Source organism: Rhodoplanes sp. SY1 (genome assembly GCF_046000175.1).
Taxonomy (GTDB): Bacteria; Pseudomonadota; Alphaproteobacteria; order Rhizobiales; family Xanthobacteraceae; genus Rhodoplanes.
In genome coordinates this window covers 56,994-113,891 of the sequence record NZ_JBEOMB010000007.1, presented here as the reverse complement: position 1 = coordinate 113,891, position 56,898 = coordinate 56,994, and the positions used below count along the sequence as shown (strand labels likewise).

Annotated in this window: 49 protein-coding genes (2 of these 49 running past the window's edge); 43 read left to right on the top strand and 6 right to left on the bottom strand. The window is 70.5% G+C overall.

The window, feature by feature from the left end; translation table 11 throughout:
* Positions 1-922, bottom strand: the 5' portion of a protein-coding gene (locus ABTU92_RS02525; RefSeq protein WP_408087348.1) for a zinc-dependent alcohol dehydrogenase. 170 nt of this gene lie to the left of the window's left edge; 922 of the gene's 1,092 nt are visible here — the first part of the coding sequence; its start codon is at positions 920-922; its stop codon lies beyond the left edge, outside the window.
* Between the two features lie 70 nt (positions 923-992).
* Here ABTU92_RS02525 and mdoH point away from each other — a divergent pair, with 70 nt between their 5' ends.
* From mdoH to ABTU92_RS02405, 24 genes are all read left to right on the top strand, one after another.
* The gene (gene mdoH, locus ABTU92_RS02520; protein ID WP_408087346.1) at positions 993-2,867 is read left to right on the top strand and encodes a glucans biosynthesis glucosyltransferase MdoH; all 1,875 of its coding nucleotides are present in this window, start codon (positions 993-995) and stop codon (positions 2,865-2,867) included.
* On the top strand, positions 2,867-3,610 hold the full coding sequence (locus tag ABTU92_RS02515; RefSeq protein ID WP_408087344.1) for an FkbM family methyltransferase: 744 nt from the start codon (positions 2,867-2,869) through the stop codon (positions 3,608-3,610). The genes mdoH and ABTU92_RS02515 overlap by 1 nt, the downstream gene beginning before the upstream one ends.
* On the top strand, positions 3,597-5,105 hold the full coding sequence (locus ABTU92_RS02510) for a hypothetical protein (protein ID WP_408087342.1): 1,509 nt from the start codon (positions 3,597-3,599) through the stop codon (positions 5,103-5,105). The genes ABTU92_RS02515 and ABTU92_RS02510 overlap by 14 nt, the downstream gene beginning before the upstream one ends.
* Positions 5,106-5,230: 125 nt before the next feature.
* On the top strand, positions 5,231-6,073 hold the full coding sequence (gene cofE, locus ABTU92_RS02505; protein WP_408087340.1) for a coenzyme F420-0:L-glutamate ligase: 843 nt from the start codon (positions 5,231-5,233) through the stop codon (positions 6,071-6,073).
* On the top strand, positions 6,073-7,026 hold the full coding sequence (gene cofD / locus ABTU92_RS02500; protein WP_408087338.1) for a 2-phospho-L-lactate transferase: 954 nt from the start codon (positions 6,073-6,075) through the stop codon (positions 7,024-7,026). Before cofE ends, cofD begins: the two co-directional genes overlap by 1 nt.
* A gap of 41 nt (positions 7,027-7,067) precedes the next feature.
* Complete coding sequence (cofC, locus tag ABTU92_RS02495) at positions 7,068-7,766, top strand: 2-phospho-L-lactate guanylyltransferase (RefSeq protein ID WP_408087336.1); 699 nt, start codon at positions 7,068-7,070, stop codon at positions 7,764-7,766.
* A complete protein-coding gene (gene cofH, locus ABTU92_RS02490; RefSeq protein WP_408087335.1) occupies positions 7,763-10,186 on the top strand; it encodes a 5-amino-6-(D-ribitylamino)uracil--L-tyrosine 4-hydroxyphenyl transferase CofH in 2,424 nt (807 codons plus the stop codon). The genes cofC and cofH overlap by 4 nt, the downstream gene beginning before the upstream one ends.
* Positions 10,187-10,316: 130 nt before the next feature.
* Positions 10,317-11,648, top strand: coding sequence for a GntP family permease (locus ABTU92_RS02485; RefSeq protein WP_408087333.1), 1,332 nt, complete (start codon positions 10,317-10,319; stop codon positions 11,646-11,648).
* A 231-nt stretch (positions 11,649-11,879) separates the two neighbouring features.
* On the top strand, positions 11,880-12,521 hold the full coding sequence (locus ABTU92_RS02480) for a tetratricopeptide repeat protein (protein ID WP_408087331.1): 642 nt from the start codon (positions 11,880-11,882) through the stop codon (positions 12,519-12,521).
* Positions 12,522-12,623: 102 nt separating this feature from the next.
* On the top strand, positions 12,624-13,082 hold the full coding sequence (locus ABTU92_RS02475; RefSeq protein WP_408087329.1) for a hypothetical protein: 459 nt from the start codon (positions 12,624-12,626) through the stop codon (positions 13,080-13,082).
* Positions 13,079-15,733, top strand: a complete 2,655-nt coding sequence (locus ABTU92_RS02470) for an MGH1-like glycoside hydrolase domain-containing protein (RefSeq protein ID WP_408087327.1) — start codon at positions 13,079-13,081, stop codon at positions 15,731-15,733. The genes ABTU92_RS02475 and ABTU92_RS02470 overlap by 4 nt, the downstream gene beginning before the upstream one ends.
* A gap of 193 nt (positions 15,734-15,926) precedes the next feature.
* A complete protein-coding gene (locus ABTU92_RS02465) occupies positions 15,927-16,790 on the top strand; it encodes an SDR family oxidoreductase (RefSeq protein ID WP_408087325.1) in 864 nt (287 codons plus the stop codon).
* Positions 16,791-16,984: 194 nt separating this feature from the next.
* The gene (locus ABTU92_RS02460; RefSeq protein WP_408087323.1) at positions 16,985-17,950 is read left to right on the top strand and encodes a tripartite tricarboxylate transporter substrate-binding protein; all 966 of its coding nucleotides are present in this window, start codon (positions 16,985-16,987) and stop codon (positions 17,948-17,950) included.
* Positions 17,951-18,226: 276 nt separating this feature from the next.
* Positions 18,227-19,513, top strand: coding sequence for an ATP citrate lyase citrate-binding domain-containing protein (locus tag ABTU92_RS02455; protein ID WP_408087321.1), 1,287 nt, complete (start codon positions 18,227-18,229; stop codon positions 19,511-19,513).
* A gap of 169 nt (positions 19,514-19,682) precedes the next feature.
* The gene (locus tag ABTU92_RS02450) at positions 19,683-22,388 is read left to right on the top strand and encodes a CoA-binding protein (RefSeq protein ID WP_408087319.1); all 2,706 of its coding nucleotides are present in this window, start codon (positions 19,683-19,685) and stop codon (positions 22,386-22,388) included.
* Between the two features lie 671 nt (positions 22,389-23,059).
* Positions 23,060-23,947: an FAD binding domain-containing protein gene (locus ABTU92_RS02445; protein WP_408087317.1), complete on the top strand. Its 888-nt coding sequence runs from the start codon at positions 23,060-23,062 to the stop codon at positions 23,945-23,947.
* Complete coding sequence (locus ABTU92_RS02440; RefSeq protein WP_408087315.1) at positions 23,944-24,444, top strand: (2Fe-2S)-binding protein; 501 nt, start codon at positions 23,944-23,946, stop codon at positions 24,442-24,444. The genes ABTU92_RS02445 and ABTU92_RS02440 overlap by 4 nt, the downstream gene beginning before the upstream one ends.
* Positions 24,445-24,449: 5 nt before the next feature.
* On the top strand, positions 24,450-25,877 hold the full coding sequence (locus ABTU92_RS02435) for a xanthine dehydrogenase family protein molybdopterin-binding subunit (protein ID WP_408087313.1): 1,428 nt from the start codon (positions 24,450-24,452) through the stop codon (positions 25,875-25,877).
* On the top strand, positions 25,877-26,890 hold the full coding sequence (locus ABTU92_RS02430) for a xanthine dehydrogenase family protein molybdopterin-binding subunit (protein ID WP_408087311.1): 1,014 nt from the start codon (positions 25,877-25,879) through the stop codon (positions 26,888-26,890). Before ABTU92_RS02435 ends, ABTU92_RS02430 begins: the two co-directional genes overlap by 1 nt.
* Before the next feature lie 323 nt (positions 26,891-27,213).
* Positions 27,214-28,761: a phytoene desaturase gene (locus tag ABTU92_RS02425; RefSeq protein ID WP_408087309.1), complete on the top strand. Its 1,548-nt coding sequence runs from the start codon at positions 27,214-27,216 to the stop codon at positions 28,759-28,761.
* Positions 28,733-29,830 (top strand): phytoene/squalene synthase family protein, encoded by a 1,098-nt coding sequence (locus ABTU92_RS02420; protein WP_408087307.1) that lies wholly within the window; start codon positions 28,733-28,735, stop codon positions 29,828-29,830. Before ABTU92_RS02425 ends, ABTU92_RS02420 begins: the two co-directional genes overlap by 29 nt.
* Before the next feature lie 148 nt (positions 29,831-29,978).
* Positions 29,979-31,535 carry a magnesium-protoporphyrin IX monomethyl ester anaerobic oxidative cyclase gene (bchE, locus tag ABTU92_RS02415; RefSeq protein WP_408087305.1) on the top strand — a complete coding sequence of 519 codons (1,557 nt, stop codon included), beginning with the start codon at positions 29,979-29,981 and terminating at the stop codon, positions 31,533-31,535.
* Between the two features lie 172 nt (positions 31,536-31,707).
* On the top strand, positions 31,708-32,361 hold the full coding sequence (gene bchJ / locus ABTU92_RS02410) for a bacteriochlorophyll 4-vinyl reductase (RefSeq protein WP_408087303.1): 654 nt from the start codon (positions 31,708-31,710) through the stop codon (positions 32,359-32,361).
* 141 nt (positions 32,362-32,502) lie between these two features.
* Positions 32,503-32,673, top strand: coding sequence for a hypothetical protein (locus ABTU92_RS02405; protein ID WP_201159348.1), 171 nt, complete (start codon positions 32,503-32,505; stop codon positions 32,671-32,673).
* A 236-nt stretch (positions 32,674-32,909) separates the two neighbouring features.
* Here the strand turns inward: ABTU92_RS02405 and ABTU92_RS02400 are convergent, their stop codons facing one another.
* A complete protein-coding gene (locus ABTU92_RS02400; protein WP_408087301.1) occupies positions 32,910-33,764 on the bottom strand; it encodes a carotenoid 1,2-hydratase in 855 nt (284 codons plus the stop codon).
* 47 nt (positions 33,765-33,811) lie between these two features.
* Positions 33,812-35,359 (bottom strand): 1-hydroxycarotenoid 3,4-desaturase CrtD, encoded by a 1,548-nt coding sequence (gene crtD / locus ABTU92_RS02395; protein ID WP_408087299.1) that lies wholly within the window; start codon positions 35,357-35,359, stop codon positions 33,812-33,814.
* A gap of 116 nt (positions 35,360-35,475) precedes the next feature.
* Between crtD and ABTU92_RS02390 the strand changes: the two genes are divergently transcribed.
* From ABTU92_RS02390 to dapE, 18 genes are all read left to right on the top strand, one after another.
* Positions 35,476-36,342, top strand: a complete 867-nt coding sequence (locus ABTU92_RS02390; protein ID WP_408087297.1) for a polyprenyl synthetase family protein — start codon at positions 35,476-35,478, stop codon at positions 36,340-36,342.
* 78 nt (positions 36,343-36,420) lie between these two features.
* Positions 36,421-37,557, top strand: a complete 1,137-nt coding sequence (locus ABTU92_RS02385; RefSeq protein WP_408087295.1) for a methyltransferase — start codon at positions 36,421-36,423, stop codon at positions 37,555-37,557.
* A gap of 107 nt (positions 37,558-37,664) precedes the next feature.
* Positions 37,665-38,606: a chlorophyll synthesis pathway protein BchC gene (gene bchC / locus ABTU92_RS02380; RefSeq protein WP_408087390.1), complete on the top strand. Its 942-nt coding sequence runs from the start codon at positions 37,665-37,667 to the stop codon at positions 38,604-38,606.
* Positions 38,603-39,592, top strand: coding sequence for a chlorophyllide a reductase iron protein subunit X (locus ABTU92_RS02375; RefSeq protein WP_111356910.1), 990 nt, complete (start codon positions 38,603-38,605; stop codon positions 39,590-39,592). Before bchC ends, ABTU92_RS02375 begins: the two co-directional genes overlap by 4 nt.
* Before the next feature lie 34 nt (positions 39,593-39,626).
* Complete coding sequence (gene bchY / locus ABTU92_RS02370; protein ID WP_408087293.1) at positions 39,627-41,294, top strand: chlorophyllide a reductase subunit Y; 1,668 nt, start codon at positions 39,627-39,629, stop codon at positions 41,292-41,294.
* Positions 41,294-42,742: a chlorophyllide a reductase subunit Z gene (gene bchZ, locus ABTU92_RS02365; protein ID WP_408087291.1), complete on the top strand. Its 1,449-nt coding sequence runs from the start codon at positions 41,294-41,296 to the stop codon at positions 42,740-42,742. The genes bchY and bchZ overlap by 1 nt, the downstream gene beginning before the upstream one ends.
* A gap of 102 nt (positions 42,743-42,844) precedes the next feature.
* A complete protein-coding gene (locus ABTU92_RS02360; protein WP_146618724.1) occupies positions 42,845-43,081 on the top strand; it encodes a hypothetical protein in 237 nt (78 codons plus the stop codon).
* Between the two features lie 125 nt (positions 43,082-43,206).
* A complete protein-coding gene (pufB, locus tag ABTU92_RS02355; protein WP_111356913.1) occupies positions 43,207-43,410 on the top strand; it encodes a light-harvesting antenna LH1, beta subunit in 204 nt (67 codons plus the stop codon).
* Between the two features lie 15 nt (positions 43,411-43,425).
* On the top strand, positions 43,426-43,608 hold the full coding sequence (gene pufA / locus ABTU92_RS02350) for a light-harvesting antenna LH1, alpha subunit (RefSeq protein WP_111356914.1): 183 nt from the start codon (positions 43,426-43,428) through the stop codon (positions 43,606-43,608).
* A gap of 125 nt (positions 43,609-43,733) precedes the next feature.
* A complete protein-coding gene (pufL, locus tag ABTU92_RS02345; RefSeq protein ID WP_111356915.1) occupies positions 43,734-44,558 on the top strand; it encodes a photosynthetic reaction center subunit L in 825 nt (274 codons plus the stop codon).
* 12 nt (positions 44,559-44,570) lie between these two features.
* Complete coding sequence (gene pufM / locus ABTU92_RS02340) at positions 44,571-45,545, top strand: photosynthetic reaction center subunit M (protein WP_408087288.1); 975 nt, start codon at positions 44,571-44,573, stop codon at positions 45,543-45,545.
* Between the two features lie 2 nt (positions 45,546-45,547).
* The gene (gene pufC, locus ABTU92_RS02335; protein ID WP_408087286.1) at positions 45,548-46,597 is read left to right on the top strand and encodes a photosynthetic reaction center cytochrome PufC; all 1,050 of its coding nucleotides are present in this window, start codon (positions 45,548-45,550) and stop codon (positions 46,595-46,597) included.
* Between the two features lie 389 nt (positions 46,598-46,986).
* Entirely contained in the window at positions 46,987-47,772 is a 786-nt protein-coding gene (locus ABTU92_RS02330) for a heme oxygenase (biliverdin-producing) (RefSeq protein WP_408087284.1), read from the top strand.
* A gap of 287 nt (positions 47,773-48,059) precedes the next feature.
* Entirely contained in the window at positions 48,060-49,121 is a 1,062-nt protein-coding gene (locus ABTU92_RS02325; protein ID WP_408087282.1) for a DUF1036 domain-containing protein, read from the top strand.
* 282 nt (positions 49,122-49,403) lie between these two features.
* Complete coding sequence (locus tag ABTU92_RS02320) at positions 49,404-50,141, top strand: pyrimidine 5'-nucleotidase (RefSeq protein WP_408087280.1); 738 nt, start codon at positions 49,404-49,406, stop codon at positions 50,139-50,141.
* 112 nt (positions 50,142-50,253) lie between these two features.
* Positions 50,254-51,099 carry a 2,3,4,5-tetrahydropyridine-2,6-dicarboxylate N-succinyltransferase gene (gene dapD / locus ABTU92_RS02315; RefSeq protein ID WP_408087278.1) on the top strand — a complete coding sequence of 282 codons (846 nt, stop codon included), beginning with the start codon at positions 50,254-50,256 and terminating at the stop codon, positions 51,097-51,099.
* A 37-nt stretch (positions 51,100-51,136) separates the two neighbouring features.
* On the top strand, positions 51,137-51,589 hold the full coding sequence (locus ABTU92_RS02310) for a DUF805 domain-containing protein (protein WP_408087276.1): 453 nt from the start codon (positions 51,137-51,139) through the stop codon (positions 51,587-51,589).
* Between the two features lie 4 nt (positions 51,590-51,593).
* Positions 51,594-52,748 carry a succinyl-diaminopimelate desuccinylase gene (gene dapE / locus ABTU92_RS02305; RefSeq protein WP_408087274.1) on the top strand — a complete coding sequence of 385 codons (1,155 nt, stop codon included), beginning with the start codon at positions 51,594-51,596 and terminating at the stop codon, positions 52,746-52,748.
* Here dapE and ABTU92_RS02300 read toward each other — a convergent pair.
* A complete protein-coding gene (locus ABTU92_RS02300) occupies positions 52,705-53,655 on the bottom strand; it encodes a LysR family transcriptional regulator (protein ID WP_408087272.1) in 951 nt (316 codons plus the stop codon). The genes dapE and ABTU92_RS02300 overlap by 44 nt on opposite strands.
* 141 nt (positions 53,656-53,796) lie before the next feature.
* On the opposite strand from ABTU92_RS02300, the gene ABTU92_RS02295 reads away from it, so the two are divergent.
* Complete coding sequence (locus ABTU92_RS02295) at positions 53,797-55,248, top strand: MFS transporter (RefSeq protein WP_408087270.1); 1,452 nt, start codon at positions 53,797-53,799, stop codon at positions 55,246-55,248.
* A 24-nt stretch (positions 55,249-55,272) separates the two neighbouring features.
* Here the strand turns inward: ABTU92_RS02295 and truA are convergent, their stop codons facing one another.
* Both truA and fmt read right to left on the bottom strand, forming a co-directional pair.
* Entirely contained in the window at positions 55,273-56,010 is a 738-nt protein-coding gene (truA, locus tag ABTU92_RS02290) for a tRNA pseudouridine(38-40) synthase TruA (protein ID WP_408087268.1), read from the bottom strand.
* Positions 56,011-56,023: 13 nt separating this feature from the next.
* Positions 56,024-56,898, bottom strand: the 3' portion of a protein-coding gene (fmt, locus tag ABTU92_RS02285) for a methionyl-tRNA formyltransferase (RefSeq protein WP_408087266.1). It continues 58 nt past the right edge of the window; the window shows 875 of its 933 coding nt (coding positions 59-933); the start codon falls outside the window, past its right edge — the gene reads right to left on this strand; its stop codon occupies positions 56,024-56,026.

Sequence of the window (56,898 nt, the reverse complement as noted above, 5' to 3'; positions counted from 1 at the left end):
CGGCGAGCAGAGCGAGCGCGGCTTCGAGCCGGCGCCGGTACGACCAGCGCGGCCGGCGCGACGGCGCGACCTGGCCGACCTGCGACGATTTGAGCGTCAGCCGCCGGCTGTGGAAGGCGCCGCCGAGCGGCGCGGTGACCGCCCCCTCGCCGTACCAGCTCAGCTCCAGCACGGTCGCCTCGAGCCCGGCGAGCGACAGCGCCGTCGCGAGACCCGCCGCGCTGGCGCTCGCATGGATCACCAGGTCGCAGTCGATGCAGCGCTCCGGCACCGCGTCGGGGGTCGCGAAGCGCACCCCCAGCGCCGCCGCCGTGACGGCGCGCTCCGGCGCGATGTCGACGAGCGTCACGTCGGCGCCCGGCAATCGGGCGCAGAGGTATGCGACCAGAAGCCCCACCACGCCGGCCCCGACCACGGCGATCCGGTCGGCTGGCCCGGCCGAAGAATCCCACACCGCGTTGAGGGCCGTCTCCATGTTGGCGGCCAGCACGGCGCGGCACGCCGGCACGCCGTCCGGCACCGGCACCGCGGCCTCGGCGGGGAGGACGAACCGGGTCTGATGCGGGAACAGGGCGAAAACCAGCCGCCCGCGCAAATCCGGCCGCCCCGCTTCGACGTAACCCACCGTCGAATAGCCGTATTTGACCGGGAACGGAAAGCCGCCGGACATGAACGGCGCTCGCATGCGGTCGTGCTCGGCGACCGGCACGCGGCCGTGCAGCACGAGGCGCTCGGTGCCCCGGCTGACGACGCCGTGCCGGGCCCGGACCAGGACCTCGTCGGGTCCGGGCGCGGTCAGCGTCTCGCGGCGGATCTCGGCGCGGCCGGGGGCGACCGTCCATAGGGCGTCGGCCTGCAGGGGATCGGCCGGTGCGGCGTCGGTGGGGGCGGAGAAGGACCGAGGTGGGCGTGTCACTCGCATATCCGTTATTGGACCCGGGAACCGCCCCATCGCTATACCCGCGTACGATGCGGCAGGGCAGGGGGACTTGATGTCGGTGCAGGCGGCCGCGGCGGATCCCACGGAGGATCGACAGACGGTTCCGCAACGGACCGTCCCGGCCGGCGCGCGGCGCGCGCTGTTCGCCGGGCTGGTGATGCTGACCATGGCGGGCCTCGTGGCGCTCGCCGCCGCGGCGCTGGCGCCGGGGGGCCTGTCGGGCCTCGATCTGATCCTCCTCGTGCTGTTCGGCGTCACGCTGCCGTGGACCGTCATCGGCTTCTGGAACGCCGTGCTCGGCTTTCTGATCCTGCGTCTCGCCGACGATCCGGTCGCCGCCGTGCTGCCGGTGGCGGGGGGCGTCTCGGCGACAGCGCCGATCGCCGGTTCGACCGCCATCCTGGTGTGCGTGCGCAACGAGGCGCCGGAGCGGATCGTCCGCAATCTTCGGCCGCTGCTCGGCGAGCTCGCGGAGTCGCCGCACGCCGACCGGTTCCACGCCTATGTGCTGAGCGACACCAGCGACCCCGCGATCGCAGCGGCCGAGGAGGCGGGCTTCGCCGCGCTCGCCGCCGAACTCGCCGGGCGCATCGCGCTCACCTATCGTCGGCGCACCGACAATGCCGGCTTCAAGGCCGGCAACATCGCCGAGTTCTGCAACACCTGGGGGCATCGGCACGATTACGCCGTGACGCTCGACGCCGACAGCATCATGCCGGCCGAGGCGGTGCTGCGGATGGTGCGGATCGTCGAGGCGGACCCGAAGCTCGGCATCCTGCAGGGCCTCGTCATCGGGCGTCCGGCGACCAGCGCTTTCGCGCGGCTGTTCCAGTACAGCATGCGCCTGTCGATGCGCTCCTACACCTATGGCAGCGCCTGGTGGCAGGCCGACTGCGGCCCCTATTGGGGCCACAACGCCGTGCTGCGGCTGAAGCCGTTCATCGCCCATTGCGAGCTGTCGGCGCTGCCCGGCACGGGGCCGCTCGGCGGGCACGTGCTGAGCCACGACCAGATCGAGGCCGTGCTGATGCGCCGCGCCGGCTTCGAGGTGCGGGTGCTGCCGGAGGAGACCCTCGGCTTCGAGGAGAACCCGCCGACCCTGATGGAGTTCGTGCGGCGCGATCTGCGCTGGTGCCAGGGCAACATGCAGTACTGGCGCTTCCTCGGCCTGCCGCGCCTGAAGCCGATCAGTCGGTATCAGCTCGTCTTCGCCATCCTGATGTTCTTCGGCTCCCCGGCCTGGGTGGGGCTCACCGTGCTGATCCCGCTCGTCGCCGCGCTGGGGGTCGACGGCGGCCCGGCGATCGACCCGGCCATGGGCCTCGTCCTGTTCTGGATCCTGCTGCCGATGTGGTTCGCGCCGCAGATCGCCACCGTGCTCGCCATGGTGACGCGGCCCCGCGGCGCCGGAGCGTTCGGGGGCGCCGCCAAGTTGGTGCCGAATGCGCTGCTCGCCATGACGTTCATGCAGCTCCTGGTGCCGATCATGTGGCTGGCCCACACGCTGTTCCTGGTGCGGCTGGCGCTCGGGCGCGGCATCGGCTGGGGCGCGCAGGCGCGCGACGACCACGCCGTGCCGGTCGGTCTCGCGCTGCGGCTGCTGTGGCCGCAGACGATCCTGGGACTCGCCGTGCTGCTGCTGGTCGGTGTGACGGCGCCGGCCGCGCTGCCCTACGCCGCCGTGATGGCGCTCGGCCCGGCGATCGCCGTGCCGCTCGCGGTTCTGACCGCCTCGCCCGGAGTCGGGCGCTTCATGCAGAGCGCGGGGATGTGCAGGTTGCCGGAGGAGCGCGATCCACCCTCGATCCTGCGTGTCGCCCAGGCCCCGGCGGCGCTGCCGCCGCCGCATGACGCGGCGCAGTCCGCGGCGTTCTCCGGACCGGCGTCCGCCGCCGTCGCGGTTCCCCTGCCCGCCGAATCATCGTGATGCTCCAGCGTCTCCGCGCCCTGACCGGCATCCTCGGCTCGCTGCGGACCTATCACGGCCGCCGCACCCACCGGGCCGGGCTCGACCGGATGTATGCCGGCTTCGTGTCGGCGGGCGACCTGGTGTTCGACGTCGGCGCCCATGTCGGCGACCGCACGGCGGCGTTCCGCCGGCTCGGCGCCCGCGTCGTGGCCGTGGAGCCGCAGCCGCATCTCGTGAAGGTGCTGACCGTGCTGTACGGGCGCGACCGCGCCGTGGCGATCGAGCCCGCGGTGGTCGGCCGCTCCGAGGGCACGGCCGAGCTGCTGATCAACACCAGCAATCCGACCATCTCGACCGCGTCCACGGCGTTCGTTGCAGCGGCCGCCGGGGCGCCTGGCTGGGCGGAGGAGCGCTGGACCGAGCGGCTCGAGGTTCCGATGACGACGCTCGACGCGCTGATCGCCCGCTACGGCGTCCCTGCCTTCATCAAGATCGACGTCGAAGGCTTCGAGGCCGAGGCGCTGCTCGGACTGTCTCACATGGTCGCGGCGCTCTCCTTCGAGTTCACCACGATCCAGCGTGACGTGGCGCTCGCCGCGCTCGATCGCTGCGTGGCGCTCGGTTACGAGAAGTTCGAGGCGTCGCTCGGCGAATCGCATCGCTTCGCGCACGGCGCCTGGCGGAACGCCGAGGAGATGCGCGCCTTTATTCTCGAATTGCCGCACGCGGCGAACTCCGGCGACGTCTATGCGGTCCGCTGAGGGGCACGGCGCCGCCGGCCTCCGGCTCGCGGTGCCGGCCGTGGCGTTGGCGCCATCCCGCGCGGCGGGTTCGGTGCCGCGGGTGGTCGTCACCCTGATCGCGCTCGCCGGCTTCGGCTTGACGCTCCTCGTCTTCTGGCCCGGCGTGATGACCTACGACGCCCGCTATGTGCTGGTGGCGGCGCGGGCCGGCGTTTACGGCGACTGGCAGTCGCCCGTGATGGCGTGGGCGTGGCGGCAGATCGAGTTCCTCGTGCCCGGCCCGCCCGGCATGCTGCTCGTCACCGCGGCGCTCTACTGGAGCGGCTTCGCGATCGTCGCCGCCGTGCTGGCGCGGCGCACATCATGGCTCGGCGTCGCCGCGGTGCTGCTCGGCTTCGCGCCGCCCGGCTTCGTGTTCCTCGGCATCATCTGGCGCGACGTGCTGTTCGGCTGCGTCTGGCTCCTCGCCGCGGCGCTGGCCTTCGCGGCCGGGAGGGCAACCCCGGTTTCAGAGCCGTCATGCCCGCGCTCGTCGCGGGCATCCACGATGCGGCCGCAGGCCGCACAAGGCGTGGATGGCCGGGACGAGCCCGGCCATGACGGACCTCGTGCAATGGTCCTGGGCCTCCCCCTCCGCCTCGCCTCGCTCGCGCTGATCGTCCTCGGCGTGCTGCTGCGCCCGAACGCCATGCTGGCCGCGCCCGTGCTGGTCGCCTATGCGCTGTGGCCGAGCCGGTTCGACCCGAAGCGCCTCGCGCTGCTTTATATACCGACCGGGGTCGCCCTCTTCGTCGTGCTTCAGCTCGTCTATTACGGCGCGCTCGGCGCCAAGCGCGAGTTTCCGCAGCACTCGCTCGCGGTGTTCGACCTCGGCGGCATCACGCGGTTCTCCGGCGAGGTGTCCCTGCCCGGCGACTGGACGCCGGAGGAGCGGCGGCGCTTGCTGACCGACTGCTACGACCCTTATCTGTGGGACGCCTACTGGTACGGGCGCCCTTGCGCCTTCGTGATGGAGCGGCTGGAGAAGCGCGACGGCGTGTTCGGCACGCCGGCGCTCGCCGCCGCCTGGCGGGCCGCGATCCTGGCGCATCCGCTCGCTTGGCTGCGGCACCGCCTCGCTTTCACGACCCAGTTCCTGCTCGAGCCGAACTTCACGATCTGGGTGCTCGATATCGACGACAAGTCGCGCCTCGCGCTGCCCGACAATCGCGCCTTCGGCGCCATGCTGGTCGCGCACGACGTGTTGAAGCCGACGCTCCTGTTCCGCGCCGGCGTCTGGCTCGCCGCCTGCATCGTGATCGCGGGTTTCGCGTGGCGATACCGCGGAACGCCCTGCGGCGCCTTCGCCCTCGCGGTGCCGGGCTCCGCGGTCGTCTACGTCGCGAGCTTCGCGCTGCTCGGTGTCGCGGCGGACTTCCGCTACGCCTGGTGGGCCGTGCCGGCCGGACTGACCGGAGCGGCGGCGCTCGTCGCGGCACGATGCCGCCGACCTGCAGTCTCGTCCGCTGGTTGACGGACGGAACATGCGGCACGCTGCGGCCGTTTGCATTGCGCGCCGCGAGGGTCGATAACGGTCGACCGGACCCCGAACCCCCGACCGCGTCGCCGAGAACGGCCCAGACCACGGCCCCCGACCCGATGAGCACCACCTCGCCCACGCGCGCCCGCCCCGCCGCCGTCGCGGCCGCGCCCGAAGCCGAGGCCGCGCCGGACGCCGCCGCGAGCCGGCTCGCACTGATCGCGTTGCCCGGCCTGCCGCTGGTGCGGCCGGGTGACGATCTCGCCGACCTGCTCGGCCGCGGCCTCGCGGCGGTCGGCGGCGTCGCGCGAGGCGACGTGCTGGTGCTGGCCCAGAAGATCGTGTCGAAGGCCGAGGGCCGCTATGTCGACCTCGCGACCGTGACGGCGTCGGCCGAGGCCTGCCGGCTCGCCACCGAGACCGACAAGGACCCGCGGCTCGTCGAGGTGATCCTCTCCGAGTCGCGCCGTGTCGTGCGCCACTCCAAGCACGTGCTGATCGTCGAGCACCGCTGCGGCTTCGTGATGGCGAATGCCGGGATCGATCGCTCCAACGTCGATCCCGTCGAAGGCAGCGACCCGGTGCTGCTGCTGCCGCAGGACGCCGACGCCTCGGCCGCGCGCCTCTCGGCGGCGCTCTCGGCGCGCTTCGGTGTGCCGCTCGCGGTCGTGATCAGCGACAGCTTCGGCCGGCCGTGGCGGCAGGGCACGGTCGGCGTCGCGCTCGGCGCCGCCGGCCTGCCCGCATTGCGCGACCTGCGCGGCGCGCCCGATCTCTACGGCCGTCTGCTACGCGTCACCGAGACCGGCTTCGCCGACGAGATCGCCGCGGCCGCCTCGCTCCTGATGGGGCAGGGCGCCGAGGGGCAGCCCGCCGTGCTGGTCCGCGGCCTCGTCTACGAAGGCGCGTCGCGCCCCGCCGCGGATCTGATCCGCGGGCCGGGCGAGGATCTGTTCCGCTGATGGCCGCCCCCGAAAAGGTCGTCGCCCTCTCGGGGGGCATCGGCGGCGCCAAGCTGGCGCTCGGCCTGTCGCGCAAGCTGCCGCCCGGCGCCCTCGCGGTGATCGCCAATGTCGGCGACGACTTCGCGCATCTCGGCCTTCACGTCTCGCCCGACATCGACACGCTGGTCTACACGCTCGCCGGCCTCGCCGATCCGCAGCAGGGCTGGGGCCGGGCGGGGGAGACGTGGACTTTCATGAGCGCGCTGGCCGGGCTCGGTGGCCCGAGCTGGTTCCGGCTGGGCGATGGCGACCTCGCCATGCACGTGCTGCGCACCCACAAGCTGAGCAAAGGCGCGCCGCTGTCGCAGGTGACGGCCGAGGTCTGTGCGGCGCTGCGCATCGCCACAAGAATCCTGCCCGTCACCGACGATCCGCTCCGCACGCGCGTGCGCACCGACCAGGGCTGGCTCGACTTTCAGGACTGGTTCGTCGGCCATCGCGCGTCGCTCACGGTGCGCGAGATCGTGTTCGACGGCGCCGACGCGGCGCGGCCGCTGCCGGCCGTACTCGATGCGCTCGCCGATCCCGCGCTGCGGGCCGTCGTGATCTGTCCGTCGAACCCGCTGATCAGCATCGAGCCGATCCTCGCCGTGCCGAGGGTGCGCGAGGCCCTCGTCGCCTGCAAGGCTCCCGTCGTCGCCGTGTCGCCGCTGATCGGCGGCCGCGCCGTGAAGGGGCCGACCGCCGCGATGCTCACGGATCTGGGCGGTGCGGCGACCGCGGCCGCCGTCGCCGCACGCTATCGTGATCTGATCGACGGCTATGTGGTGGACGAAGTCGACCACGCCGCCGTGAAGCAGCTCGACGTCCCGGCGATCGCGACGAGAGCCCTGATGATGACGCTGGCGGACCGCGAGCGGCTCGCCGCCGACGTGCTGGCCTTCGCCGACCGGCTGCGGGTGTCCGCATGAGCGTCGGGGATCGCATCTGCGCAGACCGGATTTGCGCGGTCGTGCCGATCAAGGGTGTGGTCGGCGCCAAGCAACGCCTCGCCGCCGTGCTCGATGCCGATCAGCGCAGCGCCCTCGCCATGGCGATGGCCGAGGACGTGCTCGAGGTTCTGGCTGCGGTGCCGGAGCTGATGCGCGTGCTGGTGGTGACGGCGGATGCGACGGTCGCGGCGCTCGCGCAGAAATACGGGGCCGAGGTCACGGACGTGCAGGCGGGCGAAGGCCACACCGGCGCCGTGACGGGCGGGGCGTGCCGGCTCGTGCGCGAGGGCTTCTCCATGATCACGTTGCCGGGCGACCTGCCGCTGCTGGCGCCCGCCGACGTGAGCCGCGTGATCTCGGCGCATCGCACAGCCTTTGCCGTCGGCCGGCCCGGCTTCACCATCGCGCCGGCGCGGGACTTCCAGGGCTCGAACGCGATCCTGATGACGCCGGCCGACGCGGTGCCGCTGCGCTTCGGATCGAATAGCTTCTATCCGCATCTCGACGCGGCCCGCGCCCAAGGGATCGTGCCGACCGTGGTCGAGGTTCCCGGCATCGGCTTCGACATCGACGAGCCGCAGGACTTGGCCGATTTCCTGATCACGACGGCGCCGACGCGGGCCGGCCGGCTGGTCGCCGCGCTCGGTCCGGATCTTTCTGCGCGCCTTGCTGCCTATCTGGAGCGCGCGGCACCGGCCGGCATGGAGGCGGGACGATGAGCCAGGATCTGACCCCCGAGGTTCGCGACCCTGCGACGCTCGATCTGCTGGCGCTCGCCCGCGCGCCGCGGCCGCTCACTGCCGACGAGGCGCGCCGCCTCGTCGCCATCGAGCCCGGCCCGGCCCTGATGCGCGCCGCCGCGGCTCTGCGAGACGCCGCCTTCGGCGATCGGATCACCTATTCGCGAAAGGTGTTCATCCCGCTCACCCAGCTCTGCCGCGATTCCTGCCACTACTGCACGTTCGCGCATCCGCCGCGGCGCGGCGAGGCGGCGTATCTGACGCCCGAGGAGGTGCTGGGCATCGCCCGCGCCGGCGCCGCGGCCGGCTGTCAGGAGGCGCTGTTCACGCTCGGCGACAAGCCGGAGCTGCGCTACCGCGCCGCGCGCGAGGAGCTCGACCGGCTCGGGCACGCCACGACGCTCGATTATCTGTTCGCCATGGCGGATCTGGTGCGACGCGAGACCGGCCTGCTGCCGCATCTCAACGCCGGCGTGATGACGGCGGACGACGTCGCGCGGCTGCGTGCCGTCTCGGTGTCGCAGGGCCTCATGCTGGAGACCGTCTCGGACCGCCTGATGCAGCGCGGCCTCGCGCATTTCGGCTCGCCCGACAAGCAGCCCGCGGTGCGGCTCGCCACCATCGCGGCGGCGGGCGCGGCGAACGTGCCGTTCACATCGGGCATCCTGATCGGGATCGGCGAGACGCGGGCGGAGCGCATCGACAGCCTGCTCGCGCTGCGCGCCCTGCACGAGACGCACGGGCATCTGCAGGAGATCATCGTCCAGAACTTCCGCGCCAAGCCCGACACCCGGATGGCGGAGCATCCCGAGCCCGATGCGGCCGAGCATCTGTGGAGCGTCGCCGTGGCGCGCCTGATCATGCCGGCCGACGTGACCATCCAGGCGCCGCCCAATCTCGGCTCGGGCTATCTGAAGAGCCTGATCGCCGCCGGCATCGACGACTGGGGCGGCGTCTCGCCGGTCACGCCTGATCACGTCAATCCCGAGAAGCCGTGGCCGCATCTCGAGGCGCTCGCGCGCGACACCGCGGCGGCCGGCAAGGTTCTGGTCGCGCGGCTCGCCGTGCATCGCCGCTACATCGCCGACCGCACGCGCTGGATCGACAAGGGCCTGCACACAGCGGTGCTGCGCGCGAGCGACTCGGAAGGGCTCGCCCGCGTCGAGACCTGGACGCCCGGCGCCTGCGTGGCGCTGCCGGCCATGCCGTCGATCGGCCCGCGGCCCGGCTCGCTGTCGCCGATCCTCGCTCGCGCGACGCGCGGCGAGGAGCTGACCGAGACCGAGATCGTCGCGCTGTTCGCGGCGCGCGGCGGGGCGTTCGACGAGGTGTGCCGCGCCGCCGACGCGCTGCGCCGCGAGGTCAACGGCGACACGGTGAGCTACGTCGTCACCCGCAACGTCAACTATACCAACATCTGCTCGTATCGCTGCAGCTTCTGCGCCTTCTCGAAGGGCAAGACGGCCGAGCATCTGCGCGGCAAGCCTTACGAGCTGACCATCCCGGACGTCGTCGCGCGCTGCCGCGAGGCGTGGGAGCGCGGCGCCGTCGAGGTCTGCCTGCAGGGCGGCATCCATCCCGACTACACGGGCGATTTCTATGTCGCGCTGTGCCGCGCCATCAAGGCGGAGATGCCGGACCTTCACATCCACGCCTTCTCGCCGCTGGAGACCTTTCAAGGCGCGAGGACGCTCGGGCTGACGCCGGCGCAGTTTCTCCCGCGGCTGCGCGATGCTGGCCTCGGCACATTGCCCGGCACGGCGGCCGAGGTGCTCGATCCCGAGGTGCGGGCGATCATCTGCCCCGACAAGGTGACGGTCGCGCAGTGGCTCGAGGTGGTCGAGGCGGCGCACCGCACCGGCCTGCGCACCACCGCGACCATCATGTTCGGCCATGTCGATACGCCGCTGCACTGGGCCCGGCATCTTCTTCATCTGCGCCGGCTTCAGAGTCGCACCGGCGGCATCACCGAGCTCGTGCCGCTGCCCTTCGTCGCCCTGGAGGCGCCGATCAACCTGCGCGGGCAATCGCGGCTCGGGCCTACGTTTCGTGAGTCTGTTCTGATGCACGCCGTCGGGCGGCTGGTGCTGCACGGGCTGGTGGAGAACATCCAGACCTCGTGGGTGAAGATGGGCATGGAAGGCGCGCAGGTCTGCCTGAACGCCGGCGCCAACGACGTCGGCGGCACGCTGATGAACGAGAGCATCACGCGCGCCGCCGGCGCGGCGCACGGCCAGGAGATGACGCCGGCGGCCCTCGAGGCGTTGATCCGCGATGCCGGCCGGACGCCGCGGCAGCGCACCACGCTGTACGGCACGCCTAGCCCGGAGCGCATCGCCACCTCGCACGCCGCGGCGGCGCTGCCGCCGCTCGACACCGCGGTGGCGGCAGCGCGGTGACGTGCGCCAAAGGCCGGGTTGCGGGCCGCCGCGTGCGCAAGACCCCTGATTCCCGCGTGCGGTCAGCCGGCGTATAGCGGAACACCATCCGGCCGTCTGTCTCATCCTGCGCCGGAGGGGGATTCCAAAAATGGTATCAGGATCGGTATCGATCCTCTTGCTGGCGCTCGCGGTCGTGCTGATCGTGATCGCCACCGGCAAGTGGAAGGTCAACGCATTCGTCGTCCTGATCGTGATCGCCTTCGCCTACGGCCTGGCGATCGGCATGCCGGCGCTCGACGTCGTCAAGGCGGTGCGCGAGGGCTTCGGCGGGACGCTCACCTACATCGGCATCGTGATCGTGGCCGGCACGATCATGGGCTACATCCTGGAGAAGACCGGCGCGGCCCTGGTGATGACGCAGGCGATCCTGCGGCTCGTCGGGCGGTCGCGGGCGCCGCTCGCCATGAACATCGCGGGCTACGTTGTCTCGATCCCGGTGTTCTGCGATTCGGGCTACGTGATTCTCACGCCCCTCAACAAGGCGCTCGCCGCCGAGACCAAGACCTCGATGGGCGTGATGGCCGTGGCGCTCGCCACCGGCCTCTATGCCACGCACACGATGGTGCCGCCGACGCCCGGCCCGCTCGCCGCCGCCGCGACCCTGAAGGCCGATCTCGGCCTCGTCATCCTCTACGGCATGATCGTCGCGATCCCGTCGTCGCTCGCCGGCCTCGCCTGGGCGAGCCTGATGGGCCGCAAGTACGACATCTCGCCCGGCGTCGAGGAGAGCTACAGCGATCTCATGGCGAAGTACGGCACGCTGCCGTCGACCTTCATGAGCTTCCTGCCGCTGATCCTGCCGATCGTGCTGATCCTCCTGAAGTCGCTCGCCGACTTCCCGACCCGGCCGTTCGGCGACGGGGCCGTGCGGGTGTTCTTCAACTTCATCGGCGACCCGGTGACGGCGCTGATGCTCGGCGTGGTGGCCAGCCTGTTCCTGGTGCCGCGCAAGGAGCTCTCCGTCGCGGTCGACTCGTGGATGGGACAGGGCATCAAGGACGCCGCCATCATCCTCGCCATCACGGGCGCCGGCGGCTCGTTCGGCCGCGTGCTCGCCGCCTCGCCGATGAAGACCTTCATCGGCGAGAACATGGCGCATCTGCCGCTCGGCCTGTTCCTGCCCTTCGCCATCTCGGCGGCGCTGAAGACCGCGCAGGGCTCGTCGACCGTGGCGATCATCACCACGGCGGCCATCATGGCGCCGCTGATGGGCACGCTGGGGCTCGATCCGGCCATCACGGCCGTGGTCATCGGCGCCGGCTCGATGGTGGTGTCGCACGCCAACGACTCCTACTTCTGGGTCGTGTCGCAGTTCTCCAACATGCCCGTGAACGTTGCCTACAAGCTCTACACCACGGCGACCCTGGTGGTCGGCCTGGTGGCGTTCCTGTTCGCCTGGCTGCTGTCGCTGGTCGTCTGACCGGCGGCTGCCGAAACTGCGGCGGCCGGCGTCCCTCTCCCCTCGCGGGAGAGGGGTGCTCGCCGCGCGCGGCGAGACGGGTGAGGGGGGCTTCCGCACACACGGAGTTTGTGGCACGCCCCCTCACCCGCCCTCGCGTTCCGCGAGGGCACCCTCTCCCGCGAGGGGAGAGGGGCGAACCGAGCCCGACCGACACCTGCGTGACAGGTGCTGGGATCGGCGGAGAGGCCCATGCTCAAATCGCTGCTGCTGCGCGCCTGCGAGCGGCTCGCCCTCAACGGCCTCGCGGTCGGCGACTACGCCAAGGCGGAACGCTGGCTCCGCCGCATCCAGGCGATCGAGGGCGACAGCCGGCGGGTGCTGCACAATCTGGCGCTGGCGCGTCTCGCGCAGGGCGACTTCGTCGGTGCCGAGGCCTTGCTCTCGCGTCTCGCCGACCGGCACGGCGAGACCCCGGAGGTGCTGCGGGCGCGCGCCGAGGCGGCCTATCTGTCCGGCGACCGCGACAACGCCCGCGCCCGGCTCGCCGCCGCCCTCGCCGATCCCGACTGCCGGGAGCGTTCGCTCCTCGCCCGCCGCGCGACGCTGTGCGAGGACGCCGACGCCTATGCCCGCGCGATCGCCGGCAAGCGCGACTTCGCGGAAGGCAATGCCAAGCTCGCCGCCGGCGACAAGGACGCGGCGCTGGCCGCCTTCCGGCGCGCCGCCGCGGCCGATCCGACCGACTTCGTCGCCCGCAACAATCTCGGCACGCTGCTGATGAACCACGTCGGCGACCGCGCCGCGGCGGCGGCCGTGTTCGAGGAGGCGCTGGCGCTCGCCGATCAGCCGATCCTGCGCCGAAACCTCGCCGCGGCCCGCGACACGGGCTGAGTGCGGGTCCGCCGGTCCACGGCGTCGCGCCGCTCGCGCGCGGCGACAAACCTCGTTAAGATTCGCGCGCTAGCGTCGCCGTTCTCCGAACGAGGGCCGGTCATGATCGGGATCGCAGGTCGCGCCGTGCCGGCGCTCGTCAGGGCGTCCGCAGTCGCCTCGGTCGCCGTCGCATGCGTCGTCGCGACCGGACTCGCGCCACCGGCGGCGGCCCAGGACGTGCGCGGCCTCGAGGCGTGCGGCCGCGAATCGCAGATGGACCGCCGCACCGGCTGCCTGCAGGCCAATGTCGAGTATCTCCACGCGGTCATCGCCCGCAACAACACGCTCGCCAACCAGCGCCTGGCCGCGGCGGCGGCCGAGATCGCCGTCCTGAAGGCGACGGTCGCCGCCCTGCAGGCGACCGTGGAAAAGCTCGCCGCCGCCAAATCTCTCGGCACCAAGTCTCCCGACGCCAAGCCGGGCGATCCCGAGCCCGGCGGTCCCAAGCGGCCCGAGAGCAAGCCGCCCGAGACGACGCCCGCTCCGCCGCCCACCGGCGCGCCCGCGGGGCCGCGGTGAGCGATCCGCTCGCGCCGACGGCGGAAGGGCGCCGCCTCGCCGAGGCGAATGCCGGCGCGGCGCCGTGGCGGCGCTTCGGCCCCTATGTGAGCGATCGCCAGTGGGGCACGGTCCGCGAGGACTACTCGGCCTCGGGCGACGCCTGGTCGTACCTGAGCCACGACGCGGCGCGCAGCCGCGCCTATCGCTGGGGCGAGGACGCGATCGGCGGCTGGTGCGACGTCGGCCAGCATCTCTGTCTCGGTCTGGCGCTGTGGAACGGCGCCGACCCGATCCTGAAGGAGCGCTTCTTCGGCCTCACCAACGGCGAGGGCAATCACGGCGAGGACGTCAAGGAGATCTGGCACCATCTCGACGCCACGCCGACCCACTCTTACGCGCGGATGCTGTACAAGTACCCGCAGGCGGCGTTCCCCTACGGCTGGCTCGTCGCCGAGAACCGCCGCCGCGGCCGTGGCGACCGCGAGTTCGAGCTGCTCGACACCGGGGTGTTCGACCAGGATCGTTATTTCGACGTGACGATCGAGTACGCCAAGGCGGACCCGAACGACACGCTGTGGCGGATCACCGTCACCAATCGCGGCGACCGGACCACGCGGCTGACCGTGCTGCCACAGATCTGGTTTCGCAACACCTGGTCGTGGACAAGAGGCACCGAGAAGCCCGTGCTGAGCGCGGACGGCGGCGCCGCGATCCGGGCCGCGCACCCGCTGCTCGGCCCCTTCACGCTGCACCTGGATGTGCCGGACGATCTCCTGTTCTGCGAGAACGAGACCAACGTGCATCGCCTGTTCGGCACGCCGCCCGTGCCGGGCTTCTTCAAGGACGGCATCGGCGACTATGTGGTGAACGGCTTTCGCGGCGCCGTGAACCCGGCCCGCACCGGCACCAAGGCGGCCGCCCTGCACGTCGTCGACGTGCCGCCCGGCGGCAGCGTCGTGCTGCGCGCGCGCTTGTGTCCGGGCGAGCGGCGCGCCGATGCGTTCTCGGATTTCGACGCGGTGCTCACGACGCGCATCGCCGAGACGGAGGAGTTCTTCGCCGCCCTGCAGGCCCCGATCGGCGACCCCGACATGCGGGCCGTGCAGCGCCAGGCGCTCGCCGGGCTCCTGTGGTCGAAGCAGTTCTACGCCCTCGACGTGACCGAGTGGCTGCGCGGCGATCCGGCCCAGCCGGCGCCGCCGCCCGAGCGCCGCCGCGGACGCAACAGCGACTGGCACCATCTCGTCACGGCGAGCGTCATCGCCATGCCGGACAAGTGGGAATATCCGTGGTTCGCGGCGTGGGACTGGGCGTTCCATCTCGCGACGATGGCGCTGGTCGACACGCGCTTCGCCAAGGATCAGCTGCTGCTGCTGTGCCAGCCCTGGATGATGCATCCCAACGGCCAGCTGCCCGCCTACGAGTGGAACTTCTCCGACGTGAACCCGCCCGTGCACGCCTGGGCGGCGCTGCGCATCTACGCGGTCGAGAAGGCGCGCCGCGGCATCGGCGATCGCGTCTTCCTCGAGGCCGTGTTCATCAAGCTCTTGCTGAATTTCACCTGGTGGGTGAACCGCAAGGACCAGGGCGGCCGCAACGTCTTTCAGGGTGGCTTCCTCGGGCTCGACAATATCGGCGTGTTCGACCGCTCGCGGCCGCTGCCGGTCGGCGGCACGCTGACCCAGTCGGACGGCACGTCGTGGATGGCGATGTTCTGCCTCAACATGCTCAAGATCGCGCTCGAGCTCGCCCGCGACGATGCCGCCTATCAGGACATCGCCTCCAAGTTCTTCGAGCACTTCCTGCTGATCGGCGGGGCGATGACCAACCTGGCCGACGAGGGGATCGGCTTGTGGGACGACCGCGACGGCTTCTATTACGACTGGCTGCTGCTCGAGTCGGGCGAGAAGGTGCCGCTGCGGCTTCGCTCGATGGTCGGGCTGATCCCGCTGTTCGCCGTCGAGATCCTGGACGAGGATCTGCTCGCGCAGTCGCCCGTCTTCGTGCGCCGGATGGAATGGTACCTGACGCATCGGCCCGAGCTCGCCGCGCTCGTCTCGCGGCCGCAGACGCCCGGCGCCGACGGGCGGCGCCTGCTCGCGGTCGCGCGCGCCTTCCGCATGAAGGCGGTGCTGGCCCGCATGCTGGACGAGACCGAGTTCCTCTCCGATCACGGCATCCGGGCGGTGTCGCGCGTCCACCGCGACCATCCTTACGTGTTCGTGCGCGACGGCTACCGGGCGGAGGTGCGCTACACGCCGGGCGAATCCGATACCGGCCTGTTCGGCGGCAACTCCAACTGGCGCGGTCCGGTGTGGATGCCGGTGAACTATCTGATCGTCGAGAGTCTCGACAAGTTCGCGCTGTTCTACGGCGAGGACTTCGAGATCGAGTGCCCGACCGGCTCGGGCGTCATGATGAGCCTCGCCGAGGTCGCCGACGAGCTGCGCCGGCGGCTGACGCGGCTGTTCCTGCGCGACCCGGCCGGCCGGCGCGCCGTGTTCGGCGACCACGCCAAGCTGCAGGACGATCCGCACTTTCGTGATCATCTCGTGTTCCACGAGTATTTCGACGGCGACAGCGGCCGCGGCGTCGGCGCCTCGCACCAGACGGGCTGGACCGCGCTGGTCGCCAACCTGATCGACGAGCTCGCCCGGGAGGGCCGCTGACGCGCCGTCACTCCGGGCGCACCGGCGGTGCGAGCCCGGAACCCGGCGATCCGGTCGGAGCTCGTGGCTGGAGTCCGGGGCCGGCGCGTTGCTCGGTCCCGGAACGCCGCGTCCCCGAGATCGCCTGTTCCGAACGTCGTTACCGTCGACCGACACCGCATCACGACACTTTGTCACGCACCTGGAGCACCGCATGACGACCTCGACCCCCGCCTCCTCGCCGAGCACGTTCGATACCGACCTGCCGGCCTACGACCGCATGCCGCAGCTCTTGACCGGCCAGGTCGCGCTGGTCACCGGCGCCAATTCCGGCATCGGCCAGGCCGTGGCGATCGCCATGGCGCAGGCCGGCGCCGACGTGGTCGTGAACTACGTCGTCGGCACCGCCGATCCGGTCGTCGCGGCGATCGAGAAGACGGGGCGTCGGGCGCTCGCCGTGAAGGCCGACGTGTCGCAGGAGGATCAGGTCGTCGCCATGGTGGCCGAGGCCGTGAAGACCTTCGGCACGCTCGACATCATGGTGGCGAATGCCGGCCTGCAGCGCGACGCGGCCCTGATCGACATGACGATGGCCGAATGGAACAAGGTGATCGGCGTCAATCTCACCGGCCAGTTCCTCTGCGCCCGCGAGGCGGCCAAGGAGTTCCTGCGCCGCGGCGTGCGCCGCGAGATCTCGGTCGCGGCCGGCAAGATCGTCTGCATGAGCTCGGTGCACGAGGTGATCCCGTGGGCCGGCCACGTCAACTACGCCTCCTCCAAGGGCGGCATCCAGATGATGATGAAGAGCCTCGCCCAGGAGCTGGCGCCGCATCGCATCAGGGTCAACGCCATCGGTCCCGGCGCCATCCGCACGCCGATCAACACCGCGGCCTGGAGCACGCCCGAGGCCTATGCGCAGCTGATGACGCTGGTGCCCTACCGGCGCATCGGCGAGCCGCAGGACATCGCCAACGCAGCCGTGTTCCTGGCCTCCGACATGGCCGACTACATCAACGGCATCACGCTCTTCGTGGACGGCGGCATGACCTGCTATCCGGGCTTCGCCACGGGCGGGTGACGTCGCTCCGCTGCACCGCGAGATGGCGGCGACCGGAGCGGCATACCGTTTTGTCCCGTAAGGGTTTGGTCGGACGCGAGCGCACATGCGTGCGAGCGCAACGCGTGGTATCACGTGTCGCCAGCCTGCAGACCCGGCGGCCGGTTCCGGCCCGCTCGACCTTTCCGGAAAGATGGGCAAGGAGGACGTTGCAGATGCGTTTGACGACGATTGCCGCTGTCCTGGCGTTCGCTGTGAGCCCGGCGATGGCGCAGAACTATCCCGACCGGCCGATCACCATGGTGGTCCCCTTCGCGGCCGGCGGCCCGACCGACACGATCGCGCGGATCACGGCCGCGAGCATGCAGAAGTCGCTCGGCCAGCAGATCATCATCGAGAACGCGGTCGGTGCCGGCGGCACCATCGGCTCGGCCCGCGTGGCGCGCGCCGCGCCGGACGGCTACACGCTGCTGATCCATCACGTCGGCCTGTCGACCGCGGCGACGCTCTACCGCAAGTTGCCGTACGACACCAAGACCGCGTTCGTGCCGCTCGGCCTCGTCACCGAGTCGCCGCAGACCATCATCGCGCGCCCGGACTTCGCGCCGAACACGCTCAAGGAGCTGATCGAGTACATCAAGGCCAACAAGGAGAAGGTCTCCTACGCCCATGCCGGCCTCGGTGCCGCCTCGCAACTCTGCGGCATGCTGATCCAGACGGCGCTGCAGACCCAGGTGACCACCGTGCCCTACAAGGGCAACGGCCCGATCATGAACGATCTGCTCGGCAAGCAGGTGGACATGACCTGCGACCAGGCGACCAACACGACCGGCCCGATCACCTCGAAGCAGGTGAAGGCCTATGCCGTGACGACGAAGACCCGGATGAGCACCTTCCCGGACCTGCCGACCGCCGACGAGGCCGGCCTGTCGGGCTTCGAGATCAGCGTCTGGCACGGCGTCTACGCGCCCAAGGGCACGCCGCCCGAGGTCGTCAAGAAGCTCTCGGACGCGATCGTCGCCGCCATGAAGGATCCCGAGCTCGCCAAGCGCTTCCGTGACATCACGACCGAGCCGGTCGCCCCCGAGCGGGCCACCCCGCAGGTCCACGAGAAGATGCTGATCAGCGAGATCGACCGCTGGGCGCCGATCATCAAGGCGGCCGGCCAGTACGCCGACTGAGCCGCGCCTTTCGAACGTGATTCGCGACGACGGCCGGGGCATGCCCCGGCCGTTTCTCTTGCGGCGCGCATGGTTTGTTCCGCGGCGCGCAATAAAGCCCACCCGGTCGGAGGAAAAGGGGGCTCGGCGCGGCAATTTGATGCGCCGACCAGGGGATCACCGGATCGACGCGAGCCGCCGCTGCACCTAGAAGCAGGGCCGGCGGTCCGGTATCGTGTCGGTATCTTGGAACCGCGGCCGATCAGGCGGCCGCGACGGGACCGCGGGACGCGATCGATGCAGATCACCGGCATGCTCTACGGCGCGAAGCTCCTGCAGTTCGCGGGCTTCCCCACCTCCGAGGTGCTCGGGCCGGGGGCCAGCGAGGCCGAGATCAAGAGCCTCATCGACCGCCACGGCGGCATCGTCATCAAGCCGGTGTTCAAGGGCGGCGTCGGCAAGAAGGGCAAGGCCGGCCTGATCGGCATCGCGCGCGACCTGAAGACCGCGCTGAAGGAGAAGGAGCGGCTCTACTTCGCCGAGCTCGAATCGGGCGGCTTCCGCTTCAAGGCGAACGGCGTCACCTTCGAAGGGTTGGTGCCGGCCGAGCACGAGGTCTACTTCTCGATCACCGACGCGACCCGCTTCCGCGCCCCGACCATGACGCTCACGCACGAGGGCGGCGTCGACATCGAGGAGCTCGACAAGAGCCGGGTGGCGCAGATTCCGTTCGACTCGCTCACCGGCCTGAAGGCCTTCGTGGTGGCGAACGCGCTCTCCTCGCTGCACGCGCCGAGCGCCATCATCTCGCCGCTGGTGCAGACCCTGCCGCGGATGTGGGAGCTCTATCACGGCTACGGCATGACGACGCTGGAGCTCAACCCGATCCGCATGCGCCCGGATCGCGAGGGCCGGCTCACGCCGGTCGCCTGCGACTTCAAGTGCGGCTTCGATCGCGACGACAGCCGCTGGCTGCGCCTCGGCCTGCCGGCCGAATTGTTCGCCGTCGACTACTCGGACTTCGAGCAGGAGATCAACCAGCTCCGCACCTATCAGGGGCAGAGCGACGTCTACGTGATCAATCCGCACGGCACGATCCTGGCGCCGACCTTCGGGGGTGGCGCCAACTCGCTGGTGTCGGAGATCCTCGGCGACCTCGCGATCATCTCGTCCGACTTCGGCGGCAACCCGCCCTATGCCAAGATGCGCGAGGTCGCGGCGATCTGCTTCAAGCACTGGCTGAAGCAATCGAACGTGCTGTTCATCGTCGGCGGCAAGGCCAACAACACCGACATCTTCGAGACGCTGCGGGCGATCTCCGACGCGCTGCGCGAGCATTTCTCCAAGAACGGGCCGACGCCGCTCTACGTCGTCGCGGCGCGCGGCGGGCCGAACCTGATCCGCGGCTTCGGGGCGCTGCGCGACACCGTGGAGGCGCTCGGCCTGCCGTACCGGATCTTCGGCTTCGATTCCGATATCAGCGAGGTGATCGGCTACGCCAAGCGGGCCGACGCCTGGATGCGCGAGGGCGGCCGCGCCCTCGTCGCCGAGGGCCTGAAGATCGCCTCGCCGACGGCGGCGTAGAAGCGATGAACCGATCCCACGTTCCGCTCATCCCCGCGCAGGCGGGGACCCAGGGGCGACACGGCGCGCGGCCGTGGATGCCCGCCTGCGCGGGCATGAGCGGCGTTTGGGGCGATCGTACAGACCTGCGCGCACGAAACTGCGACTGACACGCTCGGCGGACACGACCATGCACAAGGACGGCATCGGCCCCTTCAAGTACTTCGTCGGCATCTCGTCGCTCGACCAGATCGCCTCGCGGCACGACCGTGTCTGCGTGCTCAACGTGCTGGGCGGCGAGTCGAAGGACGTGACGCCGGTCGGTCACGTCTACTCGGGCGGCAACGTGGTGTTCGGCACCTCGCCGGGACGCTCGGGGCAGTGGCTCAAGACCTCGCTCGGCGGCATCCCGGTCTACAACGACGTGCGCGAGGGCCTGGAGAACGGCCACCGCTTCAACTGCGGCGTCATCTACCTGCCGCCGTCGGGCGCCCGCGACGGCGTCGCCGAGCTGATCCGGGTCAATCCCGAGCTGCGCAAGATCTTCATCGTGACCGAGAAGATGTCGGTGCACGACTCGCGGGAAATCCGCGCGATGGGCCAACAGCACGGCATCGACATCTTCGGCGGCAACAGCCTCGGCGTCGCCGACTCGTGGAACGAGGTGCGTATCGGCGGCGCGCTCGGCGGCGACAATCCGCGCGAGGCGCTGCGCCGCGGTTCGATCGCGATCTTCTCGAACTCGGGCAACTTCACCACCACGATGGCGACCTATCTGCGCATGGCCGGATGGGGCACCACGACGCTGATCTCGTCCGGCAAGGATCTCTACATCCACTTCGCCGCACCGGAGTTCGCCTACTGCCTCGCCAACGACATGCGCAGCAAGGCGGCCGTGCTCTATGTCGAGCCGGGCGGCCATTACGAGCTGGAGGCGACCTTCACGAAGCCCGTGGTCGCCTGCGTGGTCGGCCGCTGGAAGTCGAAGCTCACGAGGCCGGTCGGCCATGCCGGCGCGATGTCGGGCGGCGACGACGACGCCGGCGCCAAGGAGCGCTGGTTCATGGAGAAGTTCGAGGTCGACGGCGTGTTCACGCCGGAGCGGCCGATCTTCTCGCGGCGCGGCGCCGTGGTCACCAACATCGCGCACATCACGCATGCGCTCACCGCCGTGATGCAGGCGAATGCCTGCCTGCCGGACTTCGCGCCGGAGGGCAATCTGCGCCTCAAGCCGTGGTTCGGCTCCAACATGGGGCTCGCGCTGCCCGAGGAACTGGACCTGCCGGTCGTCGAGGCGATGGCGCCCTACGGACGCGAGATCGCGCGGCTCAATCGCCAGCTCGGCGCCGCCTTCCCGCGACAGTCGATGAAGGACGCGTCGGGCGCCTCGCAGATGGATGCGGCCACCCAGGTGACGACGCTCAACGGCGTCTCGGTGCTCGACGCCGCCCAGCATCCGTTCGAGGCCAACGTCGCGCTGGCGCTCCTGCGCCAGGTCGGCGGGCCGAACGACCGCGCCCTGATCAACACGCTGGTCGGCGAGAGCCTCAACCTCCACGGCACGCCGATGCTCGCCGCCGCGCAAGCGGCACGCGAGGCCGGCAACGCGCCGAACGCAGTGCTGGCGGCCGCCGTCAGCATCGCCGGGCCGAGGCAGTTCGAAGGCACGCGGCGGCTGGTGCGGCTGCTGCTCGAGGAGTTCGTCCATGCCGGGCTGACGAGCGTGCTCGACGACGGCTTCGATCTTTCGAGCGTCCAGGCGAGCGCCGAGAACCGCGCCCTGTTCGTCTCCGACACGCCCGACCCGCGCGCCGATGCGCTGATCGAGGGCGTCGAGGCGCGTGGCGCCAAGGCGCCGTTCGTGCGCTGGCTGAAGACGCTGCCCGGCCACCCGACGCACGACGCGGCGCGCGCCGCCATCGCCGCCTCGCTCGCCTGGGGCCCGCTGATGCGCAAGCGCATCTCGCCGCTCACCGCCGAGGCGCTGCCGTGGTGGATGCATCTGTTCGGCGTGATGATCGGCGCTTCGGTCGACGCCGCCGCGCACGCACCGGAATCGTTCTGTGGATACCCGAACGAGACGCTGATCCGCGAGGCGTCGCTCGGCACCGTCGCCTGCACGGCGCTCACCGGCCGCGACGGCGATCCGGACGCGCTGTTCGCCTTCCAGATGCTGATCGGGCTCCTGCTCTCCAACGGCCCCGGCACCATCACGGCGCAGGGCGCCAAGGGCGCGGTCTCGTCCGACGGACCCGAGTCGCCCGAGCGGGTGCAGCTCAACAAGGCGATGCTGGGCTTCCTGACGCATTGCGGCTACGCCCATGGCGGCAACGGGTACGAGGGCATCGCCTTCCTGATCGACCGGTTCGAGCCGACCGGCCTCGCCGATCCGGGCGATCGTGATCACGGCATCGATCTCGCCGCGCTGGCGAAGACCTATGCCAACGCCTACAAGGACTACAAGGCGGAGAAGAAGGAGGCCGGCAGCTCCGGGTTCCAGAAGATCCCGGGCGTCAACCACCCGGTGTTCAAGGACAAGCCGGTGAACACCGATCCGCGCGAGGCCCATGTCCGCGAGCTCGCCGAGAAGCGCGGCGAGTACAACGTGTTCCATGACTTCTACCACGCCGTCGTGCAGGCGCTGTTCGAGGCGGGCGTGTCGCGCAACGTCTATTGCGTGAACGTCGACGCGCTGCTCTCGGCGCTGCTCTTGAAGCTGCTGTGGGTTCCGTTCCGCTCCGGCGAGATCGGCCGTGACCGGCTGGAGACCGCGGCTTTCACGATCTTCCTGTACGCCCGCATGCTCGGCTGCGCGGCCGAGGCCGACGATCACATGAATCGCGGCCGCGACATGGACACCCGCACGCCGGCCTCCAAATGCGCCTTCGTGTCGTGATCAGTTCGACGCACGTGGTGCGGCGGTCCTCGGCGCGTGGCCGCTTCACCTCTCCCCGGCGGGGAGAGGTCGGAGTTCGCGCCGAGGCGCGAACTCCGGGCGAGGGGGTGCCGAGGCCTCCATCGGCTCCGTAAACCCTCACCCCGACGCGCTTCGCACGTCGATCTTCTCCCTCAGGGAGAGGGTGACGACGAGTCCGCGCCGCCTCCTGCGCCCCGCACCCGCTGTTCCGCGCTGCAGCACGACTCCGCGCTGCAGCACGACGTTGCGCCTCATGCTGCAACGCAATGACATTGCAGCGGAATTCTCGTCGTCCCGGAACAGAATCCCGTCCGTGCCGTCACGAGTTGGCGCGTACACCGGAACGATTCTGAAAAGCCTGCATTTTTCGGCGCCGCCGGGGGTGCGCCGGTGCTCCGCCGGACGCAGTTCTGCGCCCCGCGACGATGTGGCCCGTGATTCCCGGGGTTGTCGCCTCGATCGGAAGCATGCACGTTTTGCCGGTCGTTCGGCATGCAAGTCGTTCAGCATGCAAGTCGTTCAGCCGGTTCGTCTCTGCCCTCGTGTCGCGCGCCGCCGCGCCCACCGTCCGCGGTCCATGATTGGACCCGGGGTCGCGACGTGTCCGCCGGCACCGGAGCCGTCCGGCCCACCGCCGAGGCACGTGGCACATGAAACCGTTCGGATATGTCGCGGCGAAGAGCGCCGAGCACGCGGTCGCCCTGCTGGCCGAGTACGGCAAGGGGGCCAAGGTGCTGGCCGGCGGCACCGATCTGCTCGCCGATCTGAAGAACTCGCCGCATCCGCCGCCCGACGTGATGGTCGACATCTCGCGCGCCGCCGACATGAAGGGCATCGCGCTGACCGACGCGGGCCTGCGCATCGGTGCGCTCACGACCCATACCGAGATCGTCGAGTCGCCCCTGATCGCGCAGACCCTGCCGGCGCTGGCCGAGGCGGCCGTGGTGATCGGCGCCGTGCAGACCCGCAATCTCGGCACCGTCGGCGGCAACCTGATCACGTGCGTCCCGTCGATGGATTCGGGGCCGACCCTGCTCGCGCTCGATGCGCAGGTGACGATCCTCGGACCCGCCGGCCGCCGCGCGATACCGCTCGCCGGGCTGTTCGTCGGGCCGCGTCGCACCAGCCTCGCCCCCGACGAGCTGCTGGTCGAGATCGTCATCCCGAAGCGCAATGTCGGCAAGCCGGCAGCCTTCCAGAAATTCGGGCTGCGCAAGGGCCAGGCGCTGGCGCTGGTCAACGCCGCGGCCGCGTTCTGGGGCGGCGAGGGCGTGTTCGCCGAGCCGGCGATCGCGCTCGGCGCCGTCGCCCCGACCGTGATCCGCGCCCCCAAGGCCGAGGCCTATCTCGCCGGCCGCCCGATCAGCGAGGAGGCGATGGCCGAGGCCGGCCGCATCGCCGCGACCGAGGCGAAGCCGATCACCGACTTCCGCGCCAGCGCCGAGTACCGGCTCGACCTGATCGCCGTGCTGGTGAAGCGCGCGCTCGCCGGCAGCCTCGCCCGCGTCACGCCGAACCAGAAGGATCTCGCATCGTGAACGTGACCCTGACCGTCAACGGCGAACTCCGCTCCGCCTCGGTGCCGCCCGAGACGACGCTGCTCGTACTGCTGCGCGAGCACTTCCTGCTCACCGGCGCCAAGACCGGCTGCGACATCGGCGACTGCGGCGCCTGCACCGTGATCGTCGACGGCCTCGCCGTGAACGCCTGCCTGATGCTGGCCGCCCAGGCGGACGGCCGCACCGTCACGACCATCGAGGGGCTCGCCACCCGCGACGGCCTGCACCCGCTGCAGAAGGTGTTCGAGGAGAACGGCGCGCTGCAGTGCGGCTTCTGCGGCCCCGGCGTGATCATGACAGCCAAGGCGCTGCTCGACGAGAACCCGAGCCCGACCACGCAGGAGATCCGTTCGGCGCTGGCCGGCAACCTGTGCCGCTGCACCGGCTACGTGAAGATGATCGACGGCGTCCACGAGGCCGCCCGGATGTTGCAGTCGCCCGAGACCCCCGCGCTGGCAGCGCCGCAGCAGAGGTGAGACGCATGGCCGAGGATCTGTTGGAACGCGAACCCGCCGCCGTCGCCACGGACGTTCTGGAGAAGCCGCGCGTCGCGCCCGTCGAGGTGCTGCGGCGCTCGGACGAGGATCTGCGGCTCCCCGCCGTCGCCCCGCCCACGACGCTGCCGCTGGAGCCGCCGCTCGTCCCGCAAGTGGGTGAGCAGACCCGGGCGGTCGGCCTGCGGGCGCAGCGCCCGGACAGCCGCAATCACGGCCTCGGGCTGACCCGCTACATCGACGACATCGCCCTGCCGGGCATGCTCTACGCCAAGATCAAGCGGGCCGGCCTCTCGTCGGCGCGTATCAAGCGCATCGACGTCTCGAAGGCCGAGGCGATGCCGGGCGTCAAGGCCGTGCTGCTCGGCCGCGAGATCCCGCTCAACCTGTTCGGCACCTCGATCGTCGACCAGCCGCTGCTGGTCGACGAGATCGTCCGTCACGCCGGCGACGGGGTCGCGGCGGTCGCGGCCGTCACCGAGCAGATCGCCCAGGCGGCGATCGACGCCATCGAGGTCGAATACGAGCCGCTGCCCGGCGTCTACGACCCGATCGAGGCGCTCTCGCCCGACGCGCCGAAGGTCCATGGTGGCGACACCAACATCTACTTCAAGAAGCTGATCCGCCGCGGCGACGTCGAGAAGGGCTTCGCCCAGTCGTATCGGGTCTACGAGAACCGCTACACGACGCCCGGCATCGAGCATGCGCCGATGGAGCCGTTCACGTCGATCGCCGACTGGGACGCCAACGGCCGCCTCACCGTCTATGCCACCATCGGCCGCATCACGCTGGCGCGCGTGGATCTGGCGAAGACGCTGCGCATCCCGATCAGTCGCATCCGGGTGATCGGCACCGTGGTGGGCGGCAATTTCGGCGGCAAGAACGAGATCCGCCACGAGCCGGTGCTGGCGCTCCTGTCGAAGAAGGCGGGGCGCCCGGTGAAGGGCCGGTTCACCCGGGTCGAGGAGTTCGTCGCCTCGACCATCCGGCACCCGATGATCATGGACTACAAGACCGGCGTGACGAAGGAGGGCAAGATCATCGCCCGCCAGATCCGCATGGTGCTGGACGGCGGCGCCTACTGCTCGTTCTCCGAGACGACGCTCGGCAAGGCCTCGATCCTGGCGCCCGGCCCGTATCAGATCGAGAACATCCACGTCGAAGGCTGCGTCGTCTACACCAACAAGACGACGTCCGGCTCGATGCGCGGCTTCGGCGCCCCGCAGGTGTGCTTCGCCTACGAGTCCCAGATGGACGAGATCGCCCGCGATCTCGGCATCGACCCGATCGAGATTCGCCTGAAGAACTTCTTCCGCGAGGGCTCGATGTCGGCCACGGGCCAGGTGCTGCACAGCGTGAAGGTGATCGAGTCGCTGAACAACGCCGCGCGGAAATTCGGATGGGAGGCGCGCTGATGAAGCACCGGGGACGCGGCATCGCCAGCATGTGGTATCCGGTCGGCTTCACCGGCTACTCGAACCCGAGCGGCGCGGTGGTGAAGCTCAACGAGGACGGCAGCGCCGTCGTTCTCACCGGCACGGTGGAGACCGGGCAGGGCTCGCTCGGCGCGCTGAGCCAGATCGCCGCCGAGGCGCTCGGCATCGCGCCGAACGACATCCACATCGTCTCGGGCGACACCGACACCTGCCCGATGGACACCGGCGCCATCGCCAGCCGCACCACCTACATCACCGGCAACGCGGTGCGGCTCGCCGCCGAGATGGCGCGCGACACGCTGTTCCAGGTCGCGTCGGGCATGCTCGGCGTCAAGCCCGACCAGCTCGAGGCCAAGGACCGCAAGATCCAGGTGAAGGGCTTCCCCAGCCGCGCCGCGGCGCTCGCCGATGTCTGCACCCGCGCCTACAACGGCGTCGGCACGCCGCCGATCGGCAGCGCCACCTGGGATCCGCCGATGGTGCCGATGGACGCCGAGGGGCAGGGCAAGCCGTTCGGCACCTATGTCTACGCCACCCAGATCGCCGAGGTCGACGTCGACGACGAGACCGGCGAGGTCGAGGTGCTGCGCATCACGGCGTCGCACGACTGCGGCACGGCCGTGAACCCGATGCTGGTCGAGGGCCAGATCGACGGCGGCGTCTACATGGGGCTCGGCTTCGGGCTCTACGAGGAGATCCTGTTCGACAAGACCGGCAAGCAGGTGAACTGCAATCTCACCAACTACATCCTGCCGACCTCGCTCGACATGCCGGAGATCGACGAGGACATCGTCGAGAACTTCGACGAGACCGGCCCGTTCGGCGCCAAGGCGGTCGGCGAGCCGAGCCTGGTGCCGACCGCGGCCGCCGTCACCAACGCCATCTACGACGCGGTCGGGGTGCGCATCACGTCGCTGCCGGCGACCTCCGAGAAGGTCTTGAAGGCGCTCAAGGCGAAGCGCGCGGCGGAGCAGAAGCAGATTCCGGCCTGACCGGGCAATCCGGCCGAGGAGGCCGGACTGACGAGTAACCGCGGCCGCGGAAGACGGCCGCGCCGACCCCCTGGCGGCGCCGGATGGCGCCGTTTTTCTTTCTCCGGGCGAGGGGGCGAGGGGCAGGGCAAAGAGTCCGGAGGCCCCGCCGAAGCGCCGACCCGGATCCCGGCCCGCGGCGGGCGGCCGGATCGCGCCGATAGCCCCGCCTCCCGGCCCGGTCGGAATGCGTTCACGATGACGCATGCGTAGAAGCACGAATGCCGCGTTTGGCCCGCCTGCGGCCTAGCTCGACTGTCAATTTGCTGTTACAGTCGTTCGTGATGTCTAGCTTGACACTCGACAGGCCGCCTTCTCCCGTGGTCGGATCGGGAGCCCGCGTGCCTCATGCCATTGTGATCGGGAGCGGATTCGGGGGCTTGGCCGCCGCGGTCCGGCTCGGCGCGCGCGGCTATCGCGTCACCGTGCTGGAGAAGCTCGACCAGCCGGGCGGCCGCGCCTACGTGTTCCGCCAGGACGGCTTCACGTTCGACGCCGGGCCGACCATCGTCACGCTTCCCAAGGTGTTCGAGGAGCTGTGGTCGGTCGCCGGGAGGACATTCTCCGACGACATCACGCTCGAGCCGATCGATCCGTACTACCAGATCCGGTTCGACGACGGCGAAACCTACACCGAATGCAGCGATCTCGACGCGATGCGCCGCGAGATCGCGCGTCTCGCCCCCGGCGACGTCGAGGGCTGGGAGCGTTTCCTCGCCAAGAGCAAGGACATCTACGAGGTCGGCTTCGAGAAACTGTCGAACGTCCCGTTCGGCTCGCTCGCGTCGATGGCCAAGGTGCTGCCGGAGTTCATCCGGCTGCAGAGCTGGCGCAGCGTCCACGGCCTCGCCGCGAGCTACGTGAAGGATCCACGGATCCGCATCGCGCTGTCCTTCCACCCGCTTTTCATCGGCGGCAACCCGTTCGCCGTCACCTCGATCTACTGCCTGATCACCTATCTGCAGAACAAGTTCGGAGTCTGGTTCCCGCGCGGCGGCACCGGGGCGCTGGTCAAGGGCCTGGTGGGGCTGATCGAGGGGCAGGGCAACAGCATCCGCTACGACAGCGAGGTCGCCGCCATCACGGTCGAGGGCGGCCGCGCCACCGGGGTCCGGCTCGCCTCGGGCGAGACGCTCGCCGCCGACATCGTCGTCTCCAATGCCGACGCCGCCTGGACCTACGGCAAGCTCCTGCCGGCCGAGGTGCGGCGCCGCTGGACCGACAAGAAGCTGGAGAACGCGCGCTACTCGATGAGCCTGTTCGTCTGGTATTTCGGGACCAAGCGCCAGTATCGCGGTGTCCCGCACCACACGATCCTGCTCGGGCCGCGCTACAAGGAGCTGCTGCGCGACATCTTCGACCGCAAGGTGCTGGCGCCTGACTTCAGCCTCTACCTGCATCATCCGACCGCGACCGACCCGTCACTGGCCCCCGAGGGCTGCGACGGCTTCTACGTCTTGTCGCCGGTCCCGAATCTCGCCAGCGGGATCGACTGGGCGCACGCCGCCGAGCCGTATCGCCGCGCCATCGCCGAGTTTTTGGGCCGCACCGTGCTGCCCGGCCTCGAAGACAATATCGTCACGTCCCGCATCGTCACGCCGAACGATTTCCAGACGCGACTCCGCTCCGTTCTCGGGGCCGCGTTCAGCTTCGAGCCCGTGTTCACCCAGAGCGCGTGGTTCCGTCCCCACAACCGCAGCGAGGAGGTCGACCGGCTGTTCCTGGTCGGCGCCGGCACCCATCCGGGCGCCGGCCTGCCCGGCGTCCTGTCGTCCGCCCGCGTGCTCGACTCCGTGGTGCCCCATGGTGCCGATCTGGCTCGAGAATCCTAAAGCCTCCGAGGAGGATGTCGCGGCCTGCCGGGCGATGATCCGGCAGGGCTCGCGCACCTTCTTCGCGGCCTCGCTGCTGCTGCCCTGCGCGGTGCGCTCGCCCGCCTACACGCTCTATGCCTTCTGCCGCTTCGCCGACGACGAGGTCGACGGCGAGGACAGCGAGAAGGACGCGGTCGCGCGGCTGCGCGAGCGCCTCGCGCTCGCCTACGAGGGCCGGCCGCTGCCGACCGCGACCGACCGGGCCTTCGCCGACATGGTGGCGCGCTACGCCATCCCGCGGGCGATCCCCGAGGCGCTGCTGGAAGGCCTCGGCTGGGACACCGAGGGCCGCCGCTACGAGGATCTGTCCGGCGTCTTCGCCTACTCGGCCCGGGTCGCCGCCACGGTCGGCGCCATGATGACGCTGCTGATGGGGGTGCGCGACCCGGACACGCTCGCCCGTGCCTGCGATCTCGGCGTCGCGATGCAGATCACCAATATCTGCCGCGACATCGGCGAGGACGCCCGGATGGGCCGCATCTACATGCCGCTCGCCTGGATGCGCGAGGAGGGGCTCGACCCCGACGCCTGGCTGGCCGATCCGGTGTTCGACGAGCGGATCGCCCGCGTCGTCGCCCGCATGCTCGCCGCCGCCGACGTGCTCTACACGCGCGCCGAGGCCGGCATCGCCAAGCTGCCCTTCGGCTGCCGCCCCGGCATCCTCGCGGCTCGCATCATGTATGCCGAGATCGGCCGGGTGATCGAGGCGAACGGCCTCGATTCGGTGTCGCAGCGTGCCTATGTGCCGGGCCGCCGCAAGCTCGAGCTGCTCGCCCGCGCCTTCGCGGCGGCGCCGCTGGTGCCCAAGGCGGAGCCGAGCGAGCCGCTCGCCGAGACGCGCTTCCTGGTCGAGGCGGTCGAGGCCCATCAGCTCGGCCGCATCCGTCCCGATCCCGCCCGCACCGCGTGGTGGGATCTCAATCGCCGTGTCGTCTGGGTGCTCGATCTGTTCGAGCGTCTCGGGCAACGCGAGATCAGCGCCGCCGACCGTGGTCGGGGCGCGCGCTTCGTTCGTCTGGAAACCTGAACCGCGACGGTCGCGCGAAGCGGCCTCGCATGACAATTGTCAATTTCGATTGTCAGTCCCTGCTGTCTAATGGTGATTGACGATCACGCGCATTGATCCGCACGCCGTCGGCAACAGCACGCGCGTCCAACGCCCCGGGAGGTCCGCCATGCGTATTCTGCTCCTGCATCCCAACTACCACTCGGGCGGAGCGGAAATCGCCGGCAACTGGCCGCCGGCCTGGGTCGCCTATCTGGCCGGGACCCTGAAGGCCAACGGCTACACCGACGTCACCTTCATCGACGCGATGACGGACGACCTCACCGAGGATCAGCTCCGCGCCGAGTTCCGCCGTCTCAAGCCGGACCTGATCGGCGCCACCGCGATCACGCCGGCGATCTACAAGGCCGAGCGCGCCCTGCAGATCGCCCGCGAGGAGTGCCCGAACGCCGTCACGGCGATCGGCGGCATCCACGCGACCTTCATGTACAAGCAGGTGCTGGCCGAGGCGCCCTGGATCGACGTGGTGATCCGCGGCGAGGGCGAGCAGATCCTGCTCGACCTGGTGCGCGCGATCGACTCCGGCGAGTTCAAGAAGAACCCCGACACCGTCAAGGGCATCGCCTATTCGGACGGCGCCAACATCATCGCGACGGCGGCGGCGCCGCCGATCGAGAATCTCGACATGCTGAGCCCCGACTGGGGCATCCTGAACTGGAACCAGTACAACTACATCCCGCTCGGCTGCCGGGTCGCGATCCCGAACTTCGCCCGCGGCTGCCCCTTCACCTGCTCGTTCTGCTCGCAGTGGAAGTTCTGGCGCACCTACCGGGTCCGCGATCCGATCAAGGTGGTCGACGAGATCGAGGTGCTGGTGAAGGAGTTCGACGTCGGCTTCTTCATCCTCGCCGACGAGGAGCCCACCATCCACCGCAAGAAGTTCGTCGCGCTGTGCGAGGAGCTGGTGCGGCGCAAGCTGCCGGTGATGTGGGGCATCAACACGCGCGTCACCGACATCCTGCGCGACGAGGCGCTGCTGCCGCTCTACCGCAAGGCCGGCCTGATCCACATCTCGCTCGGCACCGAAGCGGCCGCTCAGCTCAAGCTCGACCTGTTCAACAAGGAGACCACGGTGGCGCAGAACAAGCGCGCCATCGAGCTGTTGCGCAAGCACGGCATCGTCTCCGAGGCGCAGTTCATCGTCGGCCTCGAGAACGAGACCCGCGAGACGCTGGAAGAGACCTACCAGATGGCCCGCGACTGGGGTTGCGACATGGCCAACTGGTCGATGTTCACGCCGTGGCCGTTCTCCGACCTGTTCCAGGACATGGGCGAGAAGGTCGAGGTGTTCGACTTCGAGAAGTACAATTTCGTCACGCCGATCATGAAGCCGGACGCGATGACGCGGCCGGAGCTTCTCGACCGCGTGATGAACAACTACCGCCGCTTCTACATGCGCAAGATGTTCCTGGAGTATCCGTTCATCCGGGACCGCGAGAAGCGCCGCTACATGATGGGCTGCATGAAGGCCTATCTGAAGAGCTCGTTCGAGCGGAAGTTCTACGACCTCGGCCGCGTCGGCTACTGGGGTCCGCAGTCCAAGAAGGTCGACTTCGGCTTCGACGAGACCCGCACCATCACGGAGGCGCAGGCCACCGACCTGCAGGCCGCCCCGAAGGGCCGCAAGAAGAAGGGCGAGAAGCCCGAGGCCGTGCGCGCCTGCTGAAGCCTTCACCTCTCCCCGCGCGCGGGGAGAGGTCGGAGCCCGCGCTCGCGCGGACTCCGGGTGAGGGGGCGCCGCCACGCTAGGCCGGCGCCGTATGCCCCCTCACCCCCACCCTCTCCCCGCAAGCGGGGAGAGGGAGAGCCGGCGTCGCGCCGAGTGGTGAGATATCGACGTGAGCAGCACCGCAACTGAACGGCACGCAGCCGCTCCTCCTTCTCCTCACGCCCCCGCCTCGGACCCCGCCGTCGCCCGCATCGGGCCGAACGCCATCATCCGGATGATCGAGGCGCTGCGCGAGCAGGTCGGCGAGGCGGAGACGGCGCGCCTGTTTGGGCTCGCCGACCTCTCGCATCATCTCGTTCATGCGCCCGACCACATGGTCGACGAGCGCGACGTCGTGGCGATCCACACGGTGGTGCGCGACGTCCTCGGCCTCGCGGCCGCCAGGGCGGCGGGCCGGCGGGCCGGCGAGCTGACCGCCGACTATCTGCTCGCCAACCGCATCCCGCAGGCGATCCAGCCGATCCTGAAGATTCTGCCGGCGGGCGTGTCGGCCCGCATCCTGCTCGGCGCGATCGGCAAGCACTCCTGGACCTTCGCCGGCTCCGGCGTATTCACGGCGACGGCCGGCCATCCGGTGCGCTTCTCCATCGCCGGCAATCCGGTGTGCCGCGGCGCGACGGCCGACGCGCCGGTCTGCGACTATTACGGCGCCACCTTCGAGCGCCTGTTCCGCACCCTGGTGCACGGACACGCGACCGTCACCGAGACGGCCTGCGAAGCCATGGGCGCGCCCGCCTGCACGTTCGAGATCCGCTGGCGCTGAGCCGCCCTCGCGCAGCGCGCCTCTCGCCGCACCGAACGGATCGAATGCCCTCCCGTCGCGTTGGCTCGACAAAGGCGCACCGCGCCGGCCGTGCACGCTCTCGTCGCGCGGCATTCTCACACCGATGCTTACGAGGACACCATGTCGTGGGACGCCTTCATCCCGACGCTCGCTCTGATGACTCTCGGGGCCTTCCTGGCCTTCGCGCTGATGCAGCTCTTCGCCTTCACCCGGACCCGCAGCAACCGCCGAGCCTTCAAGCGCGCTTTTTCGGATCACTCCGCCGGCGCCCCCGGCGCGCCGGACAAGTGAGCGGTGGCCGTAGTCCGGCATCGACTCACGATGGGATCATGATCTGATCACGATATCGGATCGGCATGTCCCAACGATCCGATCGTCCCCGCGAAGGCGGGGACCCAGGGGCGGTACGGGACGGCGCGCCTGGATGCCCGCCTGCGCGGGCATGAGCGGAGGGTGGGGCGACTCCGGTAGACGCTCCGGTCAAAAAGGCTCCGCCTCGTCGCAGCCCTCAGCCTCACCAAAGCACCTCACCGCAGCCGCGGCATGCGGAAGGGCAGCATGGCCTGCACCCAGGGCGCGGCGAAGCGGTCGAGCGACAGGCTTTCATGCACGGCGTCGACGTCCTGGCCGAGCAGCGTGCCGGTCAGGAGCGAGCGTGTGTAGAAGGGCGAATCCTCGAAGGTCGCGGCGACCCGCATGCCGTCCGGCCTGTCGCTGCGCGTCTCGCGCGGCATGCGCCACAGCGTGTCGGGCAGCATCACCCGGTGCGGCACCTCCACGGGCGTGACCGCGCCAGCACGGTCGAAGCGCAGCGCCAGCGCGCGCTCGTCGTGATCACGACGCGGACCATCAGGCCCCGCGGCGGCACCGCGGCGGATGGCGTGATAGAGCACGGCGGCGCCGTCCGTGAGATTGGCGCGCGACCAGTCCCAACGCACGAAGGCGCTCTCCAGCGGCGTCTCGCCGCGGTTGCTGTCGAGATAGCCGTGGCCGCGCCAGGTCAGCGCCGGTTTCGTGAGCTCGACCTCGACGTCGGAGCAGGGCGCGATCGGGCGCCACAGATGGAGCCCGGCGTCGTCGAGCGCGAAGCTCGCGCCGGTCAGCGCCGCCGGCCGCACCCGCACGGTCCCGGAGAGCCGCGAGGGCACCGGTACGGTCGTCTCGTCGATCGTGATCACGAGCGTCTCGCCGTCCCAGGCGAGCGCGCTCGGGCCGATCGAGAGAGTCGTCGCATCGCGAAAAAGCTTGCCGCGGCCGCGCTCGGTCATGGCCCAGCGGCGCGGCTCGCCGTAGAGCGCGACGTTGACGGCGCAGTGATCGTGAGGGTCGGCGAGGCCCCCCTGGGCGCGCCGGCGCGCCCAGGCGTAATAGGGCGAGAACACGCTGCCGACGAAGGCGATGATGGTCAGCCCGTGGCGGCCGTCGTCGCTCAGCGCGTCGACATACCACCAGAGATACCCGCCGGGCGCGACCGGCTCGTCGAATCGCGGTCCGCGATCACGGCGGCCGCCGCCAGCCGGCCCGACAGCGCCGCCATCGGGACGCCCGGTCCCGGATGCGTGCTGCCGCCCGCCAGATACAGCCCCGGGATCCGCGTTCGCGATCCCGGCCGCCGGAACGATGCCATCCATCCGTGCGAAGCCCTTCCGTAGAGCGCGCCTCCCGTCCCCGGAAAGCGCCGGTGAAAATCCGCCGGCGAGGTCACGACGGCATCCCCGGACACCCGCAGCTCGAGCCCGCAGCGCCGAAGCCGCTCGAAGGCGGCATGGCGGGCGATTTCCAGGGCCGCGTCCGAGGGCGGCGTCGTGTCGCCGCTCGGCGGCGCATTGACGAGTACGAGCAGCGGCTCGGGTTGGTTTCCCGGCCCGTCCGCCGCGATGTCGCCGAGCCGGTCCTGGGCGCAGACATAGACGGTCGGGTCGGCGGGCAGGCGGCGGTCGCGCATCAGCCGGTCGAACTCGGCCCGGTAGTCGGGCGCGAAGAACACCGTGTGATGATGCAGCGGGAAGCCCTCGGGTTCCGCCATCACGCACCAGGTGACGGCCGAGAGCGAGCGCGCCTTCGGCGGCACGCCCGGCACGGCGCCGCGCACCGCGATGCCCAATCGTCCGTCGGCGAGCGCGGCGACGTCGGCATTGATCACCACGGTGTCGGCGTCGAGCCGCTCGCCGGTCGCCAGCACGACGCCGGCGGCGCGGCCGCGCTCGACCAGGACCTCGGCGACCGGCGTGCCGAGCCGCACCGTCACGCCGAGCCGCTCGGCGGTGCGCACCAGCGCCTCGGCGAGCCGCTGCATGCCGCCCTCGATCAGCCAGACGCCCTGCTGCTCGACATGGGCGACCAGCATCAGGGTGGCCGGGGCGAGGAACGGCGACGAGCCGCAATAGGTGGCGTAGCGGCCGAACAGCTGACGCAGGCGCGGATCGTGGAAGTGGCGGCCGAGCCCGCTCCACATGGTGGCGAAGGGCGAGATCGCGGCGAGCTCGGGCAGCCGGGCGAGGCCGAGCCGCCGCGTCAGGTCGAACGGCGAGCGGCAGCGCTGGGCGCGCAGGAACGGGCCTTCCAGCGTCTTGTAGATGCGCGCCGCACGGTCGCAGAAGTCCCGGAAGCGTTGCGCCTCGGCGGCGCCGGCGAAGTCCCCGATGGCGTCGGCCGAGCGGGCGTTGTCGGCGTAGAGGTCGAGGCGCGAGCTGTCGTCCCAGGCGTGGCGGGCCAGCACGTCGAGCGGCGTCACCGTGATCTCGCGGTCGAGGCTGGTGCCGGCGGCGCCGAACAGCTCGTCGAACACCCAGCGCATGGTGAAGACGGTCGGGCCGGCATCGATGCCGCGGCCGCCGACCACGACCTCGCGCAGCTTGCCGCCCGGCGCCTCGGCCGCTTCGACGACCGTCACGGCGATGCCGGCGAGCGCCAAGTGGATGGCGGCGGCGAGTCCCCCCGCGCCGGCCCCCACCACGATTGCGGACTCACGCGCCACGCTCACCAATCCGCAGAAATACCGTTGAGTTCGGTGTCCATGTGTCTATACTGCGTGACAGTTCGACGTGACAATGGATCATTACATATCTTTGCTCGCCATCAGGGGCTGAACGCATGGATAGTAGCACGAGGATCGAGCAGGCTCTCAACGCCGCCTTGGCCCGGGTCGAAACCCCCGCCGCTCCCAGCAAGCTCGCCTCGGCGATGCGTTACGCGGTGTTTCCGCGCGGTGCCCGGGTCCGGCCGCGCCTCTGCCTGGCCGCCGCGGCGGCCTGCGGCGACGACCAGCCGGCCCTCACCGAGGCGGCCGCCGCCTCGATCGAGTTGCTGCACTGCGCCTCGCTGATCCACGACGACCTGCCCTGCTTCGACGACGCCCCGCTGCGGCGCGGCAAGCCCTCGGTCCACGTCGCCTATGGCGAGCGGATCGCGGTGCTGGCCGGCGACGCCCTGATCGTGCTGGCGTTCGAGCAGCTCTCCTACGTCGGCTGCTCGCCCGAGCGGCTGCCCCATGTCATGCGCATCGTCGGCCAGTCGGTCGGCATGCCGAGCGGCATCGCGGCCGGCCAGGCGTGGGAGTGCGAGCCGTTCTGCGACCTCGTCGAGTACCACGAGCAGAAGACCGGGGCGCTGTTCTCGGCCGCGACCATGCTGGGCGCGGCGGCGGCCGGCCACGACCCGGAGCCGTGGAAGGTGGTCGGCGCCAAGCTCGGCCTCGCCTACCAGGTCGCCGACGACCTGCGCGACGCCGCCTCCGACGAGGAGGAGCTCGGCAAGCCGATCGGCCGCGACGCGGCGCTCGGCCGCCCGAGCGCGGTGCGCGACCTCGGCATCGACGGTGCCATGCACCGCCTCGAGACCCTGGTGAAGGAGGCGATCGCCGGCATTCCGCCCTGCCAGGGCGCCGGCGACCTGCGCGCCCTCATCATGTCCGAGGCGAAGCGGCTGGTGCCGAAGCGCCTCGCCGCCGCGGCGGCCTGATCCGCCGACCGGGCACGGCCCCACGAGATTCGCCCTCTCCCCGCCGGGGAGAGGTGACCGTGAGAGGCGGGTGGCGACGTGAAAGACCCGACGCCCCGGGATCGCTCCTCGGATTGGCGCGAGCGCTGGCTGGCGCTGCGCAACGGCGTGCTCGCCTCACCCCGCTTCCAGCGGCTCGCCGCCGCCTTTCCGCTCACCCGGCCGATCGCCCGCGCCCGCACCCGGGCCCTGTTCGATATCGTCGCCGGCTTCGTCTACTCGCAGATTCTCCTCGCCTGCGTGCAGTTGAAGGTGTTCGACCTGCTGGCCGACGGGCCGTTGTCGGTCGCCGCGCTCGCCGCCCGCACCGGGCTGTCGGAGGACGCCGCCCGCCGGCTGCTGGCCGCCGCCGCGACCCTCGACCTCACCGAGAAGTGCGGCGACGATCGCTTCGCGCTCGGTCGCCACGGCGCCGCGCTGCGCGGCAATGCCGGCCTGCCCGACATGATCGCGCACCACGCGCTCTTCTATAGAGACCTCGCCGATCCGGTCGCGCTCCTGCGCGGCGAGGCCGACACCGAGCTCGGCCGCTTCTGGGCCTATGCGGGCCGCGGGGCGCCGGGCTCGCTGCCGCCCGAGGCCGTCGCCTCCTACTCGCGCCTGATGGCGGCGACACAAGGCTTCGTCGCCGAGGAGGTGCTGGCTGCGGCGCCGCTCGCCGGCCGTCGCTGCCTGCTCGACGTCGGCGGCGGCGAGGGGGCGTTCCTCTCCGCCGTCGCGGCCCGCCACCCCGGCCTGTCGCTGATGCTGTTCGACCTGCCGGCCGTCGCCGAGCGGGCGCGCCAGACCTTCGCCGCGGCGGGCCTCGCCGACCGGGTCACGGTCCGGGCCGGCGACTTCCGCACCGACCCGCTGCCCACCGGCGCCGACATCGTGTCGCTCGTGCGCATCCTGCACGACCACGACGAGGACACGGTGCGGACGCTGCTCGCCGCGGTGCGACGCGCCCTGCCGGCCGGCGGCCGCGTGATGGTGGCCGAGCCGATGTCCGGAGCGCCCGGCGCCGCGCCCTTGGGTGAAGCCTATTTCGGATTCTACCTATTGGCGATGGGGCGGGGGCGACCCCGGACCCCGGGGGTGTTATGCGGCCTGCTGACGGCCGCGGGGTTCCACCGTCCACGTCTCGTGACAACCAGGAATCCTGTGATCTTACAGATGGTTATTGCGGACGCCTAGGTTGTTTGGAACGATATGACAATACGACTTGACATAGGGGGCAGTAAGCGTAGGCTGACACTCCAAGTCGGTGTTTAAGCCTCCTTGCGGTGTGGCTCGGAGACGTCATGGACACAGTTGCGGTCGTCCTAGAGGAACCCGAACGCCTCGTTCTCAGTCGTCTCGACCTCACGCATCCCGGTGACGAGGATGTGGTCGTCGACATCGACTGGAGCGGGATCAGCACCGGTACGGAGCGTCTGCTCTGGTCGGGGCGGATGCCGCCGTTTCCGGGGCTCGGTTATCCTCTGGTGCCTGGATACGAATCGGTGGGTCGCGTCACGTCGGCGGGCGAGCGCTCGGGCCGGCGGGTCGGCGAGCGCGTGTTCGTGCCGGGCGCGCGCTGCTTCGGTGACGTCCGCGGGCTGTTCGGCGGCGCCGCGCGCCGGGTCGTGGTCCCGGGCGCCAAGGCGCTGCCCATCGCCGACGATCTGAACGAGCTAGGCGTCCTCATGGCGTTGGCCGCGACTGCGTATCACGCCATGGCGGGGGCCGAACGGACGCCTCCCGATCTCGTCGTGGGGCACGGCGTCCTCGGTCGTCTCCTCGCCCGACTGGCGGTGCTGGCGGGCGGGGAGCCGCCTACGGTGTGGGAGCGCGACGCCGGTCGCGCGAAGGGCGCGCAGGGCTACCGGGTGGTCGACCCGGCCGACGATCCGCGCCGTGATTACAAGGCGATCTACGACGTCTCGGGCGACTCCAAGCTGCTCGACACGCTGATCGCGCGCCTCGCGCCGAAGGGCGAGGTCGTGCTCGCCGGCTTCTACAGCGAGCCGCTCGGCTTCGCGTTTCCGCCCGCCTTCATGCGGGAGATCTCCCTCCGGGTCGCCGCCGAATGGCGCGAGCCGGATCTCGTCGCCGTGAAGAACCTGGTCGAGACGGGGCGTTTGTCCCTCGACGGTCTCATCACCCATCGTTGCGCCGCCGCGGACGCGCCCGACGCGTACCGCACCGCGTTCACCGATCCGGCCTGCCTCAAGATGATCCTTGACTGGAGAGGGTACGCATGAACGCCCCGATGCCGATGGACCCCGCCCACCTGCGCGCCGAAGCCGCGATCGAGCCCGATCCGGTGCCGACGTCGTCGTCGAAGGCGACCCAGATCATCGCCATCTACGGCAAGGGCGGGATCGGCAAGAGCTTCACGCTCGCCAATCTCAGCTACATGATGGCCCAGCAGGGCAAGCGCGTCCTGCTGATCGGTTGCGACCCGAAGAGCGACACCACCTCGCTCCTGTTCGGCGGCCGCGCCACCCCGACCATCATCGAGACCTCGTCCAAGAAGAAGCTGGCCGGCGAGGAGATCACGATCTCCGATGTCTGCTTCAAGCGCGACGGCGTGTTCGCCATGGAGCTCGGCGGCCCGGAGGTCGGGCGCGGCTGCGGCGGGCGCGGCATCATCCACGGCTTCGAGACGCTGGAGAAGCTCGGCTTCCACGAGTGGGGCTTCGACTACGTGCTGCTCGACTTCCTGGGCGACGTGGTGTGCGGCGGCTTCGGCCTGCCGATCGCCCGCGACATGTGCCAGAAGGTCATCGTGGTCGGCTCGAACGATCTGCAGTCGCTCTACGTCGCCAACAACGTCTGCTCGGCCGTGGAGTATTTCCGCAAGCTCGGCGGCAATGTCGGCGTCGCCGGCATGGTGATCAACAAGGACGACGGCACCGGCGAGGCGAAGGCCTTCGCCGAGAAGGCCGGCATCCCGGTGCTCGCCGCGATTCCCGCAAACGAGGACATCCGCCGCAAGAGCGCCGCCTATCAGATCGTCGGCCGGCCCGGCACCGAATGGGCGCCGCTGTTCGAGGCGCTCGCGACCAACGTCGCCGAGGCGCCGCCGCAGCGGCCGAAGCCGCTGTCGCAGGACGCGCTGCTCGGCCTGTTCTCGAGCGACACGGTCGGCCGCGACGTGGTGCTGATGCCGGCGACCCAGGAAGACATGCGCGGCGGCAGCTTCGCGCCGAAGCCCTCGCTCGAAGTGATTTACGACACCGTCTGAGACATTACCCGGACCGGAGACTTAGCGTTTCATCATGACGTCGAGCCGACCCGAAACCGCAGTCGCGACCAGCGCCGGCACCGAGGTGGTGTACGACACCACCGCGGCCGTGACGCTCACGAACGCGACGCAGACCGACGCGGCGCCGATCGGCGCCGCGCCGGTCGCGGGGGCCTCGGACGCGAGTGTCTCGGGCACGGGCGTGTCCGGCGCCGAGGCGACCGACGGCGCGGTCGGCTGTCACGCCGGCGTCGACGAGATGCGCAAGGCGGCGGCCGCCGCCGGCAAGACCGAGACGCTCGACCGCTACGCGGCCGACTATCCGGTCGGCCCGCACGATCAGCCCCAGTCGATGTGCCCGGCCTTCGGCAGCTTGCGCGTCGGCCTGCGCATGCGGCGCACCGCGACGGTGCTGTCCGGCTCGGCCTGCTGCGTCTACGGGCTCACCTTCACGTCGCACTTCTACGGCGCGCGGCGCAGCGTCGGCTATGTCCCGTTCAACTCCGAGACGCTGGTCACCGGCAAGCTGTTCGAGGACATCCACGAGGCGGTCTTCAAGCTCGCCGATCCGGCCCTGCACGACGCCGTCGTGATCATCAATCTGTGCGTCCCGACCGCGTCGGGCGTGCCGCTGCAACTCCTGCCCAAGACCATCAACGACGTCCGCGTCATCGGCATCGACGTGCCCGGCTTCGGCGTGCCGACCCACGCCGAGGCGAAGGACGTGCTCGCCGGCGCGATGCTGGCCTATGCCCGCAACGAGGCGGAGCAGGGGCCCGTTCAGGCGCCGCGCGGTGGTCGTAGCGAAAAGCCGACCATCACGCTGTTGGGAGAAATGTTCCCGGCCGATCCGATCGGCATCGGCATGATGCTGGAGCCGCTCGGGCTCGCCGCCGGCCCCGTCGTGCCGACCCGCGAGTGGCGCGAGCTCTATGCGGCGCTCGACTGCGCCGCGGTCGCCGCCATCCATCCGTTCTACACGGCCTCGCTGCGCGAGTTCGAGACGGCCGGCCGGCCGATCGTCGGCTCGGCGCCGGTCGGCGTCGACGGCACGGCGGCCTGGCTCGACGCCATCGGCGCGGCTTGCGGCGTCGCCGCCGACAAGGTCGACGCCGCGAAGGCGCGGATGCTGCCCGCCATCGCGGGCGCGCTCGCCGCCAATCCGGTGCGCGGCCGCATCACGGTGTCGGGCTACGAGGGCTCCGAGCTGCTGGTCGCCCGGCTGCTGATCGAGAGCGGCGCCGAGGTGCCTTACGTCGGCACGGCTTGCCCGCGCACCCGCTGGTCGGAGAGCGACCGGGCGTGGCTCGAGGCCAAGGGCGTCAAGGTGCAGTACCGCGCCTCGCTCGAGCAGGACATCGCGGCCGTCGACGCCTTCGCGCCCGATCTCGCGATCGGCACGACGCCGGTCGTCCAGCACGCCAAGCAGCACGGCATCCCGGCCCTCTACTTCACCAACCTGATCTCGGCGCGGCCCCTGATGGGCGTCGCCGGCGCCGGCTCGCTCGCCGTCGTGGTCAACACCGCGATGGCCAACAAGGCGCGCTTCGACGCGATGACCGAGCTGTTCCGCGGCGTTGGCGCGGGCGACACGGCCGGCGTCCACGAGGACGTGCCGAAGGCGCGGCCGGAGTTCCGCGAGAAGGTGCGGCGCCAGCTCGCCGCGCAGGCCAAGAAGCGCAAGGCGGAGGAGATGATCTGATGCTCCTCCTCGATCATGATCGCGCGGGCGGCTACTGGGGCTCGGTCTACGTGTTCACGGCCGTCAAGGGCCTGCAGGTGATCATCGACGGCCCGGTCGGCTGCGAGAACCTGCCGGTCACCGCGGTGCTGCACTACACCGACGCGCTGCCGCCGCACGAGCTGCCCGTCGTCGTCACCGGCCTGTCGGAAGAAGAGCTCGGCAAGCACGGCACCGAAGGCGCCATGCATCGCGCCCACAAGGTGCTCGATCCCGATCTGCCGTCCGTCGTGGTCACCGGCTCGATCGCCGAGATGATCGGCGGTGGCGTGACGCCCGAAGGCACCGGCATCAAGCGCTTCCTGCCGCGCACCATCGACGAGGACCAGTGGCAGAGCGCCAACCGCGCGATGGCGTGGCTGTGGAGCGAGTACGGCTCCAGGAAGGTGCCGGACCGCAAGCCGCGCCAGCCCGGCGAGAAGCCGCGCGTCAACATCGTCGGCCCCTGCTACGGCACCTTCAACATGCCGTCCGATCTGGCCGAGATCCGCCGCCTGGTCGAGGGCATCGGCGCCGAGGTGAACCTGGTGTTCCCGCTCGGCACGCATCTCGCCGACATCCCGCGGCTCGCCGACGCCGACGTGAACGTCTGCATGTATCGCGAGTTCGGCCGGCTCTTGTGCGAGACGCTGGAGCGTCCCTATCTGCAGGCGCCGATCGGCCTGCACTCGACCACCAAGTTCCTGCGCACGCTGGGCGAGCTCCTCGGCCTCGATCCGGAGCCGTTCATCGCCCGCGAGCTGCACACCACCGTGAAGCCGCTGTGGGATCTGTGGCGCTCGGTGACACAGGACTTCTTCGGCACGGCGAGCTTCGGCATCGTCGCGACCGAGACCTACGCCCGGGGCGTGCGCCATTTCCTTGAGGAGGAGATGGGCCTGCCGTGTCACTTCGCGGTCGCCCGCTCGGCCGGCGTGAAGCCCGACAACGCGGCGGTGCGCAAGGCGATCCACGAGAAGACCCCGCTCGTCCTGTTCGGATCTTATAACGAACGCATGTATCTGGCCGAGATCGGCGGCCGCGCCGCCTTCATTCCGGCCTCGTTCCCGGGGGCGATCGTACGGCGCCACACCGGCACGCCGTTCATGGGCTACGCGGGTGCGACCTACCTGATCCAGGAGGTCTGCAACGCGCTGTTCGACGCACTCTTCCACATCCTTCCGCTCGGCACCGCACTGGACAAGGTGGAGGCGACGCCGTCGCGCCTGCACCGCGAGCTGCCGTGGGAGGACGCCGCCAAACGGGCGCTCGACCGTCTGGTCGAGCGGCAGCCCGTGCTGGTGCGCATCTCGGCCGCCAAGCGTCTGCGCGACGCGGCCGAGCGCAGTGCCCGGGCGGCCGGCGAGGAGCGGGTGACGGAGTCGCGTGTTCTCGGCATCGACGCCGTGGCGATGGGAGAGACCGTATGATCGCGCTCTCCCGCCCGACGTCGCGCCTCGTCATTTCATCAACCGATTCACGCCGTGCGCGGATCGCGCCGGCGGTCGATCATTCAACAGGAGGGTATGCTCATGGCTGAGGGAACGGAGCGCCTGTCGCAGCGCCTCTTGGCGGGCCACTCGGCGAAGGAGACGATGGACTATCGTCTGATCTTCGCGGCGGCCTTCGTGGCCTTCCTGCTGGAAGCCATCGGACGTCGACTCCTGCAGCGCGCGTCGCGCATGAGCCAGGCGACCGGTGACCGGTCCGTCATCGCCGAAGCCCGTGCGGCGGCCTGCAAGTACGTCCCGTTCGCCTTCATGGGATGACGGCCTTTCCAAGAGCTTCGCCCGACGCTGCCGGGCGACAGATCGTCGTGGCTCGCCACGACTTCCCAAGCCGCGCGGGATGGGCGCGGTAACGGCCGCAAGGCCATTCATCGGAGAGTATCTCCATGGCTGATAAGTCTCTGTCCGGCCTGTCAGAAGCAGAAGCGAAGGAGTTCCACAGCGTCTTCGTCTCCAGCTTCATGGGCTTCGTCGTCGTCGCCGCGATCGCTCACGTCCTCGCGTGGATGTGGCGCCCGTGGGCGAAGAACGCCTCGCTGGTCGACGGCGTGAACGTGGCGGTCAGCCACATGGCCTCGTACCTGTCGTAATAGGAGAGAAGAACAATGTGGCAAGCTTGGCTTCTTTTCGATCCGCGTCGGACGCTGGTCGCCCTCTTCACGTTCCTGTTCGGTCTGGCGCTGCTGATCCACTTCATCCTGCTCAGCACCGACCGCTTCAACTGGCTGGAGACCCCGCGTGCGAAGCCCGCCGCGGCGGCCCAGAATGCTCCGCTGCCGGCGAAGTAACAGCGATCAGGAAGGACGGCGGACGCGGCCTCGGCACTCTGCTCGGCCCGTCCGCCGCCGATGTGCAATGAGCAGGCAGGCCGTGCTCGAGCCTGCCGGCCGGTGTCGATCGGGGGATCCCAACAATGGCCATGCTCAGTTTTGAACGAAAATACCGCGTCCGTGGAGGTACGCTGATCGGCGGGGACCTCTTCGACTTCTGGGTGGGGCCGTTCTATGTCGGCTTCTTCGGAGTCACGACGGTTTTCTTTACCTTCCTCGGCACGGCACTCATCATTTGGGGCGCGGCCCTCGGGCCGACCTGGAACATTTGGCAGATCAACATCGCACCGCCGGACTTGAGCTACGGGCTGACGCTCGCGCCGCTCAAGGAAGGAGGGCTGTGGCAGATCATCACCGTGTGCGCGCTGGGCGCGTTCTGCTCCTGGGCGCTGCGCCAGGCGGAAATCGCCCGCAAGCTCGGCATGGGTCTCCACATCCCGGTCGCGTTCGGCTTTGCCATCTTCGCTTATGTCGCCTTGGTCGTCATCCGGCCGTTGCTCATGGGCGCCTGGGGGCACGGTTTCCCCTACGGCATCATGAGCCATCTCGACTGGGTGTCGAACGTCGGGTACCAGTACCTGCACTTCCACTACAATCCGGCGCATTGCATCGCGATCACGTTCTTCTTCACGAACGCGCTCGCGCTCGCCATGCACGGATCCCTGATCGTCTCGGCCGCCAATCCCAGGAAGGGCGAGATCGTGAAGGGCGCGGAACACGAGAACACGATCTTCCGGGACACCGTCGGCTACTCGATCGGCACGCTCGGCATTCATCGCCTCGGCCTGTTCCTCGCGGTCAGTGCAGCGTTCTGGAGCGCCGTCTGCATCATCATCAGCGGCCCGTTCTGGACGCGCGGCTGGCCTGAGTGGTGGAGCTGGTGGCTCGACCTCCCGATCTGGCGTTAGGAGGGGGCTCACATGGCTGAGTATCAGAACATCTTTACCCAGGTGCAGATCAGAGGCCCCGGCTATGCCGGCGTGCCCCTGGAAGGCTCCGACGGGCACAGGGTGGGCGGCCAGAGCTTCCACTCCTACTGGCTGGGCAAGCTCGGCGATGCCCAGGTCGGCCCGATCTATTTGGGCTGGACTGGCATCTTCTCGCTGCTCTGCGGCTTCATCGCCTTCGAGATCATCGGGCTGAACATGTTCGCCTCGGTGAACTGGGATCCGATCCAGTTCGTCCGGCAGCTTCCGTGGCTGGCTCTCGAGCCGCCGCCGCCCGCCTACGGCCTCAAGATCCCGCCGCTCAACGACGGCGGCTGGTGGCTGATGGCGGGGTTCTTCCTGACGCTCTCGATCCTCCTCTGGTGGGTGCGGGTCTATCAACGCGCGCGCGTTCTCGGGATGGGAACCCATCTCGCCTGGGCGTTCGCGTCGGCGATCTTCCTGTACCTGTCGCTCGGCTTCTTCCGTCCGATCCTGATGGGAAGCTGGGCGGAGGCCGTTCCGTTCGGGATCTTCCCGCATCTCGACTGGACGGCGGCGTTCTCGATCCGCTACGGCAATCTGTTCTACAACCCCTTCCACATGCTCTCGATCGCGTTCCTGTATGGCTCGGCGGTGCTCTTCGCGATGCACGGCGCGACCATCCTGGCCGTGAGTCACTTCGGGGGTGAGCGGGAGGTCGAGCAGATCGTCGATCGCGGCACCGCATACGAGCGGGCGGCGCTGTTCTGGCGCTGGACCATGGGCTTCAACGCCACGGCGGAGTCGATCCACCGTTGGGGTTGGTGGTTCGCGGTCCTGGTCACCCTGACGGGCGGCATCGGTATTCTGCTGACCGGCACGGTGGTCGACAATTGGTATCTCTGGGCCGTCAAGCACGGCGTGGCACCGATGTATCCCGCGGTGTTCCCGCCGGTCGTCGACCCCAACCTGATTCCTGGAGGCTAGTCATGAGCGTCTTTGCGATGCGAATGCTGGCCGGGATCTCCGCAGCCCTCGCTCTCCTCCTGGTGGTCTACGCTTTCGAGTTCCCACCGGTGGACAGCGTTCAGCGCGGTTATCGCGGGCTCGCGATGGAGGAGAACTCCAATCCGCGGGTCGACCGGGCGAAGGTGAGAGCCAATCAGCTGCCAGAGCCGGCTCCGGCCACCGACCCGGCCGGCCAGAAGGCCTCGCAGGTCTACACCAACCTCAAGGTGCTCGGCGACATGGACGCCAACGAGTTCCTGCGGTTGATGACGGACATGACGACCTGGGTGTCGCCCGATCAGGGCTGCGCCTACTGCCACGACGAGAACGATCTCGCCGCGGATCGCCCGTACACCAAGATCGTCTCCCGGCGCATGCTGGAGATGGTCCGGTACATCAACGGAAGCTGGAAGACGCACGTGGCCGACACGGGCGTCACCTGCTGGGCTTGCCATCGCGGCCAGCCCGTCCCGGCGAGCGTCTGGTACTTCGACGCACCGCGGACGGCGCAGGGCCAGGCCGGCAATCGCGCCGGTCAGAACGTCGCCTCGGCGGCGGGTGGCATCACGGCCCTCCCGGTCGACCCCTTCACGCCCTTCATCAAGGACGGGAAGGACATCCGGGTTCTGTCCGGTACGGCGCTCCCGGCGGGCAACCGGGCGTCGATCAAGCAGACGGAATGGACCTACAGCCTGATGATGCACATTTCGAAGGGCCTGGGGGTCAATTGCACGTACTGCCACAACTCGCGGTCCTTCTTCGACTGGGACCAGAGCACTCCGCAACGCACCACCGCGTGGTACGGCATCCGGATGACGCGTGACATCAACACGCAATTCCTCGAGCCGCTCACCCCGCAGTTCCCGGCGAACCGCCTCGGTCCGACGGGTGACGTCGCGAAAGTGAACTGTGCCACCTGCCACGAAGGCGTCTACAAGCCGCTCTACGGCGCCAACATGATCAAGGATTATCCGATCCTGGTCGGGCCGGCTCCGGCGCGGACGGCGTCTGCCGCTCCGGCGGCGAAGTGAGCGACTGAGCATGGCCATGCGGGTCGCCCACGGGCGGCTCGCCGGCGATGCGGCGGACCGCAGCGTGACCGGCGTCGTCGACCTTTTCGGCCGACGACGCCGATTTCGTTTCGGCCCCAAGGTCCACTGCCACGTGCCACTGCCACTGCCACTGCCACGTGCCCGTGCCCCGGTGCGGGCCTGCCGCGCCCTGGCCTCGCGGCTCCGACGCCGACGTGCCTCGCGCGCGTGACCGGCGAGGATGGCGGGACCGGAGCTCCCGCGCGTCCGCTCGCGGTGTCGTCTCCGCCGTGTCCTCGTTCCGCGGTTCCTGCAACGCGGCCCCGGCGCTCCCGACATTGATTTCCCGGGCTGCCTGACGTCTAGTCGGCGCCGTGTCCGGAGGCCGCATGACGCAACGTTCCGATGTCCCCGCCGACCCGCCTGCCGGCGATCGCGACGCGAGAGTCCCCGACGAGGCCGCCGGCGCCGTGCCGTCGCCGAACGCCGACGAGATCCGCCGCATCGGCCTGTCGAACGCGCTGCGCGAGGTGACGGCGCCGCTCCACCGCCGGGCCGAGAAGGCCGGGGCGATCAGCGACATCGTGCGCGGCCGCTCGAGCCGGGCCGCCTATGCGCTGCTGCTGCGCAACCTGCACGCCGTCTACGAGGCGATCGAGCGTGGCCTCGACCGCCATCGCGCGACGCCCGCGGTCCGCCACGTCGTGCGCGACGAGGTGTTCCGGGCCGGCGCGATCGCGCTCGATCTCGAGAATCTCTGCGGCGGCTCCGCGGCGGCCGCGGCCGTGCCGCTGCTGCCGGAGGGCCGCGCCTATGCCGAGGCCGTGACGGCGTCGGCCGACGGCGACGGCGTCGGCCTGATCGGCCACGCCTACACGCGCTACCTCGGCGATCTCAGCGGCGGCCAGACGGTCAGCCAGGTGCTGGCCCGCACGCTCGGGCTCGACGCCGACAAGCGCAACATCTACCGGTTCGCCGCGATCGGCGATCTCGACGCCTACAAGGATGGATACCGGGCGGCGATCGACCGCGCCGCCTACGAGACCGACCGGCCGGACGCGATCCTGGCCGAGGCGATGCGGGCGTTCCGCCTCAACATCGCGCTGTTCTGGGCCGTCCAGGCGGCCGCCGGCGGCGCTGCGGCCCGCGCCGGCACGCCGGCGCCCGTGGACTAGGGGCGCCACGCGTCGATCCCGCGCCGCCCGGTCCCGTGGGAGCGGGCGGAGCGACGGTCCTGGGCGCGCGCCCGGGCGCCGGTGGGGACGCGGCGATCTTCCTCCTCGCGGCGGCGCGGCCGCGGCGGCGTCTCGTCCGCGTGCGGGAGCAGCAGGGCGGTGGGGAGCCCGGGAACGCGGAGGCTGCCGGCCGACCGGGATCGGCGCCCGAACGCTGCCCTTGCCCTCGCGACGCCGGCCATTCATCCCTTCTTCCGAGATCGAATCATCCGGCCCGGAGGAGCGCCATGCGAAGCAAGGGTGCGACTGCCATGGGCGCCGCTGCGCTCGCGCTGTCGGCGCTCGCGGCCGCCGGCCCGGCCCGGGCCGACCTGAAAATCTGCAACCGGCTCAGCTTCGTGGTCGAGGCGGCGCTGGGGCTGGAGGAGAAGGGCGCGACGGCGACGCGCGGCTGGTTCCGGCTCGATCCCGGCCAGTGCCGGGTGGTGCTTCAGGGCACGGTCGAGGCCGAGCAGATCTTTCTCCATGCCCGTGCCTTGCCGGTCTATGGCCCGTCGCCCGAGCCGCAGAGCGGCCACGCCGACCTGTGCATCGCCGACGGCGACTTCGTCATCGCGGCGGCGCGCGCCTGCCGGCCGCCGCAGCGCTTCGCCCGCTTCACCGCCGTGAAGCCCTCCGAGACCCAAGAGGGCGTCGTCGCGGGCGTCGTCGCGGGCGGCGCCGCGGGCGGTGCCGCCGGCCTCGTCGCGGCGCTCGCCGAGGAGGCCGAGTATTCCGAGGAGCAGGCCCGCCTCGCCGGCATCCAGCGCCTCCTGGTGATGGCCGGCTACGACGCCAACCCGGTCGACGGCGTCGCCGGCCCGAAGACCGAGGCGGCCATCGCCCAGTTTCTCAAGGACCGCGGGCTCGGCGCGCAGGCCAAGGACGCGCCGGACCTGTTCGACCGGCTGATCGAGACCGTCCAGCAGCCGGCCGCCACCGGCTTCTCCTGGTGCAACGACACCCGCTACGCCGTGCTGGCCGCCGTCGGCACCGACGAGAAGCGCGGCATCGTCGCCCGCGGCTGGTACCGGATCGAGCCCGGCAAGTGCCTGCGACCCGACCTCGAAGGCAGGCCGCGCCGGCTCTACAGCTTCGGCGAGGCGGTCGACCGCGACGGCCAGCCGGTGCGGGGCGGCACCGGCACCGGGCGGCTCTCCTGGGGCGGCGACACCACCCTGTGCACCCGCGAGGCGCGCTTCGAGCTCTCCGACCACAAGGACTGCGCCGCGGCGGGCCTCGACGCCACCGGCTTCGCCACCATCGACCTCGGCGCCCAACCGGCGACCACGGTCCGGTTTCGCGAGTGAGGCGCCATGCGCTGCGGGCGCATCCTGAACGGCCATGCCCCGGTGGCGCATTCTGAAGGGATGCACCGCGTCGCCCGATGCACGGCCTCGTGCGCCGCAGAGCCGGGGCCCAGGGGCCGCACGACTTGCGGCACGGCAGGCCCCTCGCCCGATCGCTCCTGGGTCCCGGTTCGCGGCGCGGCGCGCCGCGCCCGGGACACGAGACCTCGACCGAGGCGGCGCAGCGGAACGAGTTGCCGGGGAGGCGTGACGCCCGGCGGCGATCGGGCTAAACACTGCGCCATGTCCAGCGCCTCCGACAGCCCCGCCGCCGCGGCCTCGGCCGCCGAAACCGCCGCCGCCACCCGGAGTTTCGACCATGTCGAGACCTGGGTGTTCGACCTCGACAACACGCTCTACCCGCATCACCTCAACCTGTGGCAGCAGGTCGATGTGCGCATCCGCGACTACATCGCGCGCTTTCTCGCCGTCACCCACGACGAGGCGTTCCGGGTGCAGAAGGACTACTACAAGCGCTTCGGCACCAGCATGCGCGGGCTGATGATCGAGCACGGCATGAAGGCGGACGACTTTCTCGCCTATGTGCACGAGATCGACCACTCGCCGCTGGAGCCGAACCCGGCGCTCGGCGCCGCGATCGAGCGCCTGCCCGGGCGCAAGCTGATCCTCACCAACGGCACCCGAAGCCACGCGGCCGCCGTGCTGGCCAAGCTCGAGATCGATCACTGCTTCGAGGACGTGTTCGACATCGTCGCAGGCGAGCTGTCGCCGAAGCCGTTCCCCGAGGTCTACGACAAGTTCCTGTCCCGCCACGGCGTCGACCCGACCAAGGCGGCGCTGTTCGAGGATCTGGCCCGCAACCTCGCGGTGCCCCATACGCTCGGCATGGTCACGGTGCTGGTGGTGCCGGAGAAGACCCGCGAGGTGTTCCGCGAATATTGGGAGCTGGAAGGCCACGACGCCGACCATGTCGACCACGTCACCGACGACCTCACCGGCTTCCTGCAGCGGCTGCCGTAGCGCGGCTCACCCGACCGGCCGACCTGCGCGGCGCGCCGGTCCCGCGCCCTTGACAGACGGCCGGCCTGCCCCGACAAGGCGGCCGCCATTGCGATTTTTCGAGGATTGCCGCATGTCGCATGCAGATCTCGCCAAGACCATCGACGAGGCGTTCGAGCGCCGCGCCGAGTTCGGCCCGGACACCACGGGCGCGGTGCGCGACGCCGTCGACCGGGCGCTGCGCCTGCTCGACTGCGGCGAGGCGCGGGTCGCGGAAAAGCAGGCCGACGGCGCCTGGCGGGTCAACCAGTGGCTGAAGAAGGCGGTCCTGCTCTCGTTCCGGCTCAATGACATGGCCGTCATCCCGGGCGGTCCCGGCGCGGCGGTGTGGTGGGACAAGGTGCCGTCCAAGTTCGACGGCTGGAGCGAGACGCAGTTCCGCGCCGCCGGCTTTCGCGCGGTTCCCGGGTGTGTCGTCAGGCGCTCGGCCTACATCGCGCCGAACGTCGTGCTGATGCCGTCCTTCGTCAATCTCGGCGCCCATGTCGACACCGGCACCATGATCGACACCTGGGCGACGGTCGGCTCCTGCGCGCAGATCGGGAAGAACTGCCACATCTCGGGCGGCGCCGGCATCGGCGGCGTGCTGGAGCCGCTGCAGGCCGGCCCGGTGATCATCGAGGACGACTGCTTCATCGGCGCCCGCGCCGAGGTCGCCGAGGGCGTGATCGTGCGCCAGGGCTCGGTGCTCTCGATGGGCGTCTATCTCGGCGCCTCGACCAAGATCGTCGACCGGGCGACCGGGGAGGTGTTCATGGGCGAGGTGCCGCCCTATTCGGTCGTGGTGTCGGGCACCATGCCGGGCAAGCCGTTCCCGGACGGCACGCCGGGCCCGGGCCTCTACTGCGCCGTGATCGTCAAGCGCGTCGACGAGAAGACCCGCTCGAAGACCTCGATCAACGAGCTTTTGCGGGACTGATGCCGCGGCCTCTGCCGCAGGCGCAGTGGGGGACGACATGAGCTGGCATGACGTCCTGTTCGGGTTCGACGGCCGCATCGGCCGCAAGACCTTCTGGATCGCCCTGGTCGCCGTGATGGCCGTGGAGCTCGTCTGCCACGTGATCGCCGGCGCCATCGAGGGCGAGCGGCTCACCTCGATCGTCAGCCTCGCCTTCAGCTATCCCGAGTTCGCCATCATGGCGAAGCGCGGCCACGACCGCGGCATGCCGACCGCGATTCCCGCCGCGTTCTTCGGGATCAGCGTCGTCATCGACTTCCTGTTCGTGATCGGCGCCGCCGGCTCCTCGGAGGAGCCGAGCGCGCTCCTCTTGATGCTCACCGTACCGTGGCTGGTCTTCGCCCTCGCCCTGATCGTCGACCTCGGCTTCCGGCCCGGCACGCCGGGGCCGAACCGCTGGGGACCGGTGCCGGCGAGCGGTCGGCCGCGCGGCAACGGGCGGGCGGAGTGACACCATGCCGGCCGACGTCGTCGCCATCGCCCAGAGTCTCCTGCGCTGCCCGTCGGTGACGCCGGCGGAAGGCGGTGCGCTCGCCTACGTGGCCGAGGTTCTGTCGCGCGCCGGGTTCACGGTCGAGCGGCCGGTGTTCTCCGAGCCCGGCCATGCGGACGTCGAGAATCTCTATGCCCGCATCGGCAGCGGCGGGCCGCATCTCGTCTTCGCCGGCCACACCGACGTGGTGCCGCCCGGCGACGAGTCGCGGTGGACGTATCCACCGTTCGGCGGCGCGTTGGCGGACGGCGTGCTCTACGGCCGCGGCGCCGTCGACATGAAGGGCGCGGTCGCCTGCGCGCTCGCCGCGGCGCTCGATCATCTCGCCGCGAACGGCGGCCGGCCGAAGGGCACGCTGTCCTTCCTGCTCACCGGCGACGAGGAGGGCGTCGCCGTCAACGGCACCGTGAAGCTCCTGAAATGGGCGGCGGAGCGCGGCGAGACATTCGATCACTGCATCCTGGGCGAACCGACCAACCCGGACGCGCTCGGCGACATGATAAAAATCGGGCGGCGCGGCTCGCAGAACGGCACCCTGGTCGTCACCGGCACGCCGGGCCACGTCGCCTATCCGCATCTCGCCGACAATCCAGTGCGCCACGTCGTGCGCATGATCGCGGCGCTGCTCGCCGAGCCGCTCGACGCCGGCACGGATCACTTCGACCCGTCCAATCTCGAGTTCACATCGATCGACGTCGGCAACAAGACCGTCAACGTGATCCCGGCCGAGGCGCGGGCGCGCTTCAACATCCGCTTCAACGATCTGCACACGCAAGCGACGCTGCGCGATCTGATCGAGACTCGCGCCACGGCCGCCGCACAGGGCGCGCGGTTCCGCGTCGACTGGGAGCCGTCCAACGCCGATGCGTTCCTCACCGCGCCGGGGCCGTTCGTGACGCTCGTCGGCGACGCGATCACGTCGGTCACCGGGCGCGCTGCAAAACTCTCGACCTCGGGCGGCACGTCGGACGCGCGGTTCATCAAGAACTATTGTCCGGTGGTCGAGTTCGGCCTGGTCAACGCCTCGATGCACGGCATCGACGAGCGCGTGCCGGTGGCGGACCTCCTCGCGCTCACCGCCGTCTACCGCGAGATTTTTTCCCGCTACTTCGGCTGAGGCGCGGCGCGTCGCGCGGTCCGGCGCAGGCGTCACGGACGCAGGCGCGCAAGAAGCGGTGCGCCGGGTCGGCGTCCATGCGCGGATGCCAGAGCATCGACACGGAGAACTCCGGCACCCGGACCGGCAGCGCGAAGCTGTGCATGCCGTCGCGCAGCGTGCCGGTGTGGCGCTCGGGCACGCTGGCGATCAGGTCGGAGGCGCGGGCCAGCGCCAGCGCGGTGGCGAAGCCGCCGACGATCGTCGCGACGTCGAGCGCCAGCCCCAGCGGCTCCAGCGCCTCGTCGATCGGTCCCTTCCCGAGGCCCTGCCGCGAGAACAGGATGTGGCGGCCGGCGGCGTAGCGCGCCGGCGTGATCGCGCCGCGGCACAGCGGATGGCCCTTCCGCACCACGCCGATGAAGCGGTCGCGGAACAGCGTCTGGACGCGCAGCTCCGGCCCCGTCGTCGCAGCGACGACGCCGGTCTCCAGATCGACGGTGCCGTCGCGCAGCAGCGCGCTGTCGCGGTCGGCCTTCGGGATGAAGCGCAGCCGCACCCCCGGCGCCTGCGCGCCGATCCGGGCGACCAGATCGGGACCGAAATTGTCGACGAAGCCGTCGCTGGTCCGCAGCGTGAAGGTCCGCGTCACGGTGGCGAGATCGACCGCCTCGGCCGGACGCAGCACCGCCTCCGCCTCCTGCACCAGCGGCCCGATCCGTTCGCGCAGCGCGACCGCCCGCGGGGTCGGCACCAAGCCGCGGCCGGCCCGCACCAGCAGCGGATCGCCGGTCGCGGCGCGCAGCCGCGCCAGCGCTCGGCTCATCGCCGACGGGCTGAGCCGCAGCCGCTTCGCGGCGCGGGCGACGCTGCCCTCGGCGAGCAGCACGTCGAGCGTGACGAGGAGATTGAGATCGGGGCGGGCCATGCGTCGAGCCTAGCACGGATCGCGCCATATGTGGCGTCTCGCGCACGAATAACATGCAGAGCATGCGCGTTCCGCCATGTCTCCGCGACCCTTAGGTTGGGGGGATCGCGGCCGCGTTGCCGCCACCCCCCGGAGATCGTGATGACACAGGTCGCGCTCGACCAGACTGCCGCCGTCGCCGTTCCGGCCGAAGCCGAGCGGCCCGCCGCGCCGCGCGGGGCGCTCGCGGCGCTGTCGCTGTCGATGCTGCTGGCCGCGCTCGGGGCCGGCGCAGCGAACGTCGCGCTGCCGACGCTCGTCGCCGCGTTCGGCGCCTCCTTCGCGGCGGTCCAGTGGGTCGTGCTCGGCTATTTGCTCGCCGTCACCACGCTGATCGTGATCGCCGGCCGGCTCGGCGACGCGATCGGGCGCCGTCGCGTGCTGCTCGGTGGGCTCGCCTTGTTCACCGTGGCCTCGGTGCTCGCCGGGGTCGCGCCCTCGCTCGGCCTGCTGATCGCCGCCCGGATCGTTCAGGGCATCGGGGCCGCCGTGCTGATGGCGCTCACCCTCGCTGCGGTCGCCGACACGGTGCCGAAGGAGCGGATCGGCAGCGCCATGGGGCTGCTCGGCACCATGTCGGCGGTCGGCACGGCGCTCGGTCCGTCGCTCGGCGGGATCCTGATCACGAGCTTCGGCTGGCGCGTGCTCTTCCTCGTCAACCTGCCGCTCGGCCTCGTCGCGATGCTGCTCGCGGCGCGCCACCTGCCAGCCGACCGCTCAACCGCGAAGGTCGACAGCGCGGCGTTCGACGTCGCCGGCACGCTGCTGCTCGCCGTGACGCTTGCGGCCTATGCGCTCGCAGTGACGCTCGGGCGCGGCCCGCTCGGGGCGCTCGCGCCGGGTCTGCTGGCCGCGGCGGCCGTCGGCCTCGTCGCGTTCGTAGCGGTCGAGCGACGGGCGGCCTCGCCGCTGATCCGGCCCGCGCTCCTCGCCGATCCGCGGCTCGGCGCTGCGCTGTTCGGCAATGCCGTGGTCTCGACCGTGATGATGGCGACCCTGGTGGTCGGTCCGTTCCAGCTCGCCCGCGTGTTCGGGCTCGATCCGGCGCCGATCGGCCTGGTGCTGGCGGTCGGGCCGCTGGTCGCGGCGGCGACGGGCGTGCCGGCCGGCCGTCTGGTCGACCGGGCCGGAGCGACGCGCACGACGCTCGCCGGCCTTCTCGCCGTGGCGGTCGGTGCGGCGCTCCTCGCGGCCATGCCGGTGCGGCTCGGCATCGGCGGCTACGTCGCGGCGATCGCGGTCGCCACCGCCGGCTACGCGCTGTTCCAGGCGGCCAACAACACCGCCGTCCTGGCCGCGGTGACGGCCGACCAGCGCGGCGTCGTCTCCGGCATGCTCAACCTGTCGCGCAATCTCGGCCTCGTCACCGGCGCGTCCGCCATGGGGGCCGTGTTCGCGGCCGCAACCGGCGCGCCCGAGATCGCCACGGCGCCGCCCGCGGCGGTCGCGCTCGGGTTCCGCGTCACCTTCCTGGTCGGCGCCGGGCTGGCCGCGCTGGCGCTGATCGGCATGGCCGCGGTCGGCCGCATCGCGCGCGGCGCGGCGCCGGACTGAGGCGACGGGTGTGAGCTACGCGCGTCAATACTCCACGGCGACCAGATAAAGGCCGTCGGGCGGGGCGACCGGGCCGCAGGCGGCGCGGTCGCGCGCGGTCAGGGCGGCGGAGAGATCGTCGCCGCTCCAGCGGCCGTCGCCGACCATCACCAGCGAGCCGACCATCGAGCGCACCTGATGATGCAGGAACGAGCGCGCCACCGCCGTGATCAGGATGTCGTCGCCGGAGCGGTCGACGTCGAGCCGGTCGAGCGTCTTCTCGGGCGATTGCGCCTGGCACTCGGCCGCCCGGAACGTGGTGAAGTCGTGCCGGCCGACGAGCCGCTGCGCCGCCGCGTGCATGGCCGGCACGTCGAGCGCCTTCGGCACCCGGAAGGCGCGACCCTCGTCGAGCGCCAGCGGCGCCCGGCGGTTGACGATGCGATACATGTAGTGGCGCCGGGTCGCCGAGAAACGCGCGTCGAAGTCGTCGGCCGCGTCCTCGGCCATGAGCACCGCGACCGGATGCGGCCGCAGATGGGCGTTCGCCGCGTCCCGCACCGTGTCGGTGTCGAAGCGCTTCGCCAGATCGACATGGGCGACCTGGCCGAGCGCGTGGACGCCGGCGTCGGTGCGGCCGGCGCCCTTCACGGTCACGGGCTCGCCCGCGAAGGCGGCGAACGCCTCCTCCAGCACGCCCTGCACCGAGACGCCGTTCTGCTGGACCTGCCAGCCGACGAAGGGCGCGCCGTTGTATTCGATGGTCAGCTTGTAACGCGGCATGATGTGTCTTCCCTCACGCGAGCACGGTGCCGGGTTCGACCGCAGTGCCGCGCAGAAACTCGTCCGCCGTCATCGGCTGGCGACCGGCCCGCTGGAGCTGCAGGATGCGCACGGCCCCGTCGCCGCAGGCGATCGTGAGCCGGTGATCCAGCACGGTGCCGGGCCGCCCCGAGCCTTCGCCGCGCGTCGTGCGCAGCACCTTGATGCGGGCCGGCCCCTTCGCCTCGGGCAGCTCGAACCAGGCGCCCGGAAACGGTGACAGGCCACGGGCGTGGTCGTGCACGGCCGTCCACGGTTTCGTCCAGTCGATGCGGGTCTCCGCCTTCTCGATCTTGGCCGCGTAGGTGACGCCCGCGTCGGCCTGCGGGGTCAGCGCGAGGGTGCCGCGCTCCAGCGCCGCGAGCGCACGCGCCATCAGGTCGGCGCCGAGCCGGGCGAGTGCGTCGTGCAGGTCGCCGGCCGTCATGTCGGGCGCGATCGCGAGCCGCTCGGCCATGGCGACCGGGCCGGTGTCGAGACCCTCCTCCATGCGCATCACCATCACGGCGGTCTCGGCGTCGCCCGCCATCACGGCGCGGTTGATCGGGGCGGCGCCGCGCCAGCGCGGCAGCGCCGAAGCGTGCAGGTTGAAGCAACCGAGCCGCGGCGCGTCGAGCACCGGCTTGGGCAGGATCAAGCCGTAGGCGACCACCACGGCGGCGTCGGCCTCGTGCGCCCGGAACGCCGCCTGCGCGTCCTCGCTGCGCAGCGTCTTCGGCGTCAGCACCGGAATCGCGAGCCGGCGCGCCTCCTCCTCGATCGGGGTCGGCTGCAGCGCCATGCCGCGGCCGGCCGGCTTTGGCGCGCGCGTGTAGACGGCGACGACCTCGTGGCCGCGGCCGACGATCT

What these genes read in the sequence shown, in the direction of transcription:
- mdoH (WP_408087346.1), top strand. Translation starts at nt 993, where the DNA reads ATGTCGGTGCAGGCGGCCGCGGCGGATCCCACGGAGGATCGACAGACG.
- ABTU92_RS02515 (WP_408087344.1), top strand. Translation starts at nt 2,867, where the DNA reads ATGCTCCAGCGTCTCCGCGCCCTGACCGGCATCCTCGGCTCGCTGCGG.
- ABTU92_RS02510 (WP_408087342.1), top strand. Translation starts at nt 3,597, where the DNA reads ATGCGGTCCGCTGAGGGGCACGGCGCCGCCGGCCTCCGGCTCGCGGTG.
- cofE (WP_408087340.1), top strand. Translation starts at nt 5,231, where the DNA reads ATGAGCACCACCTCGCCCACGCGCGCCCGCCCCGCCGCCGTCGCGGCC.
- cofD (WP_408087338.1), top strand. Translation starts at nt 6,073, where the DNA reads ATGGCCGCCCCCGAAAAGGTCGTCGCCCTCTCGGGGGGCATCGGCGGC.
- cofH (WP_408087335.1), top strand. Translation starts at nt 7,763, where the DNA reads ATGAGCCAGGATCTGACCCCCGAGGTTCGCGACCCTGCGACGCTCGAT.
- ABTU92_RS02485 (WP_408087333.1), top strand. Translation starts at nt 10,317, where the DNA reads ATGGTATCAGGATCGGTATCGATCCTCTTGCTGGCGCTCGCGGTCGTG.
- ABTU92_RS02480 (WP_408087331.1), top strand. Translation starts at nt 11,880, where the DNA reads ATGCTCAAATCGCTGCTGCTGCGCGCCTGCGAGCGGCTCGCCCTCAAC.
- ABTU92_RS02475 (WP_408087329.1), top strand. Translation starts at nt 12,624, where the DNA reads ATGATCGGGATCGCAGGTCGCGCCGTGCCGGCGCTCGTCAGGGCGTCC.
- ABTU92_RS02465 (WP_408087325.1), top strand. Translation starts at nt 15,927, where the DNA reads ATGACGACCTCGACCCCCGCCTCCTCGCCGAGCACGTTCGATACCGAC.
- ABTU92_RS02460 (WP_408087323.1), top strand. Translation starts at nt 16,985, where the DNA reads ATGCGTTTGACGACGATTGCCGCTGTCCTGGCGTTCGCTGTGAGCCCG.
- ABTU92_RS02455 (WP_408087321.1), top strand. Translation starts at nt 18,227, where the DNA reads ATGCAGATCACCGGCATGCTCTACGGCGCGAAGCTCCTGCAGTTCGCG.
- ABTU92_RS02450 (WP_408087319.1), top strand. Translation starts at nt 19,683, where the DNA reads ATGCACAAGGACGGCATCGGCCCCTTCAAGTACTTCGTCGGCATCTCG.
- ABTU92_RS02445 (WP_408087317.1), top strand. Translation starts at nt 23,060, where the DNA reads ATGAAACCGTTCGGATATGTCGCGGCGAAGAGCGCCGAGCACGCGGTC.
- ABTU92_RS02435 (WP_408087313.1), top strand. Translation starts at nt 24,450, where the DNA reads ATGGCCGAGGATCTGTTGGAACGCGAACCCGCCGCCGTCGCCACGGAC.
- ABTU92_RS02430 (WP_408087311.1), top strand. Translation starts at nt 25,877, where the DNA reads ATGAAGCACCGGGGACGCGGCATCGCCAGCATGTGGTATCCGGTCGGC.
- ABTU92_RS02425 (WP_408087309.1), top strand. Translation starts at nt 27,214, where the DNA reads ATGTCTAGCTTGACACTCGACAGGCCGCCTTCTCCCGTGGTCGGATCG.
- ABTU92_RS02420 (WP_408087307.1), top strand. Translation starts at nt 28,733, where the DNA reads ATGGTGCCGATCTGGCTCGAGAATCCTAAAGCCTCCGAGGAGGATGTC.
- bchE (WP_408087305.1), top strand. Translation starts at nt 29,979, where the DNA reads ATGCGTATTCTGCTCCTGCATCCCAACTACCACTCGGGCGGAGCGGAA.
- ABTU92_RS02405 (WP_201159348.1), top strand. Translation starts at nt 32,503, where the DNA reads ATGTCGTGGGACGCCTTCATCCCGACGCTCGCTCTGATGACTCTCGGG.
- ABTU92_RS02390 (WP_408087297.1), top strand. Translation starts at nt 35,476, where the DNA reads ATGGATAGTAGCACGAGGATCGAGCAGGCTCTCAACGCCGCCTTGGCC.
- bchC (WP_408087390.1), top strand. Translation starts at nt 37,665, where the DNA reads ATGGACACAGTTGCGGTCGTCCTAGAGGAACCCGAACGCCTCGTTCTC.
- ABTU92_RS02375 (WP_111356910.1), top strand. Translation starts at nt 38,603, where the DNA reads ATGAACGCCCCGATGCCGATGGACCCCGCCCACCTGCGCGCCGAAGCC.
- bchY (WP_408087293.1), top strand. Translation starts at nt 39,627, where the DNA reads ATGACGTCGAGCCGACCCGAAACCGCAGTCGCGACCAGCGCCGGCACC.
- bchZ (WP_408087291.1), top strand. Translation starts at nt 41,294, where the DNA reads ATGCTCCTCCTCGATCATGATCGCGCGGGCGGCTACTGGGGCTCGGTC.
- ABTU92_RS02360 (WP_146618724.1), top strand. Translation starts at nt 42,845, where the DNA reads ATGGCTGAGGGAACGGAGCGCCTGTCGCAGCGCCTCTTGGCGGGCCAC.
- pufB (WP_111356913.1), top strand. Translation starts at nt 43,207, where the DNA reads ATGGCTGATAAGTCTCTGTCCGGCCTGTCAGAAGCAGAAGCGAAGGAG.
- pufA (WP_111356914.1), top strand. Translation starts at nt 43,426, where the DNA reads ATGTGGCAAGCTTGGCTTCTTTTCGATCCGCGTCGGACGCTGGTCGCC.
- pufL (WP_111356915.1), top strand. Translation starts at nt 43,734, where the DNA reads ATGGCCATGCTCAGTTTTGAACGAAAATACCGCGTCCGTGGAGGTACG.
- pufM (WP_408087288.1), top strand. Translation starts at nt 44,571, where the DNA reads ATGGCTGAGTATCAGAACATCTTTACCCAGGTGCAGATCAGAGGCCCC.
- pufC (WP_408087286.1), top strand. Translation starts at nt 45,548, where the DNA reads ATGAGCGTCTTTGCGATGCGAATGCTGGCCGGGATCTCCGCAGCCCTC.
- ABTU92_RS02330 (WP_408087284.1), top strand. Translation starts at nt 46,987, where the DNA reads ATGACGCAACGTTCCGATGTCCCCGCCGACCCGCCTGCCGGCGATCGC.
- ABTU92_RS02325 (WP_408087282.1), top strand. Translation starts at nt 48,060, where the DNA reads ATGCGAAGCAAGGGTGCGACTGCCATGGGCGCCGCTGCGCTCGCGCTG.
- ABTU92_RS02320 (WP_408087280.1), top strand. Translation starts at nt 49,404, where the DNA reads ATGTCCAGCGCCTCCGACAGCCCCGCCGCCGCGGCCTCGGCCGCCGAA.
- dapD (WP_408087278.1), top strand. Translation starts at nt 50,254, where the DNA reads ATGTCGCATGCAGATCTCGCCAAGACCATCGACGAGGCGTTCGAGCGC.
- ABTU92_RS02310 (WP_408087276.1), top strand. Translation starts at nt 51,137, where the DNA reads ATGAGCTGGCATGACGTCCTGTTCGGGTTCGACGGCCGCATCGGCCGC.
- dapE (WP_408087274.1), top strand. Translation starts at nt 51,594, where the DNA reads ATGCCGGCCGACGTCGTCGCCATCGCCCAGAGTCTCCTGCGCTGCCCG.
- ABTU92_RS02300 (WP_408087272.1), bottom strand. Translation starts at nt 53,655, where the DNA reads ATGGCCCGCCCCGATCTCAATCTCCTCGTCACGCTCGACGTGCTGCTC.
- ABTU92_RS02295 (WP_408087270.1), top strand. Translation starts at nt 53,797, where the DNA reads ATGACACAGGTCGCGCTCGACCAGACTGCCGCCGTCGCCGTTCCGGCC.
- truA (WP_408087268.1), bottom strand. Translation starts at nt 56,010, where the DNA reads ATGCCGCGTTACAAGCTGACCATCGAATACAACGGCGCGCCCTTCGTC.